Source organism: Leptolyngbya sp. DQ-M1, from assembly GCF_039962505.1.
Classification (GTDB): Bacteria; Cyanobacteriota; Cyanobacteriia; order Leptolyngbyales; family Leptolyngbyaceae; genus Leptolyngbya.
The window spans coordinates 115,344-165,785 of record NZ_JAMPLJ010000008.1; the positions used below are offsets into that span (position 1 = coordinate 115,344).

Genomic DNA, 50,442 nt, shown 5'->3' on the forward strand with positions numbered 1-50,442 from the left:
CGAGGCACTCTTTCACGAGACTGGACTTCCTCAATTTTGGATTAATCTGCAAGCTGAAAATTTAGCAGTTGCAGGATTGCGAGAACGGCGATTAGAGCGAGCGATCGGTGTGATTTATCGCCCTGAAACGGAACGTGAGAGCCACTACTTCTATGCGTCGCTGCCTCAACAGTTCGATGTCATGATTCACATTGATGACACTCGTGGGGTCGAACCGATCGATCACACTGTTGAATCGATCACCGACGAAGTACCAGAAACCTTTCCCTCTGCCCTTTAACCAACTACGGAGTGATAGTATGACTGAGAAAAAGTTAGCGAATGAAATTGCAGTGCCTTCGGCTCTCGCTTTGCGAGTTCGTCACGGGTTCTGATTCTGGGATTGGACATTGTTCTATTCCAATAGAGATTATCCAAACAACTGTAATTAATGAGGTATGACTGATTGAGTGGTGAACCATTGCATTGCTTCATCAGCGATCGCACTCGGAACCGTATGCGAACCGTCAAATTCTCGGTAAAGCACGTTGTAGCCTGCTTGTTGTAGTCGTGGCACAATCCGGCGACTGCATCGATCAATCGGCAACACTGTATCGCCTTTGCCGTGAGACACAAAGCATCGGGGTTGTCCGACTTGAGTGGCGGGTGTTATAAATCCAGGCGAGAACGCAAGGATATCAGTAAACAAATCCCCATTGGTAATGCCTACGGAAAGGGCATAGGATGCTCCATCTGAAAAACCTGCGATCGCGATTTGATTCGGGTTAATCGAATAACGAGAAAACGTCTGTGACAATGCTTGATCAATAAAGGCAATGTCAGAACCGTAATGACTGAGAATCACATCCCAAGTTTGCTCACGTGAGTCGATCGCTAACACGATCGCGCTCAATTGCTCTGCCCATTGCTGAATGATACTGAGTCCATTTTCCGCATTGCCTCCTGCACCATGGAGCATCAGCACGAGAGGATTAGAAGAATCTGCTCGATAAGCTGTAGGAACATAAAGTAACCCATCTCGCTTACCTGCTAATTTGAGCGGATGCAGCCCAGGAGAGCCAGATCCTTTCGGCTGTATCGGACGAGCGCGTAATCGTCCTGCTGCGGCTGAACTTGATTGCTTCAGAAGTTTAGAGTTGATTCGCGGCATAATTTCAATTACCGTTATTCTGCGCTGGGAGCATCCGTTGTAAGAGACAAGTTGCCTTCGTCATCAAGCTGCGTCAGATCGACTGGGTAGTCTCCTGTCGTTGTAAATTGTTTCGCTTCGGTCGGATCATCGGTATCCTGATCGCCGGAAAAGTTGCTTGCGACAGGTTCGTTGCTCGAATCATCGAGTTGGGGATCGACTTGGGCATTTGCATCGAGTAATGCACTTCCACCTGCAGCGTGGGTCTGTCCTGAGATCGTTTGTTGCGCTTCTAGTGCTGCTTGGTTGGGAGTTGCGCCTTGGTTTGCCATTGATTGGTCGTTCATGGTTTGAAGTGTTTTAGTGTTGCAGTTTGTTTCGTAGAGTCAGCATCGATCGCACTATCAGAAATTTTCACCAGCACAGGGATTGATCGAGTATCTGATAACAGACTTTCATGCTAAGAATTGCTGTAAGCTCAACCGTCTATCCAATGCCATATTTATGATTACTTCGAAATAACAAGCGATCGGAGAAATGAGAGCTTGTTCACTGAAACAATCAGTTCGCTTCAATCTAGAACAGAATGTTACTCCTATGATAAAGATGGCATCTTCAAGCAATCATTACCCTAGTAAATTGTGGTGAACTAACTGAACAGATATCACGAACAAACGTGGGATTGAGAGAAAATGAAGACTGGGAAACCTGTGATTATCGTACATGGAGGAGCGAAGTGCGATCGACACGCTGATCAGTCGTGTAGAGGAGTATTTTAATCGATCGTCAAGGGCGTATCGGGTGGGCGCACAACTCTCAGGTCTCAGGATATGGCGGTTGCTTATATGAGTGAGGGTTTAGCACAGCCTGCTATCTTTACCCGTAAGGAGCAAACTTCAGTCATTCCAGCCTAAAATCTAATATGTTTTCTCAGCATCCTTTTTTTCAAGGAAATTCAATTGCGTCTTGAAAACTACTTCAACCCACAAACTCAGCCTTCATAAAGTTCGGGGCATTATGACAAAGCAAGCAGCGATAAATTCTCATCTGCATAAAATATTTTGATCACTTCAAAGTTCTGACGTAGCAAATTCTCAACTTGCAATGTTGAACAGTTTCCCAAGCGAAGCCAAATAACTTTCGGTGGATTGCCAAATACTAAGCTCAAATCGTGCATATCTGCATCTTTTGAGACAATCATCAAATCGTTGTCTTTTGCATAATTCCAAAGATTGGATCGCTTGTTGCCTTCATATCCACATCTCGAACGTGAAGCGAATTTGGGAAAAGATCGCCCAGACGGCTCGGCAACTTTGACGACAAGTTCTCATCAAAAAGTAATCTCATGCAGAGAATGGAGAAATCATCAACCGACGCTCACGGTCAGCAGCATAAGCGATACAGGCTTTTAAGTCTTCTCGCGTTAGATCGGGAAAATCGTCAAGAATTTCTGCTTCAGTCATCTCGGAAGCTAAGTACTCCAGCACTTCATAGACTGTAATTCTTAAACCACGCACACAGGGTTTCCCACCCCGTTTATCAGGTTCAATTGTGATGAAGTTTTGGTAGTTCATCGTTAAAATCACCTTCATTAAATCGCTCTATTGCAAGGCTTCATAACGACACAGTTGAGCGGCGATGAGAAACCTGCAACATAGACGAAAAGTTCTCGATCGCCGCTCCAACGCTGTGTTAGACCGATTGCGTTAGGCTTGCAAAATCGCATAGACGCCAGAGTATCAAGTTTCTCAACGTCATAATTTGCCTATGGTATAAGCGTTTGCGTTTGACAACTTTCTATCAAACTTTAACTCCTATTGCATAGCCTGTGATTGTAGCAGGACTTGCATTAATATGATCCTTACTGCTCACTTGCCATGCGGTTCCATCCTCAGATGGATAAGAGGCTGTAAGTAGATTGCCATGTCCAGTCCAATTTACTTGAGCGCCACCTCCTACAAGGGTGTATCCAGGTTCAACAGGAACATCAACCGATGGGTGTTGTTCTGCAGGGCTTGTTTTTGGGAAAATCTTCATTTCAGGATTCTGGGCACCATTTCGGGGTCGAATTCCAATTGCATAAGCTGTTATTAAAACTGCCTCAGGATACTCGTGATCCTTACTGCTAGCTTTCCAACTTTGTGATCCTTGAGGACAAGAAGCTGTAAGTAGACTCCCCTCGGTTGTCCAATGAGCTTGTGCGCCGCCACCCGTCAGAATATATTCACTTAGTAGTGTTGCTACGCTTCCAGGATGGTGTTCAGGTCCACTAGGCTCACTTTCAATTTCAACCTCCCATTCATTATTAGGATCATAAAGCGCTATTACTCGAATTGTTATAGTTGCAGGATCAGCAGTTCCATGATCTTTTGCCTTCGCAACCCATGTTGTTCGATTATCTGGAAAAGAAGCTGTAAGTAGATTGCCGTATCCATTCCAATTTACTTTTGCTCCACCACTGATTATCTTATAGCCGTCAGGTACGGTAAAACTTGCTACTGGATAATTTCTTTGATGCCCTTCATGATGTGTAAAAACATGGAGGTTTAGTGGAGGCATAGGTGGGATTGGTGGAATTGCCGGTATACCCCCTTGATATGCGTGTCCCTGTGCATCTTCTCCTATTGTGTTCAATATAACAGTAACTCCGCTGTGCCCATCCCTTCTAAGGAGAACCTTATGACCGCTCAAAGGAATCTCCATACCCTCTTCCAGATTTCCTCCTACAACTGTTGCTCCTGAAACAATAAATCCACCCGGCTTTACCTTTGGAGGGTAATCCGTCATGGAATTTGGGGTCCAATTGGCTGTAAAAATGATGTCAGGCTCATTAACAACTTCAAGAGATCCTTTAAGCCCGGCACCTCCCGGTACCATACATGCAAGCCAAGCATTGACTATAGTGTCAGAGGCATTTAGACTCACTATTTGCATGAATTCATTAGATTTAAACTTTCGAGACCTTTCACCAATAACCGCTTGCCTCCACTCATTAAATTTATCTTCAGACCAACTTCCACCTACTTCATAAGGTATTCCTTCAATAGGAAACCCAACTTTTAAGCCAGCATCTTGCTTTTGTTTAAACTCTCCATAGCTTACGCTTGTTAGCCAGTCGTACAGGTTCTCCTCAACGCTTTTATTAGCATTGATTATGACTTGATTGAAAACTCCTTGCTTTAGAATTTCATCACATCCCATGGTTACTCCTAGAAATTCTAGATACTTCTAATACCATTAGTTAGCTCAAATAAGCTCAATTTTGTGATAAGATATACAAATAAATTTGCAAATAAATGAAGATATCAAAATTGCAATAATTCAGTGTTTAAAGCCAACCACTAGTTTCAAAACATCACTTAACCGAAGCCTAGGGGTCTAACTCTTATTTAGGCGGATTTGACTCGCCCTACTCTGTCTAATTCCCCAGATTGGGATTTTAAGAAGATGGAGATCTACATAGCACTCTGGAACAGCATATTACCCAGACGAAGATTCTGTCTAACACACCAAACTGAATGATTAGGCAGACAATAATCTGTTTAACACACCAAATCAGAACGTTATCTAGACGGAGATCTGTATATCATTCTGAAAAAGGACTTTATTCAGACTAAGATTCTGTATATCATACCGAAGTAGCGTTTTATGCAGAATCCATGCCCGTATAATATCCCTTGGTTTAAAGCGCTTCGTTACTCCTTCAAGAAATACTTACTAATTGACATCCAGCACTCTCCACTCACGCAAGCTCCGCTCCACTGAAGCGTTCGCACTCCCTTCACCTACCCAAAGCTCACCCCTGACCTCTCAAAGCTGGGGCACGAGCTTCCAGAGCTAGCCCCTTAAGCTTCTCAAGCTGACGCACGAGCTTCCAAAGCTAGCCCACGATCGCTCAAAGCTGACGCATGAGCCTCCAAAGCTCGATCGAGAAAAATTAGTGTTCGATCAGATCCTCCATTCGATACAAGCATTGATGTCTTATGGCTTGCCAAGATCAAACTGAGATCACGTAGGAAGGTGATGCGATGGCTTCGATCGAGGTCTTAACTCAAATCTCTGATGTCATCTGGGAAATCCCCACATCCTACAAAGACGGGATGCGGGTTCCGGCTCGGATTTATGGGACAGAAAAGCTGATTCGGGAACTCGATGATGCCGTCTACGATCAGATTACGAATGTCGCAACGCTTCCGGGAATCACCAAATATGCACTCTGTATGCCTGATGGTCACTTTGGCTATGGCTTTCCGATCGGTGGCGTTGCCGCGATGGACATCGAGCAAGGGGGTGTCATTTCTCCGGGCGGTATCGGGTTTGACATCAATTGCGGAATGCGGTTGGTAACCACGAACTTAACGTATAAAGACGTGAAGCCGCATCTGAAGGAACTCGTTGATAAGCTGTACGATCGCGTTCCGGCTGGAGTCGGTAGCACTGGCTTTGTGAAACTCTCGCGCAATGACTTTCGCAAGGCGGTAGAGCAAGGAGCGCAATGGTGCATCAACAATGGGTATGGTTGGGAAGATGACCTGGAATTCATGGAAGAACAAGGGTGTATCAAGGGAGCCGATGCCAGCAAGATCAGTGAGAAAGCTATCGATCGGGGTTTCCATCAAATCGGGACATTAGGATCGGGAAATCACTATCTTGAAATTCAAGTTGCCAAGCGAGAAAACATTTTTGATAAAGCATTGGCAAAGCAGATGGGGATTACCAAACCGGATCAAGTGGTGATCATGTTTCACTGCGGTAGCCGAGGCTTTGGGCATCAGGTTGCAACCGATTACTTGCAGCGATTCCTTAAAGTGATGGATAGCAAGTATGGGATTAAGGTTCTCGATCGAGAGCTTGCCTGTGCGCCGTTTGATTCTCCCGAAGGACAAGCCTATTTCGCGGCGATGAAGTGCGGTATCAATATGTCCTTTGCCAATCGCCAAGTCATTCTGCACCGCATTCGAGAAGTGTTTTCGCAAGTGTTTGGACAATCAGCAGAAGATCTAGGAATGCACCTCGTTTATGATGTGTCGCACAACACTGCAAAGTTAGAAAAACATATTGTGGATGGCAAGGAGCGATCGCTGCTCGTTCACCGGAAAGGAGCCACTCGCGCGTTTGCTCCCGAAATGGCTGACCTGCCAGAACGCTACAAAGAAACCGGACAGCCTGTGATCATTGGGGGCAGCATGGAAACTGGCTCATACTTGCTTACCGGAGTTGCGACAGGCGATCAAACGTTTTACAGTACGGCTCATGGTAGCGGACGCACCATGAGTCGAACGAAAGCTCGGAAAACTTGGCGTGGAGATGTGCTACAGAAGCAAATGCAGCAACGGGGCATCTATGTTCGCAGCACATCTTCCTCAGGACTTGCAGAAGAAGCAGGTGGCGCTTACAAGGACGTGGATGAAGTGATCGAAGCGGCAGAACTCGCAGGCATTAGTCAACGAGTCGCGAAGTTAACGCCGATCGGCAATATCAAGGGGTGAACTATGACAGAACGTACACCCCTTACCGTTGTTACGGGGCCTTTGGGCAGCGGCAAAACCACACTGTTGCGACACATTCTGAATGTGATGCCGCGAAAGTTGGCAATTTTGATGAACGAGTTTGGAGAGATTGCGATCGACACCAAAATCCTTCAAGGTAAAAACGTTGAAATGGCAGATTTAGGTGGCGGTTGCGTTTGCTGTTCGCTCTTGGGTGAATTTGAAGCGGCGGTGGATGAAATAATTGCAACGGTCAATCCGGATCAGATCATTGTGGAAACAACGGGCGTAGCGGAACCCGATGCGTTAGTGTTTGATATTCAAGAAAGCTTGCCTCAAGTGCGGCTCGATGGAGTTGTCACTGTGATGGATGCTGATGGTCTAGTGGCATATCCTCAAATTGGCCATACCTCTCGGATTCAAATTGAATCGGCTGATCTCATTCTGTTGAACAAAGTTGATTTAGTGACTGAAACTGAGTTAGAAACAGTCATCCATAAACTTCAGTCATTCAATCAAGTAGCGTTCATTGTCCGTACCGTTCGATGCCAAGTTGATCTGGATCTATTGTTTGGCATTGCTCGAGAACGCTTACAACCTGCTCCGCACCATCAACATCAGCTAGAGGTTGAATCGTTTAGCTACACTGCTCAATCGGTTTACAATCGCGCCTGTTTTGAAACCTTTGCCGATTCTATGAACTCAACGATCTATCGAGCAAAAGGATTCATTCAATTTCCGGAGGGTACACATCTCTTCAATTTTGTGGCAGGGCGCTGGGATTTAGAATTGTTTGATGCTCCCGCGACAGAACTCGTGTTCATTGGTAAACAAGTGCGTCAGTTTCAATCTAACATTTGCGACCGCCTGCAAGCTTGTGAACGATCGTCAGGAGAATAGCCCCATGCCTTACGAATTTCTAGAGGAAGTTGCAACGGCGGATATTGCCTTCTATGCCTGGGGAGCCGATCTAGAGGAAGTGTTCAAAGCTGCAGGCGATGCGGTGATCAACACAATGATTGAAAATCTAGATGCGATCGTACTGACTGAAACGCGCCCGTTCAATCTAGAGGATGACGCGCTCGATTTATTGTTATTCAACTTTCTCCAGGAGTTTGTTTACTACAAGGATAGTGAACTACTTTTACTGAGGGCGCAACAAATTCAGATCAAAGAGCAAGCAGCAATCTATCATCTCACTGCAACAACGCAAGGCGAACGGTTAGATCGCGATCGCCATCACCAGCGAGTGGATGTCAAAGCTGTCACACTCCATCAATTTGAACTAAAAAAGACTGATACAGGTTGGTCAGCACAAGTCATTCTAGATATCTAACATGCTACAGATTGATGGTTCCTATGGAGAAGGCGGCGGACAAATCCTGCGAACAAGCCTCAGTTTAGCGGCGATTACGGGGCAACCAATTCGCATCGACCGCGTTCGGGCACGACGGGCAAAACCCGGACTCGCGATTCAACATCTCACCGCAGTCAGGGCAGCAGCAGCGCTCTGTCAGGCAGAAATTATCGGTGATAAGGTTGGCTCCACTCAACTAGAGTTTATTCCGACACAACCCGTCCAAGTCGGAGACTATACCTTTGATGTGGCTGAAACCCTTGGAACTGGATCTGCTGGAGCCGTAACGCTGATTCTGCAAACCGTTTTACTTCCCCTAGCACTCACAACAGGTACATCAACCGTGACCTTGAGAGGTGGAACGTTCATCCCCTTCAGCCCACCCGCTTCGTACATCGAGCAAGTGTATCTACCCACCTTGCAGCGCATGGGAGTTCAGGCAGAGATAGAAATCTTGGCTTGGGGCTGGTATCCACGCGGAGGGGGTGAAATTCAACTACGAGTGAGCGGCAAGGGTGGTAGTGTGGGTTCGCTCCACCCGATTCAATTACTAGAGCGTGGATCTCTACAACAGATTAAAGGATTAGCGATCGTGACCGAACTCCCATCTCACATTCCCCAGCGGATGGCGAGTCGTGCAGAAAACTTGTTAGCGGAAGCCCAGCTCAAAGCACAGGTGAAAGCACGACGATTCAAGGGCGTGGGTGCGGGTGCGGGTGTTTTTCTGACTGCCGAATATGAGCAAACAAGAGCAGGCTTTGGAGCCATTGGAAAACTTGGATTGCCTGCCGAAGAAGTGGCAGCGATCGCAGTTCAAGAATTTTTAGACTTTCACAAGACTGGAATGCCCGTTGATCTTCATCTAGCCGATCAATTGCTCTTACCTGCGGCGTTGGCATCAAGTTCTAGCCAGTACCGAGCCGCTCAAATCAGTCTGCATCTATCAACGAATGCTTGGGCGATCGAGCAATTTGGTCTAGCAAAAATCTCGATCGACCAAACAGAACACCAAATTACTGTCGTCCCTTTGATTCACAAACGAACTAGCAAAATTGCTGGGTCAACGCAATAACGATCGCAACGAGTTGTTCTGGATCAATTGGCTTCCTACTTTGCTTGAGCTATGGCTGACAGCACGGAGTTACAGTGGCAGAGGTTTTTCCCTCTAGCCTTTGTTGCCGCAGTAAATCTCTCCAGGCAGCAAGAACCACTTGATTGTTTTGAGATGCTTGAATCTGTACACCCAAAGCAGTAAGAGCGTCATACCAAATGCCATATTTTGCATAAAGCTTGGCTCGATCTAGGGGGGTTTTGGCTTGTTTAAGTTCCTGTTGTAACGCGGGAGGTGTTGCAACGCGCTGAATCCTACCTTTACGAACTAAAGGTCTATCAAAAGTATTACTGTTCGGATCACTAGCAGAATTGCCTACACTATCACAATAGAGGGCGAGATCCCATTGATAGGTGGCGATCGCAAGCGGCACACTTGCCGGAATGGAGAATCCAATGACACCGGGATTCGTTTTCGGCAAGCGGGAAGATGTTTTGTAGCGCGTCTTACCCGTTGCGTCGCGTAATCTCCACTCTGCAAGTGTTCCCGCAGTAATTCCGGTGGGAACATTGAACCAGACCGTTGGTCGATCGCTGACTGTTAAGCCCCAACGATCTGCAGGTACATTGGCATGAGGTGATGGAACTAATGCAGCTAGGCCTGTGTAGACATCATCACAGGGACCGCGAGAGCCTCCGGCCTGTCCTCGGTCAGAAGGAGTCCCTGGATCGGGAGGCGTGGGCGGAGAAAAGTTAATTCGCTGTTGAGCATTCGAGAATTGAGCGATCGTAACTGTACCGATCAAAACAACCCCTAATGCAGCCGAGGCAGTTTTCATAGAGGCTAGAAAGGTCATGGGAAGCGTCTCCTGTTGTTAGTTACGATGGGCTAAAAAATGATAGGCAACAATACTACTATTCAGAATGAGACCCAATAGTGCAGGGATCAATGGAATCCAGCCGCCTTGGGTGAGAATCAGCCAACAGCCGCTAATCAGTACCACAATACTGGCGACCATGGCGAATCCAATCCAGTTGACCTGCCGAAAACACCATAGAATCAGTCCTCCTAGAAGCGTCCATCCTCCGATCCATAAAATTTCAATTCCAGGCGACCAGACCCAGAGTAAGGAGCGCTTATCCAATACAGCACTGAGCATCTGGCTGATCATGTGTGCATGAATGAGTACACCGGGCAGTCTTTGCGAAAAACTCCTACCATAAGGGGTTGCAGCATAGTCTTTACTACTGGAAGCCGTGACCCCAATTAGCACAATGCGACCTTTGATTGCCGCTAAATTGATTTGTCCACCCAGGAGCTGACGCACAGTAACTTGTTGAGCCATGTCCTGGGGAAATTTTGTCGATCGATAGTTGAGCAAAATCTGACTTCCGCGTGCATCAAAGCGTTGATAGCCCCCGGTTGGATTAGTTAAGCTTGGAAACACCGTGGAACCAAGCTGTAAATGGTTGTTCGAGGTGAACGTGGGCGCAATCTGGGGTTGTCGTGCAAACAGATATCGAAAGACTAGCTGCACACTCAGACTATAGGGAGCAGAACAGGCTGCGATCGTATTAGGACTCGCGAATAACAACTGTCGCCGAATCACGCCGTCCCCATCTTCGAGAAAATCGCTGAAACCAACCTCTGATTGCCCAATTCCAGGGGGTGGTGCAATTCCTGTCGGATCATTCGATTCTGGATCAGGACGCTTACAGATCGCAATTAGCTGATCGTTCTGGGTCATTTGTTGAAGGCGTTTCTTTAAGCTAGAGCGGCGGGCTGGAAAGTCTCGATACAAATCAAGTCCAATTACTCGCGCTTGATGCTGCTCTAGCGTTTCGAGAACGCGCTCTAGCGTTTCATCAGATAGTGAGCCAGCATTCTCCGGTTGTTTCTGAATGTCTTCCTCTTCCACTCGAACAATCAATAAACGTGGATCAGGTGGCTCGATCGGGCGATGTTGCATCAGAATATCAAACGCCTGGAGTTCCAAAGGTTGCAACAATCCAAACCAGCGTGTCCCAACAATCAAGCTTGTAACCAGCAGCGTGCTCAGTGCGATCGTTTTAGCTTGCGATTGCGTCATCGGTGGTAGAAGCCTGCGTTTTTGGCCACACCAATCTTGCCAAGTTGGTGGTACTTCTGCGGGATTTTGACAAATCACGGGCAGCCAAGTTGCACACGGAAATTCAGATTCTAGAGTTTGCAGTTTTTCTCGTGCCTTCCGAACCGCAGCATACAGGGATTGCCCCCTGGAAAAAGCGCTGAGAAAAGATTTGAGGAATTCCTGGGCAACTAGATCCGGAACAGGTTCCCGCATGACAATGACTTGGGGAAGCTGAAGATCGGCAAGATCCTGAGCCAGCCCCAAGCCGTCACAGGAGTTGAAGATTGCCAGCTTTAGACCTTGTGCGATCGCATGGCGTAAGCCGTATTTGAGTTGTTCGATCGTGAGAGTTTCCGTTTGATTGATTTGAATGTATCCTTTTTCGCTGGTTGAACTATGTCCAGCAAAAAATAAAACATCCCAATTCGCTTGCCAAACTTTTTCCTGTAAATCTTGCGCGGTCGGTTCGACTAAACAATGAATTTCACTATGTGGCAAACTTTCTAAAAGTTTGCGATCGCGCTCAACATCAATGCCTTTCGCATTGCCAAGAATGCTCAAAATTCTCACTTTCTTGCGTCGAGGCGGAGCTGGGAGTTGCAGCGATCGAGCAAATTCCGGCAAACTTAGCGCAATTTCAGCATGGGGATAGTCGGTGAGAAAGTCCCACAAACACCACGGCAATTTTAAGATCTGATTGTCTTTCGCAACAATCATTAACCGAATGTGATCTTGGGGTGAAAGGCGAGTCCGTAACTGTCGATCGATAACGCGAAAAGAACTCGCACTCAGCCACGCATTCAATTGAAGTTGCAGATCGTGAGATAGCTGATGAAATTCTGAGGCGGAAATGTGAGTGACTTCTTCTTCATCAATTTCAAAGTCTGGATGGCGCGTTTGTCGCCATCCTAAATGAGCATAAAGCGCTGTGTAGAGCGATCGCCATCGTTGATAGCGATCGACGATTCCCGGAATCGCGGGTAAGCTTCCGGTAAACTGCATGGGAGTCGATCGCCCAGATTCCCAAAGTTGAGCGATCACGGTTGGAAATCCGTCTTGCCAATTGCCTTGCCCAAGATTGAGAACAATTAGATAATCCATAGTGAGCATCGCTATCTGTTACATAAAATAAGCAAGAACTCCGCCAACTTCCTAAACTATAAATCTCTCCGTTAAATCTGCCGAATCTAACGAAACTTGTAGCTTAAATCGTGTCCCGATCGAGCAACGAAATCGCTTCAGTTGAATGCCATTATCTTGATCACGAGCCGTCACCGATTGCACAACGTCTCCTGAGTTTGACAGTAATGACAAACGAACCCCTGTGGGCAGAATCGCCGTGGGTTCAGCAGAACCAAGTTGCACTCGAACCGAAACGCGATTAACACTCCGCACACTGCCCAAACAATCGCCCTTCTTTTCTGATTTAACTAAAAGCCACAGCGTTTGTTCTCCGAGTTCTAACACTTTGGTTTGCTGCATTGGCGCATCGGCTAGTTCAACTGTGTGCCGAAACTGATGCATGATAGACGGTTTGTTGCTCTGTTCTGAATCTGATGGTTGCCGATGAGCCGTAAAGGTATTCTGTAACCATTGCCGGAGTTGAAGCAGAGTGTTAGGAAAAGTCATGGCAAGCCTCACAAACAGAAGGTTAGGACAGCAAAATCCGATTGATAGCCTTAGCCACGTTTGCGTTTGGAGAAATATGCAGTCGATCGCTCTCAATGGACGAAATTTCTGCCCCTCAGATGTGCTTAATTGGATTTTTATCCTCTACCAAGGGTTGCCAATTAGCGTAAATGCTGCCCAGTGATGTGGGTGAGCGAAGTTTTCATCGATCGAAGGCACAATCCCTGAAAACGAGGGCTGATTGCGGAGGCGTTGCCGAATTTTAGCTGAGTTGCGAATCATTTCGATCTGAGCCTCTCGTAACGCATCCGCCTTTACTTCAGCCGTTTTGAGTTGCCGATAAAATTCCTGCATCAGGAGCAATGTACTCGCATCCCTCACCGACCAGAGCGACGCGATCGCCGCTTTACTTCCCGACTGCACGGCTAACCCCGCAAAGCCCATTTCTGCTTTACTATCCCCCAAAGCCGTCCGACAGGCACTCAACACCAACAACTGCACGGGCGGATTGCGTAACCCTAAGTCCTGAAGCTGACTGAGCCGCAACTGCTGATCCCAAAACTGGATGTATGACTGATTGACATCTCCGGGTGCAAATTCAGCATGGGTCGCCAAATGAACAATGCTGTAAGACTTTCTCTCCCGTACGGCTCTCAGGTTTTTGAGGGTGAAATTTTGATTGAGCAACGCCGTTCCTTCCCAAGGCGGTTGAGTAATTGCTGATAGCTCGATCGGTACACCAGGCAAAGGTGGCTTATTGTTGAAAGTCGATGCACCCATTGCCAAAATTCTGGTGTTCGTTGACGTTCGCGCTTGGCGATCGAGCAAATTAAATGCAGGAATAATTGCCAAGTTATACTTTTCGATCAAAAACTGTTTGCCATCATGCAGAGCCGCTAATGGCGTACTTCGTAATCCTGCTCCAAGACAAAATATGAGTTGATTAACGCCTTGCGATCGTAACTGCGGCTCCAAGGGGGCAACAATCCACTGATAAAGCTGTTGACCGGGTTGTAGATAATCCTCTGGGTCTGAGTCTTCCCGAACCACGCCCATGCGAAAGGCTTGAATCGTTTTAGTCAATGCCGCTCGATTAGCTGCGTTAATCCGGCGATGAATCAGTCTACCGTTTGCCGTTACTAACATTAAATCGAGATGATTTGCCCCCGGAATCGCGTACAGCAAAGCAGATTTGCGTCCGGTGCGACGGTTAATTTGTTCGAGAGACTCAACGATTTGAGGAGCAGACAGCACTTGAGTTGTGAACTTTCCTTGAAAGTACTCTTCGTATTGCTTTTTCCATCGCCGCTCAATTTGTAGAACCGCTTCCGCGACATCGCCCCGATCGAGCGCTTGACCCACGAGATCCGGCGGTGGACTGGGAGAGGGCGTGACCGAGGCGGTTTCTTGAGCAGGTAGCGGAGCGATCGAGGACATCACGACTGAAGACGTAAATTCGCACCCAACTAGAGCAACAGAGAGTGCAACCCCAACAAACGGTAGATGCTTGTTCATAAGTCCTCGACGAAATAGCAGGTAGATAGTAGACAGCTTCAGTGATGTCTCGGCTCGATCGTTGAACAATGGATAGGGAGAGCCGTTGACCTCTATTTGATAAATCTCGTGCTCATGGATTTGGTGCTTTGACGAATGAATAGCAGCCTCTGTTGCATTGATTCCTGAATTGGCTACAAAACTTTGGGTTTTTCCCCTAAGTTCATCGTCGCGGACTAAGTTTTTATAGCCCCGAATCTATTTACTAGGCTGTTTCCCAGATCGAGCCGTTTTAACATTGAAACGCTTCGGTTAGAACCGCATTGCCCAATGCAACCTGCAAACTAAATTCAGTTCCAGCAGGGCACTTGAATCGTTGTAGCTGAATTGAGTTATCTTGCTCCCGTGCTTGAACCGATTGCACAACATCGCCCGAAGCAGAAACCAGCGATAGCGACAAACCCATTGGCAAGCACTGAGAACGCTCTGCCGGACGAAGTTGCACTCGAATGCTGACTCGACCATCCGCTTCGGGAGCGAGGGCAAGCATCAACAGAACTGTTTGTTCTGCAAACTCTAACGGTTTCACTCGTCGAACCCCAGTCAGTTCCACGATCTCTGTTTGACGAAAACTGAATGCCAATTCTTCGGGATTCAGCCACGCCTCGATCGCGCTCCATCCCGCCGTAAACGAGTTCTCTAGCCATTGCCGCAAATTCGTTGCAACCGTTGTATTCGGATTGCGACCTTGACGCAGTTGATGTAATCTTTCTCGCCACGATCGCGTTTCCAGTAATGATCCCCACATCGTAAACGGAATTTCTAAGCGCGGTTGCTCCACAGTCGCCAGCCGTTGCAATAAATTTTCTGCTTGTGTTTCCGCAACCGATGGTAATTCTGTAACCTCAACTCGTGTGAGTTCCGTTGGATAGAGTTGACGCATCACCCACAACACTGCCATGTCCTGAACCAGAAACTGAGCATTGAGACTGTAAGCACGATCGCTGGAATCATACTGTCCGAGCGCCTTGATCTGTGCGTGGGTGGTATATCCCCAAATCCGCAGGGATGACTCATCGGGATTGATTTGAACCGCCAAATAATAGTCTCCAACCCAGCTAGGAACATCAATCCATTCTTGTGGAACTCTCAGTTCACTCGTGTCAAAACTTTTCTCTGGAATCAGCACCAAGCGTTTTTCATTCCACTCAATGGCGCAACCCTGAATCAAGTCCCACGCGGTCAAAGAAGCCGTCGATCGCGACGCGTATTCCGCCTGCAACCACGGTAAAACTGTCTCCAAACAAACCTGATTCAGATATGCTGTCCACTGTGCTTTCGGCATCGAGTAGCGTTGACTGTGTTGCCAAGCGCGGTGATCGATCGCTGCGGAAATTTGTAATTCTAGTTGCGTAATGCTGTCCATAACTGTTGTTTAAGTGTCTGTACGATTCAATCGATCCTCATCCCCTCTTTTCCATTAGCCATTCTTCCAATACCGCGCTGATTTGTTTTCCCACGTCTGAAGTTGGTGCAATATGCAAAGTGTCCTGACTCCAACGCAAAAGCGCTGATAGTAAAGCCTCGCGTGCCTTACTAAGCTTGCGAGATACAGCATATTGCTGGATTCCTAATTGTTTTGCAATCTCCTGCTGAGTTAAATTTTGTTGATAATAAAGCTGCAACAGCTCTTGGCTCGCAGGATCAAGTTTGGCGATCGCCGCTTCTAAAACTTGATTGAGTTGCGATCGCTGCGCCTGCCGTTCCTCAAGGTCTTCCTGAGAAATCAAGTCTGTCAACAATGACTCTTGAGCCGGATCAACTATGTCATCTTGAATTTCTTTGGTGTCTTCGCCCAACTTCGGCGCATTCAGCGAAGAGACAGCAGGATAGAGGTACGATCGCACACGGTTGACACAAGCCGTTAACCATTTCTGGATCACATCCGCACTTGCCTCATCGCCAGGAGATCGCAGTTGATGGCGTTGCTGATTGTAGCGACTGGCGATCGCGTCCCACGTTTCCCGATTAGGTGCAGGAAGTTGACGCAATTTGGGAGATTTTGTGGGCAAATAAACCGACTCAAAACACGACCACGCTAGAATCCAGCGATCGATGTCATCCGTATTCAAGCCCGCATTCTGTAAAGACTCTACCAATCGCTTACGACTGACTTTTAATAACAATCCCCAATCGCTACATAAATCAATTTCGCGACTCTGCCGCAAAAAATCTCGAATACTATTATTAAAGGCATGACTGGCATAAGTTTTCAGACTGCCGGGATAATCAGGATCTCGCGCCTTGAGAATTCTTGGCACCTCTGCGATCGCCACTTGAAAACAATCTGATAAGCGATACCGTGATTGTGACAAATACGGCATCGTTCTATATGCACTCCAGTAACAAGCCTCTTGCAGGTACGCAGATAGATGCCCCAACGCTGTCTTTTTATCTGAGTGCTGTTGCCAGACTTTTTGCCAATAAACGACCCAAAAAGTATCTGCGTGAGGCTCCGATCGCTCAGATAAATGTGTTTGAATGCTGCGCCGCAATCGTGCATCTGTTGCCCATCCCCCAAAGCTGTCAGCCTTAAACTGTACAAAGGTTGAAAATAAATCGATGATGCTTTGACGGGGTTGCATGAAACGCACTCCTGCTGTGCAAAGGACTCAACCCCCTCAAATTACTAGGTTTATGAATGGGTTTCAATATCCGATGCGGAAGTTGTGGCTGTGTCGCAAAAAAATTAAGGTACGCTAAATCTGTTGTGCAAGAACCGAGGTTTTAGCGTGTAACTGCTCTTTCTGTAGCGTAGTCAGAATTTTTTGCGACACAGCCGTGCCATTTCCCTCATCCAGCCTGCTTTGTAGCGGCGTTGTCACCCCCTGAAGAAAATCAATCTCTTCACTGCTTGGAAAACAAGCGGTTATGGCTATATAACCACTGCTATACCTGCTCTTACTGGCAGTTTCTTCGAGGAGTCTTACTAAAAATCTCCAGACGCTTGAAGCAGCCTGGAGATTGAAATCAATTTATCAACGTAAATTAGCCACCCGCGATCGCAGGAATAATGCTCACTTCGTCACCATCTTTAAGCGGCGTATTCACTCCATCAAGAAAGCGAATGTCTTCGCTGTTCACATAGAAGTTGACGAAGCGGCGCAATTGTCCTTGCTCATCACACAACCGCGCTTTAATACCTGGACAGTTAGATTCAAGCGACTCTAACAGCGTACCAATGGTATCGCCGCTACATTCAACGGTTGCCTGATCGTTGGTGAGCTTTTGCAGAGGAGTTGGAATTAAAACTTTAACAGCCATAACCTTAGAACAATGTGGAAAGAACTAAAACATTAAACCAAAACTTGTTGCCACTCTAGACGATCGAGCGTTCTGGATCTTTCTAATGCACGCTCGAAGCTATCGAGTTTCGGTTCGATCGTGAACGGTTCGCCGACGTAACCTTGTACTGCTTCTTGAGTCTTCAGACCGTTTCCGGTGATGTAGGCGACCGTCGTTTCATCGGGATTGATCTTGCCTGCTTCGACCAATTTCTTCAGCACTGCGATCGTCGTTCCACCTGCGGTTTCGGTGAAGATTCCTTCGGTTTCCGCCAGTAGCTTGATGCCTTCGATAATTTCAGCATCGGTGACCGATTCGATGTTGCCGTTGGTTTTCCGAGCGATATCGACCGCATAAACACCATCTGCGGGATTTCCGATTGCAATCGATTTGGCGATCGTGTTCGGCTTCACCGGGGAGATGAAGTCGCGTCCTTCTTGAAAGGCTTTGGCGATCGGAGAACATCCTTCCGCTTGTGCGCCACTGAATCGAACCGCTTTTTCATCAACCAAGCCCACTTCGACGAACTCTTGGAAGCCTTTGTAGATCTTGGTGAAGAGTGAACCCGATGCCAACGGAGCAACAATGTGATCTGGCAGTTGCCATCCAAGCTGTTCGATCACTTCGTAGCCCAGAGTTTTTGAACCCTCAGAATAGTAGGGGCGCAGGTTAATATTTACAAATCCCCAACCGTGGGTGTTTGCCACTTCAGAACAGAGGCGATTCACTTGGTCGTAGTTACCATGAACTGCCATCACAGTTGGGCTGTAGATCAGCGTTCCGAGGACTTTTCCGGCTTCAAGATCAGACGGAATGAACACACAGCAATCGAGACCTGCATGAGCAGCGATCGCCGCAGTCGAGTTGGCTAAGTTTCCGGTACTGGCACAAGAAACCGTGGTAAAGCCCAATTCACGGGCGCGGCTCAATGCTACCGAAACGACGCGATCCTTAAAGCTCAGGGTCGGCATGTTCACTGCATCATTCTTGATGTACAGCTTCTTCAGACCCAACCGACGCGCCAAACGATTTGCTTGCAGCAAGGGAGTCATCCCAGTTCCGACATCAATGACGTTATCGGTTTCAACGGGGAGAAACGGACGATAGCGCCAAATTGAGTTCGGGCCTGCTTGAATGGTTTCGCGAGTGACTGTTTTGCGGAGCCAATCGTAATCATATTTGACTTCTAACGGGCCAAAACACATCTCGCATACATGAGTTGCTTTTGGCTCGTATTCTGCGCCGCACTCTTTACACTTGAGCGCTTCAAAAGCAGATTGGCTAGAACGAATTTTGGAATGGGTAACGGTCATCTCTCGAAACTCCCTATCAGCAAGCTCTCTATCGTTTGACTGTGATTTCGCTTGAAATCGTATCACGCGAAAAATATCGAGTCAAACAAATCCGATATTTTTTGTCGGGATTGCTCAACCACCGCTCACAGGCGGGATTAGAACGATTTCATCGCCGTTTTGGGCGATCGTCTCTGCGGAAACAAATTCCAAATTTATGCCAAATTGAGTAATACCCTTGAGCGGCGCAAGCTGAGGACGATCGTACAGAATGCGATCGCACACCTGCTCAACGCTCACGCCTTGAGGCAATTCTAGTGTTAGTTCTGGCACTCCGTAAGCATCCTGATACGCCGCAAATAGCTTTACGGTCACGGTAATTGAGTCAGACATCTTCGATAAAATTCAACAGGTTTGTTCAAAATTAGGCGAAAAAGATCACTCTAAAGAAAAACGATCGCGCCTCCTCTGAGTATGACGTACTGTATTAACCCTGACTGCCCCCAGCCTCAGAATCCAGATCGCCTTGAACGCTGTCAGAGTTGCGGCACTCTGATGAAACTCAGAGGACGTTATTGCGTTGTGCAACCGCTCGGACGAGGCGGATTTGGCAAGACTTTTTTAGCGATCGATGAAGATCGCTTAGGAACTCGCTGCGTAATTAAACAGTTTTTGCCGCAGAGCAAAGGAACCAAGGCGCTGAACAAAGCGATTCAACTGTTTGAACAAGAAGCCGTCCGACTCCATGAACTCGGAGAGCATCCCCACATTCCCACACTCTTGGCTTATTTTGAGCAGGAACAGCGCCTCTATTTGGTGCAGCAGTACATTGAGGGGGCGACTCTGGCGCAAGAACTAGCCCAAACTGGGGTCTTCAACGAACAAAAGATTCGAGAAGTGTTAGTGCGGCTGTTGCCGATTTTGAAATTTGTTCACGATCGCAATGTGATTCATCGTGACATTACACCTGCCAATATTATTCGCCGCAAGCTAGACGGACGATTAGTGCTGATTGATTTCGGCGTTGCCAAGGTGTTGCCGGAGACGGATGCGATTCAGCCCGGAACCAGAATCGGAACAGAAGGCTATGCCCCCGTCGAACAACTGCGAAACGGCAAAGCTTATCCTGCAAGCGATTTATACAGCTTAGGTGCAACTTGTATCTACTTACTCACTCAAGTCAGACCTGAAAAACTGCATGATCCAATATCGGGGCGCTGGCTTTGGCGCGAACACCTGGAGCGGCGCGGCGGTGGCATTAGCCAAAGGATCGGGCAAATTCTCGATCGCTTGCTCAGGGATCTAGTGAGCGAACGGTATCAAACTGCCGATGAAGCGATGCATGACCTAAGAATGGCATTATCTACGCCTGCGGTTGGTGCAATGAGGGAGTTTGAAAGCAACGAGGTGACAGCGCCAGTCCTCGCAACACAGCCGCCGGAGTTGCGCCCTTCGCGACCGAGCATTCCGCCTCCGCCCTCGATACCCACGAGCGCCGCCCGCTATGTTTCAAAGAGTTCACAGCCGCGAAAATGTCTCTACACCTTGAGCGGTCACAGCACTTGGGTGATATCACTCGCGATTAGTCCAGACCAACGCACGTTGGTCAGCGGGAGTTTAGACGATCGCATTTTCATGTGGGATGCAAGCACAGGCGAACGGTTAGGCGCGCTCATCGGTCATACAAAATCGGTGAATTCGCTTGCGTTTAGTCCTGATGGGAGGCGACTGGTCAGTTGTAGCGATGATGATTCGATTAAGATTTGGGACTTACCCAGTGGTGAGTTAATCCGATCGCTCTGCGGTCATTTGCGCGATGTGAACGCGATCTCGCTGAGTCCCGATGGACAGTTTTTCGTCAGTGGTAGTGAGGATCGCACCGTTTGCGTTTGGCGATTGCAGACTGGGGAACTGCTGCAAAGCTTCACTACGTCAGGGATGGTGCGATCTGTAGCGGTTAGCCCAAACGGTCAAATTGTTGCCAGTGGCGGGCTGGATAATCAAATTAGGCTGTGGAGTTTGAGGACAGGTCAGCAGATTCGGACACTAAGTGGGCATCAGAATTCCATTATGTCGATCGCGCTCAATCCGCAAGGCGATCGTCTTGTAAGTGCGAGTAAAGACAAAACAATCCGGATTTGGGAGCCGAATTCTGGAGAACTGCTGCAAACCTTGACCGGACATTTCGATATTGTTTGCACGATCGCGATTAGTCCCGATGGCAAGACCTTGATTAGCGGCAGCAATGATAAAACGATTAAGCTTTGGAACCTTAGCACTGGAGACCTTCTTTGCACCTTGAGTGAGCATTCTCAAGCGGTCAATGCGATCGCAATTAGCTCAGACGGCAGGTGGTTCGCTAGTGGTAGTTCAGATAACACTGTAAAAATCTGGCAATTAAGAACGTTAGAACTTGTTCCACCGCTTTGAGCTTAGGCAGGACTGACTGAAGGTTTGAATGATGTCTGCAAATCGCCAATTCTGTTCCATTAGCGCCATGTGCCCCGCTGGAGACAAGACCTCCAATTGTGCTTGAGGGACTTCTCGACTCATACGATCGCTCGCAATCGGTCGAGTTGCAATGTCCGATCGACCTACTACAACTAAAGTAGGAACTGTTATCTTCGGTAACGTTGCAGTTTCATCAAATCTAAACATTGCCAGAACGCCCCGCGCCAAAATTCCTGGTGGTGCTTTGATACCAATTAAACTAGAGAAATTAAGCTGTCCGCGTGTTTCTCTTCCGGTAAAGCCAGAAATTTCTGTGGTTAGCAGGGTCGTACCATTCAAATAACTGAGCCAGCTTGTCAGATGCAGTAGTGGAGAAAGCACGATCGCAAGATATAGCAAAGGCTCTAGCAGAGGTTTTTGCAGTGCTAGCAATAGTTTACTGAGAATGGTCGTTTTCAGTGGATTGGTGTAAGTTCCATCTACCAAGACCAAGCCTGCAACTCGTTGTTCAAGTCGCTCTGGAAACAATCGACAGAAGGTGAGCAGAACCATTGCTCCCATACTATGTCCGAGCAAAATAGCAGGCTGATCTCCTGCTATCTCCAAGACTGCATTCAGATCACGAGCATATTTTTCCAAAGAGTAGTCGCGATTTTTCGGCTTTTTAGATTGACCCAATCCAGGCAGATCCCACACAATCACGCGAAACTGTTGAGCAAGCTGCTTCTTGGCGTAGTACCACACGGTACTATCCGGCCCCCAACCGTGCGTCAGAATCAGCGGGGGAGCATGGTCATCTCCATAGAACTCAACTTTAATTTCGCTGCCATCCGGTCGAACTAGGCGTTGAACCTGGTTGCTGCGGTAAGGTTTAGGTTCATCCCGACCAAGACGACGCAGTAGTAGAACCGGCAAAAAGCCCAAGAATGACCAGAGTAAGAGTCCAATGCCTAGATATAACCAGCGATCGTCTTGCCATTCTCCCTCGTACCACTGACGCAGAATGTAACCGCTACCGCCCAGTAGAGCAATAGTCAGCAAGCCTGCGAACGATCGCAGCAGAAAATCGAGGGGCATGAACATCACAGGGTTACTCTTTAAGAGCAGGGAATTAAACTATGCTGAGATTAGAGCAAAGTTTGAGCTAAGAGTAACCCTCTGAGGATAGAATAGCGTCGTCTTAATGTTTTCTAGAAGCCTTACATACTGGATAAGCGGCTATTGACCCTGCTGAAAAATTACATCATTGAGCCAAAGGAGATTGATCAAAATGAGCCAGCAAATCCGCAGGGCTATCGTAAATCTCGATCGCCTCTGCTAATTGCTCATCCGAAAATCCTCCACTGCGAAATGCAATCACTGCTACTCCAGCAGCGTTTGCTGCCTGAATATCATAAGGCGTATCTCCCAACATAATCGCCTCATTCGGCTTCAAATGCCCTTTCTCCAGAGTTACCTCAATCAAATCGGGTTCAGGCTTAGAAGCGTCTGCGTCGCTTGAGGTCGTTGCCATATTTTGGTCTAAAAGATCATCAACCTGAGCCGCTTTCAACAAAACCGAGAGTTCTTCGCTCGTTGCTGAACTAGAAATCACTAATTCATACCCGGACTGTTTTAGCTTTTCGATTAACAGTCTTGAACCATCAGTCGGAGCTAAATCAGCACCATACTTTTGCATGATCAGTTCTTTGCGTCGATCGGCAATCTCTTTTCCTTCTCCTTCTTCACCAGATAGTGACGACACAATTCGCGGAATTAATTGATCTCCGCCCATGCCGATTAAAGGTCGAACTTGATCGAACTCTACATCATATCCATGCTCCGCAAATGCTTCCACATAAGCATGAGCGTGAGCATCATTACTATCGACTAATGTACCATCAATATCTAACAGTACGCCTTTTAATAACATGGTGAAGTCTTCCTGGTGTTAAAGAATTAGTGCTGCGATCGCAAAACTGACCGAAAGCCCCTTATTCTAAACACCCACAAAGTTTGCTAAGTCTGCTTTAAGGCACATCTTATTTAGGAAGCGATAACTTGAGCTGATTACTGTTACCGCTCGATCTCATTCTGCTAAAACTCAAGTTGATCTAGTGCATTCTCAGCCGCTCGCTTTTCAGCTTCTTTTTTACTACGACCCTTCCCTCGACCATACTCGCCATCAGCGACATGAACAATAGATAGATATTCTGGATCGTTATCAGTCCCACCATAGCGAATTGTTTCGTATCTAGGAGGTTTGCGATTAGGGTTATTAAGAAAAGAAGGGTCTAAAACGATCTGCTGTAAGCGACTTTTTGCATCAAGATTAGCTGACTGAATCGCTTCCTCAGTAGGGTAAGCATCATCAATAACCCTCTCAAACAAAGAATTCACGAAATCTCGTACTGCTTCAACTCCAGAATCAAGATAATAAGCACCTACAACTGCTTCAAATACATTACTTAATAGCGATGGTTTACCCCGACCTCCATCATTCTCTACACCGTTTCCAAGCCGCATCCATTCTCCTAGCGATAACTCAACTGCAAACTTTGCTAACTGAGAAGCATCTACTAGCTTTGAACGTAGGTGAGTCATCCTGCCTTCTTTCAACTGTGGATGGCGCTTGTACAAAAAATCGCCGCTCAAAAATGTCAGCAAAGCATCGCCAAGAAACTCTAGCTGCTCATTATCTTCGCCTGTATTGGGATTTTCAAATTTGTATGAGGTGTGTGTGAGTGCTTGGTTCAGCAAAGCAGCATTTTGAAATGGAAGACGCTGCAACAACTTATCAAGTCTCTGCCGAATTCGAGCATTTTCGGCAGGTGAAACAGTAATGCCCTGTCCTTCATGCCGCACTTGGTCTTGAGAGAGAATACGAAGTACCTCTTGTCTTCGCTTCTCAATTTCCTCTAACTGAGGAGAGGAAATGGACTTAAGCAATCGAAATACAGTATCTACGGCTCGATAAGTGTCATCAATCGAGAAGGTACTCTGATGCGCCCACTGGTGCCGGACTCCAATTAGTTCCTCAACAAGAGCGCGATCGCGCAGATTGAGAGTGCTCTTAAAGGTTTTTTTCTCCCATTCGCCATTGATAATTTTGAGTAGTGCAACTACATCTTCGCGGATAACCTTTTCGATTGATTGTTCTCCTTTCTGATGATTTTTCAGATGCTCACTAGCTTGCCGCATCCAATCAGTGCCATACATAGCCTGCATTTTTTGTTCAACCCAAGGATATAAGCCCTTGTGTAAGCACTCTAAAGCCTTGCCAATTCTTTCTTTGTTGCTAATTTCCATAAAAGTCCCTAACAGCCTGAACCTTGTTCAAGCAATTCACTGCTGTTAGAATTCCCACTCTAAAGGGAAACTGTACTCCTGCTAATACTATCGCTTCAACGCCTCTAAGATCGCTTTCGGCAACAATTGATCCTTAAACCAAACAATCCGAGCAGGCGTATCCGAAACCTTCACTCCCGCCTTCTCTAAGTTCAATCGCTCTGACACTGCCAGAATCAAATCATCCCGCCCGGATTGGCGCACCTGCGAAAACTTCTTCCGCAAATACTCTGGTCGCCAATAGCCTACAATTTCAACCAAGAATGTCCTGCCATCAGGATGCACCACCCGAAAATCAGGAATCATCACGCTTCCCGGAATCGGAATTAGATCGACCTCACGTTCTAATCGCCATTCTGTTTTAGCTTTGTTCCATCGATCGACAAACCCCGCCTCAAGCAAACTATCATAGGTCTTCCCTGGTGGATAATGGCTGACCAATCCACAGTCGGAATCTAACGCAAATCGACCTTGGCGCGTTTTACCCGAATAACTATCATTAACCTGCAACTCAGCCGACAAGCTCCAGCGCGTCACATGCAGTAAAGCTGGAAGTAACTTTGCGATCGCCAATCCATACCGTGTGGAAGGCTTGAACAAGCTAGTCGGGCCATCGATCGTCAAAGTAAATCCATGATCCGCATCACCTTCAATGTAAGTCATTAACTGAAACAGCTTCATATACCGGAACAATAGCTTATACTGTCCCGGATCATTGCGATGTGCATTGATTACGAGATGACTTGCTCGATAAAACACCCCTTGCACTTGCGATAGATTGTAACGATGGACAAGAGCTTCCGGTGTTGGAGCTTCAAAACTAACTAGGATTTGGTTTTCTGGCAAATCTGCATACAATCCCGACTTGACTTGCTCTGGAAAAACTTCAGCGTTCAACTCCTGACTCAGCATCTTTGCAACTTGCCCGATTGTCTGCTCAGTCTCCAACACACTTGGAATTTTTTGTGCTGACAAGGCAAATACCCGTTCTCTCAGCATCAGTGGATCAAGTGGACTCACCGTTTCAAACGTACTAAACGCACTATTAAGCAGATGTGCCAAACCGCGCTTAACTCGATAATCGGTTTCTTCGCCCTCGATCGCTTGTAATTGTCGATTCAATTCGCCCCTCGTTCCGTGCTGCGCCTCATGAAACAACGTGATCAACTCTTCAGCGATCGACAAAACTTTCTCATCAAGCAGCAATCGCTTGGGGACAATCTCTTCACCATTAAAACGTTGAATCAATAACTCAGTCGGTAACATACTTTTACTATCACAGCAGATCCATCCTACCGCTCAGATTCGCTGCATAATGGGTTCAGAAAGATAAAATACACCATGTTGAAATCTCGCTGGAAAATCTTGACGATCGTCGCCCTTCTCGTTGTTACTGTAGTGGGCTGTGCTTTTCTACTCAATCGACCTAAAGCACCGATCGGTAGTCAACCGTTACTCCCCCCTATTGTAGGAAACGTTCACCTCGCAATGGGCATTCCCAGCAAAGCTACACCCGATATTGCCAATGCAAACGACTACCTGATCGCAGATAATACTCGTTCCTACGCACTGTCTTACAACAACAGCAAACACATCCCTAACTGGACAAGTTGGCAACTGAATAAAAGCTGGCTTGGCACAGTTCCCCGCTCTAATGATTTTCGCCCTGATCCGATCCTGCCAAAAGGCTGGTATCAAGTAAAGTCCAGCGACTACAACGGTAGTGGCTACGATCGCGGACACCTCACTCCTTCTGCCGATCGCACTCGCAATCTGCAAACGAATTCCGCGACCTTTTTCATGACCAACATTCTGCCGCAAACTCCTGATAACAATCGCGATGTGTGGGAAGGTCTAGAAAGCGAGTCGCGCAGACTGGTCAACACTGGCAAAGAACTTTACATTATTGCCGGTGGGCTGGGCGAAAAAGGGACGATCGGCGCTGAAAAAATTTCCATCCCCGCTTCAACCTGGAAAGTGATTATCGTCATGGATCAACCCAGCTCTAAAGCGGCTGATGTCACAGCTAAAACCAGAGTGATTGCGGTAAATGTTCCGAACATTCAAGGAATCAAAGATAAAACTTGGCGCGACTATCGCATCAGCGTGGATCAGCTTGAAGCTAAAACGGGATACGACTTCCTCAGCGCTGTTCCAGAAGCAGTACAACAAGCGATCGAAAGCAAAGTAGACAATCAATAAGTTCTAGAAGCAGTACAACAAGCGATCGGAAGCAAAGTAGACAATCAATAAATAGTGATTAGAATCTATAGCCATCCGGTTTGAGCTGTGAACGCTAAAAGAAGTAGGGGGTGAAAAGGGAACGTCCCCCACTCCACAACTGATCTAGGTAATTTAAGATCGCTATAGATCAACCGTGATACAGCACTCATATTCTGTTATCTTCTATACACTAAACTGTGCTGGAAGTATTGCACACTGTAATCTCCGTAGTTTCACCGCTTTCACGCTGATCAATTCTTCACTATGCCATAAAGATTCAGTGAAGCAGGTAGACGCGCCTCCGGTAAACCACTTAGATTACGTAATAAGTAAGCCAAAAGTCTTGTTAGACGCAAGAGTTTTAACTCCTGAACCCGCCCAAATGCTCTCCTCTCGGTCTCATCTATTGCCCAGGTCATGAGCAACCCATTTTTCTAAGTAGAGATTCCTCTTTATGACAAGCATAAACATGGAGACAAAGCGCTACTCCGAAGACTTCGATCTTCAAAGCCATTGGCTCGTTCTGAAACGTCGCTGGTTAGTTACTGTCGGTGTGTTTGCCGCAACAGTCGGACTCGTTGGACTGGCAACCACCATGCAACGACCGAGCTATGAAGCAAACGGGCGAGTGTTAGTTCAGACAAACCGCACCACCTCGCTAACCGGTGTCGGTGAAAAAATCGGAACGCTTGAACCCCTCAGACGCGAAGGTAATCCACTCGATACTCAAGCAGTCGTCGTGATGTCCTACCCCAATTTGCAGCGCGTGATTGATACGCTGCAACTTAAGAACGGCAAAGGACGATCGATGACTCCTGAAGAACTGGCTCGACGGCTTAAGGTCGAACCCGTTCCAACTACCGATATTCTCAACGTCAAGTACAACGACGACGACCCAGAGATGGCAGCAAACGTGGTCAACTTGATCATGAAAGCCTACATCGACAGCAACCTTAAAACCAACCAGGAAGAAGCCACCAAAGCAGGTGGTTTTATCGAAAATCAGCTTCCTGCTGCACAAGAAGAACTGAACAAAGCTTCTGAAGCCCTACGCAACTTTAGAACCCGCAATGGCATTGTCGATTTAGAGCGCGAGTCGGCTGCAAACATTGCCTCAGCCGCAACCCTTCAAGATCAGTTAAGCCAAGCCCGGGCACAGCTTGCCGATGTCGCTCGGCAAGAGCAAGCGGTTGTGAATCAATTAGGACTTAGCCTCGATCAAGCTATCAACCTTGCCTCTCTCAGCCAATCCGCAGGCGTTCAAGAAGTTCTTAGCCAACTTCAGCAGGTTGAAACTCGTCTCGTTACCGAGCAATCCCGATTCAAAGGCACTACGCCGCAAATTCAAACCTTGCAGCAGCAGCGGGATGACCTCAACGCCCTCCTGCAATCGCGAGTGGTAGAAGCTGTGGGCGCAAATGTGTCTGTTGCTCCGGGAGGGCTGCAAGTCGGTGATATTAAACGTAACCTTGCTCAAAGCTTGGCACAACTACAGTCTCAGCGCCTCGGTTTAGATAGCCGCATCTCGATGATATCGGGCTTATTAACCAACTACCGCAGTCGCGCCTTAGAAACTCCAGCCTTAATTAAGCAAGAGGGCGATCTTGTCCGTCAGCAGGAAATTGCGCTGACTGCTTATCAAAACCTCAATGCCCGCAAGCAAGAAATTGAGGTCGCAAAAAATCAGCAGGTCGGCAACGCCCGGATTCTGCAAAACGCGCTAGTTCCGACCCAACCCGCCGGACAAATGCGCCTGCTCTTGTTGGCATCCGGAGCGATCGTGGGGTTACTGTTAGGCATTGCGGCGGCATTCCTGATCGATGCAATCGACCGATCGCTCAAGACAGTGAAAGATGCCGAAGCACAGTATGGCTATACCCTGTTGGGGTTAGTGCCCCGATTTGAAACCAGTGATACTCCGACGATTATCTCGCCGAGCGGTGATGATATCTCGCCACGAGTAATCGCGATGACTTCGCCGCGATCGATGATTCATGAAGCCTATCAGATGCTACAAGCGAACCTGAAGTTCATGAGCCTTGATCGGAAGGTGAAGACGATCGTCGTGAGCAGTGCTGTTCCCAGAGAAGGCAAATCTGAAGTGACGGCAAACCTTGCAGCCACCATGGCGCAATCGGGTCGTAAGGTGCTGCTCGTCGATGCAGATATGCGGAATCCAACACAGCATCATCTCTGGGGATTAGTGAACTCGGTGGGTTTAAGTAACGTTGTGGTCGATCAAAGCGAACTGCGACAAGCGGTGAAGCCGATTACGAGCAACCTATCGGTTCTGACTGCGGGTGTAATGCCACCCAATCCACTCGCAATTCTTGATTCTGAGGCGATGACTACGTTCCTCGAAACCGTCGCCAAAGACTATGATTATGTCTTGTTCGACACGCCACCGCTTGCGGGCACTGCGGACGCTGCGGTACTGGGCAAGATGGCAGACGGAGTTTTGATTGCGGTGCGTCCGGGTGTAGCGGATTCAGCCAGCGTCGCAGCGGCAAAATCGCTGCTCGATCGCTCCGAACCCAACATTCTAGGACTGGTGGCAAACGGTGTGAATGTACGGTACGAGCCGGACAGCTACTTCTACTACACCAGCCCGCGTGAGCAAGTTTCCGATCGCGGTGAACGGACGCGATCGGTGTTAACCAGGTAGCCCCCAAATCAGTTTGCTGTAAAGAGGAACTAGCGCGATGTCTGCTGAGAGGCATCGCGCTTTTTTTTCATGCCGGGGTTCCCTTTTAGCGCTCATCACTCAAACTCGATCGCGAACGCCCAGGGAACTTCGTTAAAGAATTAAAGTCAGCTTTAGAATCAAGATCGGCATGACGACGAGGTGCAACAACTCCAAAAGTCGCACCTCGTTTCGGTTGGATTAGGCACTTGACAAAGGATTTTTACGGTGAAGCGATACTTCTCTTGGAAAACGATCGGATTCGGGTTTATCGGAGGATTGGCGCTGGCTGTGGCTGGAGCTTCGCCGAGCCTTGCAGCTGAACGGCTCAATTTACGGTTAGGGCCGTTTGAGCAATCGATCGCCGTTTCAGACTTAGAAAAATTTGCTAAAACAGGCGAAATTCCCTCGACGCTCCAGCTTTATTCGGCACTGCTAACGCCTGACTTCCGCAGAGCGCTCAACAGCCGATTACAGCTTGATCCGAACTTGGGCACTCAAATTATGGAAGATTTGCTCAAGTCGCCCTCTGGTCGGCAGGTGTTGGACTCTATTCGGCAAGCGGCACCAGGACTGAGCGTAGAAACTTTACAGGCAGGATTTTGGCTGGCAGCGCGGCAGGCAAACGGCTTAGACGCGATCGGGGTGCTCAAAGCGATTCCCCAGGATAGTGTGACGGTTGATGTGACTCAAGCAGTAGGAATCGCATCGCAGCTTAATTTTTCATACTGGAAAACGCAGGGCATTCGCTCACTGTTAGAGCGCAGTTTAGATCCAGGCAGCTCAACGTTTCGCGCCTCGTTTGATCCGTCGATCGCAGGAGCGCAGCAGGTCGAGGAGGACTCGCTTTTATTCATTGATGAGAAGCGCAATCGCAGATTACCCGTTGATTTTTACTGGAGTGCTGCCAATCCTCAAGCGCCCCTCGTCGTGATTACACCGGGATTTGAAGCAAATCGTAAGTTTCTCGCTTATTTAGCACGGCATCTTGCCTCACATGGATTAACGGTCGCAGCGATCGAGCATCCGTTTCTAGCGCGGGCGGGGTCGCTTTCTGCGCTGAACCCCGATCGGTTAATTCCAGCGAGCGAGTTTATCGATCGCCCCAAAGATATTCAATTTTTGCTGGATAGATTTGCGGAACTGAATCAGCAACCCGGTGCGCTGCAAGGAAAACTGAATACTCAACAAGTCACCGTGATCGGACATTCGCTCGGTGGCTATGAGGCGTTAGCGTTAGCGGGAGCAGAACTGCGATTCGATGAACTTCGCGAATATTGCCGTACCAGTGGGCTGCTCGATCGAGTTCCCGCAGATTGGTTGCAGTGTGCTGCTACTGAGCGTCCCGAAAATCGTCTCAGTCTGCGTGATCCGAGAGTGGCGCAAGCGATCGCGCTGAATCCAGCGATCGGGCAAATTTTCGGCAAATCGGGACTCAAATCGGTGGCAACTCCAACTTTGATTCTCACCAGTACCGATGATACGTTAGCGCCTGCGTTTAGCCAGCAGCTTCAGCCCTTTTTGCAACTGCCAACCCCGAAATACTTGCTGACCGCGATCGGAACGACGCACTTAAGCGTGAGCGATCCGGGCAATTTCAGCGGTGCAGTCGCGCAAGGAACCCTCGTCAAAGAGCGCAAAGGAGAAGAAATGGAACCCCTGCGCCGTCTGTTACAAGGCGTGAGTTTAGCTTTCATCAAGCAAGCCACGCCCGAAGCGAAAACCTATCAGCCATTTTTATCACCGGGGTATGCCCGATCGCTGTCCAAGCCCGACTTACCTCTGCGGCTCAACACTGAGCTACCGACTAATCTAACCCGCTGGTTAAGCTTAGCCGCAATGTTTTAGAGCGGGATTGATTCGTGTCGATCGCCAATCGACAAAAGATATTGCCGCCCTGCGGTGAATATTTGATACTGTTTGACAGCAAGTTTGCCAGAATCCGCTGAAGCAATCCCGCATCGATTTCGATTACACGACTGATTGTGGCGAATCCTAAAAGCTGATCTGTGTGTTGGTCTCGAATCAAAAACCATTGACTGTCAAACCAGATTGACCCTAGCGCAAACTGTCCATGCCACTGTCCGCATTCCCAAAGCTGCGGTAAAGCAGTCGTGTGCCAAAGCTGGAACATTGCTTCACTTAGCAGTGCAGTGGAGGGTGGCATCTGAATTCATCGTAAATAACTTTTCACAGAAGCTTCAGCATTTTCTATCAGCCGATCTCTTTGCTCATCCAGGTGATCCGCAGAATCTTGGTCATCTTCATATGTCCTTCACACAACGTCCTTTCATGTGACGGTAGACTCTTGTTTTCTAGGTGTAATTCGATCTAACCCTCATCGCAGCTTTTGAGCATATTGGCATTTTTAACTGTTTCTCCGTATTCTCAAGTTAACTCTACGTGCGATCACTTCAACTTCCTGGAAAACACTGAGTTTGTGCAAACTGCTTACCAGTGTTGTGATCACCAAATCAAGCTGATTTGAGCAAAGTTAGCCTGAGTTAAGCCAACCTACGACGAATTAAGCCGTACAAATACTGAGAAGCTCTCATTACCTCATCTGTAATCTCTTGTAAAACGCATTGATCCAATTTTGCGTGTTTAACCGCTTCGCAGTATCACAATCTTTCGTCTACGTTGGAGGCAAACCGATTCATCAGTTTAATTTGAAGTTCACCTCTAGTTCATTCATTGCTTTGAGTCTTGGTCATCTCTTTAAGTACAAATCTCGACAAAGATAGTATTTTCACTATATGCGTACAGATGGTTAAGCTCAAGGCGACTCAATCTCACTGCCCTTCCCAGCTTAGACACAGTATCTGTTGACTCAGGGAACTCTACCAATTTTCAGTTTTGCCGAACTATCAGGGACACAGTGGAATCGAGAATCTCATCTACCCACTTTTTCAAACCGATTCCAAAGAGTAGACGCAACTGATTTAGGAACGAGATTCTCATGCGTGAAAGACTATCTGTCTCTTCATCTATCCTTTGGATATTTCAAACTAGATTACTACTGAGGGCGATTCGAGCAACTCTCAGTTCGCCTAAACGACTCCGGCGCTATCTTCTATTTGGCAGTGATAGCGCAATCTTTCTGACTGCTACTTGTGTTGCGCTGAGCCTTCGATTTGAAGATCAGCCTTTATTCGATCACCTCAATCAATATCAAAGTGCCTTGATATTGGTCATTCCGGTTAAATTTTGTATTTTCTATCTGCTTGGAATGTATCGCCCTCTGCTGCGCCACACCGGGACTGAGGTGTTGTGGTTGGCGTTAAAATCAGTCATTTTAAGCGAAGCGGGATTAGTTGCTTTTACTACGCTAATGGGTGTCCCCGTACTGCCACGATCGGTGCAGATTATCAGCGCTCTGATTACCTGGATTGGAGTAGTAGGTACACGGTTTTCGGTGCGTCGGTTTTTTATGTTAATGCAGACTGCACCGAAGACATCGAGCAAAATTCTGCGTGTGCTTCCAACCCTGGAAGATCAGCATGAGACGGAGCGGATTATCATTTATGGAGCAGGCTCGGCTGGATTTCAGCTTTCCCAAGCGCTGATGCGTGAATCTGCTTATCAAGTCGTTGCCTTCGTTGATGATGATCTTGATATTCAGGGACGATTGCTCGATCGCATTCAAATCCATCATCCTGCGATGCTAAAAGTGCTGATTGATCAGTATCAGGTGACGATGGTGTTGCTGGCGATTCCGTCTGCAAAGCCGCAGGAAAAGCGACGAATTCTGAAAAGCTTAAAAGGGCTTCCGGTAAAGGTGAAAACCGTTCCTTCAATCCGAGAGATTGTGACGGGGCGAGTGTCGATCGGAAAAATTCGGAATGTGGATATTTCTGATTTGCTAGGACGTGAGGAAGTTTTACCCGATCCGGGCTTGCTGCGAATCAACATTACCGATAAATCTGTTCTCGTTACTGGAGCAGGTGGCTCGATCGGCTCAGAACTTTGTCGCCAAATTGCTGAACAAAACCCCCGCTTACTGGTGCTGTATGAATTGAATGAATTTGCGCTTTATTCGATCGATGCAGAACTGGCAGAAACCTATCCGCATATTCCTCGTAAAGCGCATCTCGGATCAGTGACAGATGGAGATCGTTTAACCGAAGTCTTTCAAAAATACCAGGTCGAGACGGTTTATCATGCCGCTGCCTACAAGCACGTTCCGCTGGTTGAAAGCAATGCGGAGCAAGGCATTATCAACAATGCTTATGGAACAATGGTGACGGCGCAGACTGCCGATCGCTGTGGAGTTGACACGTTTGTGTTGATTTCCACCGATAAAGCAGTGCGTCCAACGAATGTGATGGGTGCAACAAAGCGAATTGCGGAGCTGGTACTTCAAGCGCTAGCAGCAAAACCAGAAACCCATACTCGATTTGTGATGGTTCGATTTGGCAATGTGTTGAACAGTAATGGATCAGTTGTGCCGCGATTTAAGCAGCAAATTGCAGCAGGTAAGTCGATTACGCTGACGCACCCAGAGATGACGCGCTATTTTATGTCGATTCCAGAAGCCTCACGATTGGTGATCCAAGCCGGTGCAATAGGTCAGGGGGGCGAAGTGTTTCTGTTAGATATGGGTGAGCCTGTGAGAATTTATGATCTTGCCGTGCAGATGATCGAACTCAGCGGTCTGGTGCCGGGAGAAGATATCGAGATCGAGGTGACAGGGTTACGACCGGGTGAAAAACTCTATGAAGAGTTACTCATTGGTGGAGATGCGATGGCGACGAGTCATCCAAAGATTTTTGCAGCACGAGAAGCAATGATCCCTTGGGAAAAATTAGAGCTGTTATTGGATCAGCTTTTCTTAGTGGCGTATCAGAAGAATTCAAATAAACTGCGATCGCTGCTCAAAACGCTTGTCCCTGAGTATGCCCCTGCAACACAAGCCTCTACCGTCCGTCATCACAATTAGCGATCGGACAAACAGATTAACCTGAAGGGGTTCGGTGGAAAGAACTCATATCAGGTTATCTGCTCGTTTTCTCTCAGCCTATCTCAGCAAAATTCGACTACTCGGCCCGATTTGTCTAGACGAAGCTTTCGAGCCTTCAAGCACAACGCGGCTAACTTGCTGTAGCTGATTGCTGCTCAAAATCCCGCTCAAATTTGGGTCAATCCCGATCGGGGCCGATGGAGGGAGTACGGTAGCTGGCGGGGCACTTGGAGTCGAAGGAGATCGCACACTTGGAGCTGAAATTGGCGGCACACTCGGAGTCGAAGGGGGAAGCGTCCCCGGATTGGGAACTGCCGGCGTACCCGGACTAGGGATGGTAGGTGAAGACGGGGCGATCGGAGCTAAACCTGCGGGAATAGTTACGCGCAACTGAACAGGCATCGCATTGATGCGGAACGAAGAAACCGTAGGCCGGGGTGGAATCTGAGGATTGGCGTTGAAATTGTAGTGCGATCGGAAATCAAACACGGTTGGACTGGTTCCTCCGTTACGATCGCTATATCGCGCTCCCTGTCCACTGATATCAAACGTGCCCTGATACTGGAATCCGGTTGCAGGATCGGTGGCGATGCCTGTATATCTTCCCCGCACAACCAGTTCATCTTGAATCGTGCCGTGAAATCGAGTTGGTGCATTGTGATTGCGGCGGACTGGCTGGAGTTCCCCTCCCGATAGCACTGGAGAAGTTAGCACTCCATCGGTTGAGACGATCGGAATTCCGCGAAAATCGACAAAGTAGCGCCCGCTGCTATCGACCTGTACGAGATTCGGGTTGAAGTCTTGCGCCGAATACACAAGCTGCCCGTTTCTGAAATAGCGTCCTTGACTATCTGTGTTGACTCGGGTGGTGCTTTGGTTAAAGTTTGGGTTTTGGCTGGGAGGAACAACTGTGCCAGAAACTACGCCCGTACTGCGGATGACAATTTGGGCAGAGGCGGGATGAATTCCAAGAGTGCCAAATGAAAGCGCGATCGTAAAAAGGGTTCTAGAGAGCATAGTGACTTAAAACCGGAATGTTGTCCGCACCGTGCCAATGACGATCGGATCGTTTGCAGCATTGTGATTCGCATTGAAGATCACGAGAACGCCAGGAGTAATGTCGATCAAGGAATTGAGTCTGGCGCGGTAGAATGCCTCTAAATGCAGCGCGGTGTCAGGTTGTCCGCCTCTGCCCCCTGTGTTGCTAAACCGAGGGAAGTTATAGCCTTCGGGTAGCGTACTACTTGTGATTTTAGGCGGTTGTCCAAACAGAAGACCACCGAGATTTCCCGGCACAAACAAGTCAGGAAATGCAGAAAAGACCATCCAGTTTGTTGTTTGTACTGAACCGGGAAGCTCAACCGCTTTTGAGCTTGTCCATCCACCCCAGCCGCCGATCGTCCATTTCTGATTGAGCCGCCAAGCGACTGTTGCACCAATCGCGTGAGTGGTAAATGCGGTATTCGTCGGTGCAAACGGTGAGAGCAATTGTGAATCTCCGATTCCGGTTCCAATGAAGCCATCGGGCGATCGTGAAAATAGATAATGAATGCCGATGTTGAGCGCATCGGTGGGCGCGATCGTCAATTGCGCTCCAGCGGCGTACCGACCTCCGATTAGTCCACCGGCATCTGCATTTCCCGCAAACGAGGGCAATTCAGCACTATACACTCCTTGCAAACTGAGGTGCGGATTGATTTGCCAATCGAACCCGACACCGCCTGTGCCGTTCCCGATCGCTAAGATTGGATTGCGTTGTCCGAGCAATGAAGGTGCGCCATCGCCTGCACCTTCAAGCGGATTGATCCCTCGAAAGGTATTTGCGGGATTCACGCCTACTGCACCGATCAAAACACCAAAATTATCAGCAATGGGGAATCGATAAGACAGATCGCTGATAAAGATCTGATTGTCTTGTTCGGATTCGTAGGAGAGCCGCCCCATATTGGTAAAGAGATTAGGCGCAGACGATCGTAAGTTTCCAGTTTGCAGCGTGGTTAACAGCAAGTCTCGTCCACTGAATGAAGTAGCAAGTGAGAGTTGAACATTGCTTGTGAATGTGGGTTTTAATTCCCCTTGACGTTCAGGTACACCGTCTCTGGGAAACAAATCAACATTTGCTTGATTGCTGGCTTGGGCAGATACGATCGCTTGCCCAAACAATCGCGTCGTGGTTGAGAATTGCTGCTTCTCTAGCGTGGTCGATCGCGCTTCTAAGTGATCAACTCGACCGTTTAGCGCCGCCAGTTCAGATGTAAATTTCGCTTGTAGAGTTTGCAGCGTGTCCAAATCTGGTTGGGTGACGATGTTAGACTGCTGAGCCCTGAGTAATGCTTGTACTCGATCGAGACAAGCATTTAGTCCCGCCGCAAACTCGTATCGAGTGATTGCTCGATCGCCCCGAAAAGTACGGTCTGGATATCCTGCAATACAGCCATATCGCTCAATTAATCCCTGTAATGCTTGAAATGCCCAGTCCCTCGGCTGTACGTCCGACAATTGCGAAACCGACGTAACTTGATCCATTCCATCTACAACGGGTTCGGTTTCTGACGCGATCGCACGAATCGAACTAAACTCTGGTACTGCTGAAGAAGGACGATCGACATCCGGTGCAATCGGCCTTAATGCAACTGGTGTATTTGTTTTTATTTCGCTAAACTCTGGCGATCGGACTGTCTCTGGAGTTCCAACTTTAGCGTTAGTCGGCTTTGAGTTTAGATGAATCGAGTTTTGAAGGGTCTTCCTCCCGACAACTAAGCGGGACGGCTGCGGGGGATATGCGATCGCTCCAGTCTCGGTCATCGTCTTACTCCAAATGTTGCATTCTCCTTATACCCGCATTTACGTATAAAAACTCACGTTACAATTGGTACTACTGATGCAAAAAATTATCTTTCTGAAGGTGGGCGTACTCGGTATACCCCAAGAGTTAAGTTGAATTACGCCCTGTTATCACTAATGCTTATATGAATGTTCATTCTCGATATCGTCCCAGTGCAATTTTTGCTCTAATTGCTGGATTTGCCGTTGTACTTGGCATCTGCCACTACTATCAGCGCATTTCAAGTAAGCCTGTTTTCCCGATCGACAAAAGCACACTTACGATTACTCGCGTCGATCAACCTGGGAATTCCGAAGTCTAAATGATCGCCTCGCATTGCTAAACGGGTTTTCCTGCACCGGAGGCATCGCGGGTTTGGTAATCTGATTGAGGATTACTGGGAGAGCCGCGTTATGACTGAGACACCACAAGAATTACCAAACGCTGACGAGTTGCTTCTATCACTCCGTCGTAAAGAGGGATCATGGGTTGAGTGGGCACACGCTTGTCAAACACTGCAAAAAGCAGGCCATACACCACAAGCCATTTTTGAAGCCACCGGATTTGAGCCAATTCATCAAAATCAAATTACTGTTGCGGCTCAGGTATTCGACTCGATGCTTAAGGTCGGGGTTTCGGATGCGGTGCGATCGTATTTTGGCAACAGAGCCAGCGATATTCTCTACGAATTACGGATTCTCTCTCAATCTGAAAGAGCCGCAGCCGCAGAGTTAGTGTTTGAAAAGAACTTAGACACGGATGAGGTTCATGAAGTTGCTCGTGCCCTCAAAGATTACTCACGCCTGAGCAAGCAGCCTGAAGCTTTCACCGCACATCCGGGTGATGCAGTGGCTTACCAAGCTTGGAAGAGTGCAAAAGAGAAAACCGATTTGCAAGAACGATCGCGCCTGATTGCTAGAGGCTTAAAATTTGCCCACAGTGAAACGGCTCGAAAAGCGATCGAGTCTCTGCTGACTGATTTCACGGTCACACCCAAGCGTCCTGCCCCCCGTCTTCCGGTTTACCGTCTGGAGTCGGACGACCAACTGCCGCGCATTCTCCCCGTTGCCGGCAAGATGCCATTAACGATCGCAGATCTTCACGCTGTCCCGATGATCGAGGAGACGGGCGCGTTTGCACTCGTGCAGTTTTCCGGTACAGGCGCGTGGATAACGGTTCCAGGATGGCAAGTGATTCGGAGTGCTGAAGATCCGGTCGCGCTTTTGTGTGATAGCGATCGATTACCGACTCCATTATCTGGGAATCCGGAAGAAGTGATCGTGGTGCTAGATCGATCAGAGCGGCAATGGCAATTAGAGCATTATTTTGCCGTCGCCAACGGAGAACAGCTTGAATTGCAGTGGTTTGAAGAAGCACCGACAGTCACGCTTTTAGGACGGGTAATTTTGGTGATGCGTCCGAAAAAGGTTTTAGACGAGGCTTATTCAACTGAACTTTGGCAGATTGATGAATAAAAAAGCGGTTCCACCAATCTTTTGATCTGGGGAACCGCTTTCAACCGGGTAGCGTAATTATCTGACTTGACCGTGCGATGCGGTCATGTCGATCGGCTTAATGAAATATAGCTTTGCAAGTTGAACGCCATTCGAGACGTAGTAAGGAATTTTCTTCAGCGTCTTCACGAATTTCGATCTGCTGCTGCTGTCGATCGCTCTTAAGTTTTCGTTGTTCTGAACGCAAGTTTCAAGTCGCGCATAGAACTCTGGATGCTTCACGTTGAGAATAACCGGGAAAACACGACCTGCGGTTTCGTTAGTTTTCTCGATCACGGTGTACTCAAACTCGCGGGTGTTAAGACCGATCGCTTCATAGAATTCGGTGCGCTGAATGTCATTCAGGTACATCGTCGCAAACACTGACAGCAAGAAGAATCGACACCAGAGTTTAGCCTTCCAGTCGTTGAGGAACTGGGGCTGGGTCCGCATCAACGCATCGAAGAAGTCTCCGTGGCGGTTCTCATCTTGGCACCAGTTATCAAAGAACTTGAAAATCGGATACAGCCGATCTTCAGGATGCGCTTTGAGGTGATGGAAAATTGTGATGTAGCGCCAGTAACCAATCTTCTCGGATAGGTAAGTTGCGTAGAAGATGAACTTCGGCTTAAAGAATGTGTACTTGCGGCTCTTGGTTAAAAAGCCTAAATCAAGCGAAAGATTAAAGTCAGACAACGCTTTGTTAAGGAAGCCTGCGTGACGTGCCTCATCGCGAGACATCAGCGAAAATCCTTCAGCTAGAAGCGGATTGCGGTCTTTCAGCTTGCGGGACAGTTCTTTGTAAAGTAAAAAGCCCGAAAATTCTGCGGTGCAGGAGCGCTCTAGGAATTCGACAAACACACGACGGGTATTGCCGTCGATGTGATCCCAGGATTGCTCGAACTCCTCATCCCGCACAAAATGGTGGCGGTTGTAGTCGTTTCGCAATTCTGCAACGAGCGCCTCGAATTCTTCCTCGTTAACCGAGAGATCCATCTGCGCCATCTCGTCAAAGTCGGTGGTGTAGAAGCGCGGCGTGAGAATCGTTTCTTTCGCTGGAACTTTGATTCCAGGGCGCAGTTCTTCAAAGCCTGGTTTTTTAAGAGAATCTACCATGAGTTTTACGCAGAGCGCAGTGTGGTCTAGGTGCAGTCTGTGGATGCGGCAAATCGCTTTACCGGACTTGATTCCACGATCGATTACGACTTTTAGTGTATCAAGCTTCCTGCAGCGCTTTGACGCGGATTTATTAAGAGTTGCAACGAGTCTTTACATTTTGGAACATTGGTCAAGGGCGCAGAGGCATTAAGCCCACCCTCGCACTCGGTACACTAAGATTCCGACATATTCTTTAAGTACACGAGTGGTGCGACGAATTTGATCGGCATCCGGTAAGGAATCTAGAATTCTCGCTTCTAACGTCGATTTTGAGGCTTGCTCAGCTTGGACTAAGGTGTAATCGGTCGGAGCGGGAATGGCATCAATTCCCAACTTCCTAAAGATCAGCATTGATCGCGGCATATGCATCGCCGATGTCACCAGTAGGATTTTCTCAATCTTATTTGCTCTCATAATTTCCAGTGTGTTCACAGCGTTTTCGCGGGTGTTGAGCGATCGCGATTCAAGTAGCATCGCTGAGCGCGGAACTCCCATCGGTTCCATCAGAATCGCCATGTCTTCAGCTTCGGAACCCGGATTCGATCGCCAATCAATCCGTCCGCCGCTGAGGATCAGACGGGGCGCTCTCTTTTCTCGATAGAGCTTTGCTGCGTAGAGAACGCGATCGCCTTCCTCTTGGACTTCAATCCAGGGGCGAGGCGTTAGCGCCGCTCCCGTTGAGCCGCCTAGCACCACGATCGCATCTGCGGTCGGCAGTTCGCCTTCCGTGATGTACTGATATTCCAAAGTTTTCACAATCGCGTCGCTGACCCAAGGGCTTGAACTCAGTAACAGAATTAAAAAGGTGAGCGTGACGGGGATTAAGGCTAAGCGCGATCGCTTTTGCAATATCAAAACCAACGTGAGCAGCAGCAGCAAGCAGCTTAAGCCCAGCGGGTAAATAAACAGGGGCAGTAGTTTGGAGAAAAATAAAAACATTGAGATTGCGATGCCTTTGGCACACGGAAACGTAACCGATTTCGCAAAGTATTGTATCTCTCCTTTATGATTTGATCGCTTTTGCTGCTTAAATGCTGAAATCGCTTTTTGCAATCGGGATAACTACGGAAGTTCAGCGAATGGGATCGAATACTCAATCGAGTGTTTAAGTATTTTCGGGGATAGAGTGCAGTCACAGTTCTGGATTGAAAAGCCTGAACTTTTGGATGATTTTGAGATTGATGAAGTTTGTTTACATAAGTTAAATTGTTTCTCATACAGCAGGGCGGCAACATGGAAACGAAAAAGCGGTCAGAATTAATTCGGTTTCTCCGGGAAGAACTTGCGCTTCCCATCTCTACGATCGATTTTGCGGTCAAGCACAGTCAACCAGAACTTGCACCTCTTCCAATGGTGCTATGGCAGTATGGTTTAGTGACGCTGAACCAGCTTGACCAGATTTTTGACTGGCTAGAAAAAGTCAGCTACACCCTGTGATACAGCCGACCGTTGCGAATTTGCACGACCGGATCATTTGCTTGCCGAATCAGATTTTCATCGTGCGTTGTCACTAAAACCGTAACCCCAATTTGATTTAGCTTTTTAAGAATCTTAACCAGTTGCAACGAATTTTCTGGATCAAGATTTCCGGTCGGCTCATCGGCTAGGACAATCGGGGGAGTTCCGACGATCGCCCGCGCAATACTTGCCCGCTGCTGTTCCCCACCAGAAAGCTCTTCTGGAAAACAATCCGCCTTGTGAACCAGACCTACCATTTTCAGAGCAGGCTGTAAGCGACGCTGAATTTCAGGACGAGAATATCCCTGCGCCCAGAGAACAAACGAGACATTTTCCGCCACCGTTCGACGCGGAATCAGCTTGTAATCCTGAAACACAACACCGATGCGACGGCGCAAAAAGGCGAGTTGATTGCCGCGCAGACGAGCAGGATTTTGACGATCGACAAAAATTTCACCTTCAGAGGGCAGTTCTGCGCCATAGAGCAATTTAAGAAGAGTTGATTTCCCGGAGCCGGAAGGCCCTGTGATAAACAAGAAGTCGCCGCTTTTCACGTCGAGCGAAATGCCGGAGAGCGCAGAACTTCCGTTCGGATAAGTTTTGGTTACCTGACGCAGTTGAATTAGCGCTGCTGGCACAGATTGAGAGTCATCACGGGTAGGGACAGAGGGCGACGGACGATTCAGGGCTTGAGCCATAACGATCGACATGGGAAATCAACTCCACCCTTGTACACCTGAAATCAGGTTGCTCCCTCCGGGAAATCGCGGGATCTTAGAAAGAGGTGAGCTTGATTGAGCGCTCCTGTTTGAGGTGTGAAGGCTAAAAGGACTAAGGAGCGGGGAGCAGGGGTAAAAAGGGGCAACACCCCACTCCCCACCCGAGTCAGCATGAAAGTTTGTCACCCTCACACACTAACGCTTGAAGTCTTTCAACCACTCACGCAACTGCTCACCCGCGACATCCCGGCCGCCGAGACCAAACGCGATCGCAATCGCCACCGCGATCGCGCCCAGCAATAGCCCAAACGCCAAATTCACAATATTCGGCGCAATCCCGATTTGCTGAAGCGCCAACGCTGCGACAAATCCCAGAATCGCAACTCGCGCTGTCTGACCCAGCAATTTCGACTGCCGGCTGCCAGAACTGGTAATCAAGCTGTACGCCAAGTTCGCAAAGTACAATCCAACCGCAAACACGACTAGCCCAGACAAAATGCGCCCGAAAATGTAAAGCAAGCCAGAAATAATCGCCGTTAAGGCTTGAATTTGCAGCACATCTACCGCCGCAACGGTCGCAAACAGCAGAATTCCAACCAAAACGATGATGCCCGCAATCTCAGATGGCGATCGTACTGCCATTTTCTGTTGATCTATGGGTTGACTCACCTGTGGCAGCGTTTCGCCGGTTTGAAACTCGGTACTGTACTGTTCGGGTGGAACCTTGGGTGTGTAAGGTGCCGATTGCAGCCCTAGCCAATAAAAGAGATTATCGAATCCAATACTTGCGAGAATGCTAGATACCAAATCGGCAACAAACTTGCCGATTACATAAGCGATCGCTAAGATTGCGGCGGCGGTGAAGATCAACGGCAAGGCGTTTAGCACTTGATTCAGCATTGCGGTTGCAGGTACCGAAATCGCTGGAATCCTGAGTGCATCGAGCGCGGCAGTTGCAGTTGGAATCAGAATTAACACATAGACGATCGTGCCCAAAATCCAGGACAGCGATTGACCGCCTCTGGCTCGGTTTAGTCCAATTCTTGCTCCCACTTGATCTGTCCCGACCGCGCTCAGCAAGTTTGTGACAATTCCCCGAACTGTTCGAGCAATAAACCAACCCACCACCGCGATCGCCAACGCTTTAATAATGTTGGGAAGGGCGCTTAAGATATCATTCAGCAGATTCTGAACCGGCTGGAGCGGGCCTTGCAAATTCAGTACGCCTAAAATCAGCGGCAAGAAAAATAGGAAAACAAACCAGTAAACCGCATTGCCTAACGTCTCACTGAGCCGAAAGGGAGGGGTCGCTAACGGATCGTCACTTGGCTCAGAGAGCTTCTCATCTAAAGAAAACGATTCCGAGGTGCGAACGACGATCGTTTTCGCAAGCGTCGCCACAACCCAAGCCAATCCGACCAAGAGTGCAGCCGCACCCAACTGCGGGAGAAAGGCGAAAATTTGATTGAGAAAATTATTGAGCGGCTGTGAAACGGTGTTTAACCCAAGCGCATTTAAAGCAGCGACTACAGCCAGGATCATTATGATCCAGAAGACGATCGTTGAAATCAAACCTTCAACGTTAAAATTTGCTCGTCCTCGTCCGCCAGCAACCCAGTCTGCGAGTCGATTATCGAGTGTGGTTCGCTTCAGCAATCCGCGCACAACACTCGATACGAAGACAGCGACCAGTGCTCCAATTAATAGGACAAGCAGCGCCCCGCCGAGTTTGATGATTAACTCAGCGACATTAATTCCTTGGATGTAGCCGAATGGTGCCTCTCCGGGGGGGAGTTGGGCGAATTGAAAATTTCCCGCAAATCGCGGCATGTCGCTGAACTGATCAAGATGTTGCCAGAACTCATTCATGATGTTTTGATAAATCCTTTCGCTTTCAAAAAGCGCCGAATCGATCGCTTTTGTAGATCTATGCCAACCGTTGCCCTAAGGAGAATAAATCAGTTGCTGAATATTAGTGCTGTCCACCGTAAAACTGCAGGCGGTTTGCTCAACGTTCAGCGGTTTCTCCCTAAAATCACGGTTGCACCATAAGCGTACTCGTATCTCTCGTTAGAGAAAAGCTCCTGGAAACACTTTTTTGAATTTTCTATGAAGTGTCTGGATAATCGATCGACGATGCCAGTTTGCTAAGCTCGCGTTTTAACTCGACAAAAATTGCTGAGTCGCACAAGTTAGTGGAGAGTATCCCATTTCCTAAATTGTTTTTTCTTCAGTCCAGAGAGAGAGGTCGAACGATCAAGCTAGGTTTGCGAATTCAGAGACAATAAAAGGAATCGATCGCAGGAGAGAAATCGGTGGAGCCACAAGTTTTCGAGCAATCAATCCTAATTCAAGCCAGCGCAACCAATGTAGAGCGCTGCTTTACTGACTTAAAGTTGATGCACCGTTGGCTGAATCCAGCATTGCGCTGCGAACCGATCGATCATTGGTCTACCGAAGTTGGCAGCGAGAGCCGCTTTGTGATTCAAATTCCGGTGTTACAACCTGCACTTAAAAGTGTCGTTGCGGAGCGGCAGCCCGGTTTAGTTGTGTGGCAATTTGAGGGATTTTTTAAGGGGCGCGATCGCTGGGAATGCAAACCCGAAGACAGGGGAACCCGCCTGATCAATCGATTTGAATTCGAGATTCCCAACGCGATCGTGCGCTTTGGATTTAACCAATTTGCGGCAAAGTGGACACAAGAAGATATGCAGGCGCAATTGCGCCGATTAAAGCGAGTGGCAGAAACCTTAAGCTAACTGCCTTCGATGCGATCGAGCAATTGTTCAATCACATCACGATCGTTCGCGTTTGGAACGTTATCGAGATAAGCCTCTAAGTCTTGGCGAGCTTCAATCCAGCGATGGGTTTGAAAATAGATGATGCCGCGATCACGTAGCTCAAACGGCGCGTCGGGAAACAGAATCAAAATTCTTTCAATCATGGTAAGGCATTTTCCAATTTTGCCTTGGTTTAAATAAATGCCCTTTAGATTGGTCAACATTCGCGCCAAAAATTGTTTTGCGGTCACTGCTTCTAGAAACTTGGGACGCATTTCAACAGGCTGTCCGGCAAGCTGGTTTAATCGCTCTTGGCAATCTTGCGGAAACAGAATTTCTCCTTCATGAAACGCATCCACAAAAATTTCCATGTCTTCATTCACCGCAGGACGAATGAGAAAATGCCCCGGCATTCCAACTCCAATCATCGGAAAATTAATGCGTTTTGCAATCGCTAAATACAACAATGCTAGTGAAATTGGAATTCCAGTTCTGCGATCGATCACGTCATTCAAAAAGCTATTCCGCGGGTCATAATAATCTTCAGAATTTCCATGAAATTCTAAATCTTTATACAAATACTGATTAATTGTTTGAACAATTCGCAGCGGATAGGGTTCTTCTGGAAGCCTAGCTTGAATCTCTACTGCCATTTGATCAAGTGCTTTCAAATAATAATCAACCTCTAATTCTGGGTACTCTTCTTGTGCAATATAAAGGGCTGCTTTTTCTAGGTTGATCTCTTCATCATCCTGACGCACTTCCTGATAAAAACGTTGTCGAGCCAGCGAGAATTCCATTCCTTAATGTCCTACGTAATCATTTCCTGAACCGTATTGCCAGGCATCCACCCACCGATTCCAAACATATTGCTGAACGGGCGATAGTGCTTCAATCCAAGGTTTTAGTTTTGGCGCGATCGCAGACAAGACGGTATAAATTGCCAAATTAAAATAGTGCAGCATCCAATCTAGCAGAGCTAAAACGCCAACGTGGGGAATAATCTTCAAAACCAACCCTGGATGAGCAATTGCTGTTCTAAGCAGGGTTTGAGAAAGTGGCATAAACTGAACGACATCCTGCAAAAAAGGCTTCAAAACTTGCTCACCGGACTGTTGCATCTCCGAGAAAACTGCCATCAGTAATTGATTAATCTGCTCGGGATTCACTTTTTGATTTATGCCAACGCTCATCGATCGCTGAAATAGCCAGGTGACTGATAAATTTGGCTGATAAGGTTGCAGCAGCGCTAAAGATGAACGATCGAGCCTTTGGCATCGTAGCGCCTGATCAATCCCATTTGTTAATCGTTTCAGGTGCCGCACCATTGCTCCAAAGCCACCGAAGCTGAGGGGCGATTGACTGCCACTGCTATCCCCGATCGGCAAAATTCGATCCCATTCTAGATGTAGAGGACTTTCACGATAGCAGGGAAAGATACCAAACAATGCCCTAACAAATTCAAGTTGCTCAAGTTCAATGCTTTGGTACTCAGGCAGAAGTTTGAGGTAGTCATCAAATAGCGTTTCTAGTGAAAATCGATCGCGATCCGCATCTAAATAAGTGAATAGATAAGTGGTTCTTCCGTCTCTTGCAGGAAAAGCCTCCCAGAAATACTGGCACTGTTTCTGAATTGGCGTAAAAGCTGCAATTAAATCTCCCGCCTCATTTTGTTCAAATCCCTTTGCACAAGTTCCAACCACTAAGCAAACTCCGTCTGGTTTCTTTCCCTGTCTTGCTTGTTGAACAATCGGTGAAAAATGCCCCATCGCATCTAGCAGCAAATAGGCAGTTAGTGACTGATTAATACACACTCCATTCGGATGAATTTGTACACTTTCAAAGGGCGTATCTTCGATTAGATTACCGCCATTTTTGAGAAATAATTGTTTTAGTGTTTCTAGTAAATACGCTGGATCAACTCCAGTATTTAGGACATTCTTAACAAAAATCTGATTATCCTCAGAAAAGCTGATCCGGACGGGATTGAATTGAGTTGCGATCGCAGCTTCTAACTCCGTTTCATTCAGCAATCCTAACTCTATAAACACCTCTAATTCCTGACGAGAAATGTTCCATTCTTGCTCTCGCCCCTTTAAAACTTCTCGCTCGATCAGTGTTACTCGCCAACCCTTCTGAACCAATGCCGCACCCAGTAAAATTCCCAACGTTCCGCCACAAATCACGACATCCCAATCCACTGAATCTAAAGGCTGATCCTTCACTTCAACCGCCTGTGGAACGGACATCGAACCTTCTCGCACCTCTTTCCATCGGGCATCGACTCGACGTAATCCTTCCAAGGAATTTCCTGGAATCTTGGCTAAAATCTCTTCTGTGACTGACATTCGTTCACCGCGATCGTTTCTCTATCGTAAATTATCGACCGAATGCCACGATCGCATTTTGTCCCCCAAATCCAAAACTGAAGCACAGAACGTTTCTTAATTCCGTCGATTCAGCCGATGTCGCGATCGCTAGCGTAAATTCCCCGTTTCTCATCCCCACATTCGGTGGCACAATCTGATGTTTCAACGCCATCAAACAAAATGCTGCTCCCAATGCCCCAGATCCGCCAAGTGTATGCCCTGTCGCTCCTTTCGTCGAACTTACCCAAACAGAATCGGAAAAACAGCGCTGGATCAATTGTGCTTCGTTGCGATCGTTTAGCTGCGTCGCCGTTCCATGGGCGTGAATGTAATCAACCTCTTGAGCTTTCAGAGAACTCCGCTCAAGGCACTGTTTCACAGCCGCGATCGCGGCTCGGCTCTCCGGCTCTGGCGCACTGACATGATAACCATCTGCCGTCAGCCCAAACCCCAAAACCCGACCATAGATTTTGGCATTCCTTCGCTGTGCCACCGTTTCAGACTCCAGCACAAAAATTGCACCGCCCTCGCCTAGCACCAAGCCCTGTCGATCGACATCAAACGGAAACGCGCCATCTTTTGCTAGTGCCCCCATTCGCTGAAATCCGATCAGCGTTAGCGGCGTAATCGGAGCCTCGATCGCCCCACAAATCACGCGCTCACATTGCCCACTGCGGATCAATTCTGCTCCCCGCGCGATCGCCCAAAGTCCCGTGGCACAAGCCGCCATCGGAGCAAGCACGATCGCTTGAGACCCAACCAATTGAGCCGTAGCGATCGCGCTTCCATTCGGCAAAGTATTCAACCAGTTTAGAAACTCACCTTCTCCTGCGGTTAACTTTTCCCACTGCGCCTGATTTCCCCGACTCGACCCGACGACGATACCGCACTTGCACAACGGTGCTGTTAATCCAGCATCGTTCATAGCATCTAAAACAACTTGGCGCGTTAAGTCCAGAATCTCAGCGGGATATTTGCCAATCAGCGCGCTCGGTCGTGGCTCCAAGGCTGAAAAAGGCTGGTAGAACTGAATGCCCGATCGTCCTTCTACCAACCTTTCCCAAGTCTGCGCCAGATTTCCTAATGCTGACGCTAAACCCACTCCAGTTACAACAACAGACATTTAAGGCGAAGTCGTCGGACTCGGAGAAGGACTTCCGGTTGGACTCGGAGAAGGACTTGCAGTACTACTTGTTTTTAAATTCTCTAACCCTTGGGTTACTTTTGCCGACTCAATACGATCGCCCTGTTGAATCTTGTCAACGGTTTCCATTCCCTGAGTCACATACCCAAACACCGCATAGTTTCCATCCAAGAACGGCAAGTCCGCCAGGGTAATGTAGAACTGAGAAGAGGCAGAATCGGGAGCCTGCGATCGAGCCATTGCTACTGCACCACGAGTATGTCTGAGCTTCGGTGGAACGTCGATGCCCGCTTCAGCAAATGTCCGGCTATAAATTGGTTCATTCGCCTTCTGCGGCGTAATTTCAAGGGGAACATCGCGGGGTTGTTGCGTCGCTGGGTCAATAAATCCACCGGTTCCCAGACGATCGAGCGGCACATTCGGATTCTTACTTTGAGGATCGCCCCCCTGCACTACAAATGGCTGTGGCTCTCTCACGACGCGATGAAACACTAGTCCGTCATAAACCTTGCGATTTACCAAATCGACAAAATTTCCTGCTGTAATTGGCGCACTTGTCCCATCAAGCTCCATCGTGATTGGTGAACCCTTCACTGTGATTACGACTGTCGCTTTTCCCTGCAATCGGGGTAGCCCACCGGCTTGAGGAGAAGAAGTCGCAGTTGCAGTCGGGGCGGGGCTACTAGGAGTTGGTGAGCCGGTCGGTGCAGCCGAGGTCTGCGGCTGTCCATTACATCCAGTCAGCGCAACCATCCCGACAATCAACGAGCACGCAACCCAGTTTTGAAATTTTGTCCGCATTTTAAATCACCTATCCCAACAGACCATCTAACATCTTACGCATATTCCATCAGCTTAAATCGACAAAAAAGGTTTGTAGAACTTGGCTCCACAAACCTCTTCGTTATTCTTGCAGCTCAGCATTTACAGTCCTTCAAGCGGCACACCCAGGAATCGAGCTAACCCTGCTGCTTCATTTTCTAATTCCGCTAATGTCAGCGGTTGCCCCACTCGCGTCAGGGGAATATCCCGCATCCCTTTCACTCGGAGATAAAGAGAGCGGCGGGGATTCACACCTTCTCGTAACACCGCTTTCACCGCTTGCACATCCGAGGTTTTCAGGTCAACTTCCACCCGTCGATTTTTTCCGGGAAAGCCCCAGCGAAAAATTTTGACCTCTCCGGTTTCCTTATTGAATTCGTTGTATCCGCCGCCCAAGTTCCAAGCGATCGTCAACCATAAGTAAGTCGCCAGCAATAATCCAGCCGTCCCATAAAAGCCCATTGCCAAACCTTGAGGAACAAACACAAGCTCGGTCGGATCAGAGAACGGCAGCAAATTAACTTTTGTGTAACTCGAAATTGCAGCAAGAAAAAATCCACTGGCTCCGATCGACACGATCGTCGCCCACCAGTAGTTACTAAATCGCCGTGCCCCTAAGACCGGCTGACGCAAAACAAGATTTTCTGAAGAGGTGGTTTGTGCCGCCATAGCGCTTGTGCTACCTAAAAAACTTTCAAGACTTCCACTCTGTAAGCGGTCTGAACCGTACTCAGAGCGTTTTACAATCTTAAAAACAACCCTATCTAGTATACTCCCTACAACGCTTTGTAAGCGTAAGTAAACATAAGTATAGGTACTTATTGACAATTGAACTTTCTCAGGAATCAAATCTGGATCGAAAATGCTAAAACTCCTATTTTGATTGGCGATCGTAGGAAAGTTCAAAAAAAGTTAGCTGAGATTCCACGTATCGGTTTGTAAATTTTCTAATTTCTCCTATTATGTATAGGCATATAAACTCGTTCACTCTAGACAGCCCGTAATTTTTCGTATAGCTAGAGGATTTTTCAAATGACCATCGCAGTAGGTCGCGCGCCAGCGCAACGCGGCATCTTTGATGCCCTCGACGACTGGCTCAAACGCGACAGATTCGTCTTCGTCGGCTGGTCTGGCA

43 protein-coding genes and 1 pseudogene (1 of these 44 cut by a window edge) are annotated in these 50,442 nt (G+C 47.9%); 14 read left to right on the forward strand and 30 right to left on the reverse strand.

Going from position 1 to position 50,442, the window contains the following annotated elements; translation table 11 throughout:
* A protein-coding gene (locus NC981_RS21245) for an erythromycin esterase family protein (protein WP_348244737.1) crosses the window boundary here: on the forward strand, positions 1 to 280 show its 3' end. Its footprint begins 1,070 nt before the window's first position; only the last 280 of its 1,350 coding nucleotides appear in the window; its start codon lies off the left edge, out of view; it ends in the stop codon at positions 278 to 280.
* 147 nt (positions 281 to 427) lie between these two features.
* On the opposite strand, the gene NC981_RS21250 is transcribed toward NC981_RS21245, so the two are convergent.
* The 5 genes and pseudogenes from NC981_RS21250 to NC981_RS21270 form a co-directional block, all read right to left on the reverse strand.
* A complete protein-coding gene (locus NC981_RS21250) occupies positions 428 to 1,150 on the reverse strand; it encodes a phospholipase (protein WP_348244738.1) in 723 nt (240 codons plus the stop codon).
* A gap of 14 nt (positions 1,151 to 1,164) precedes the next feature.
* Positions 1,165 to 1,476, reverse strand: a complete 312-nt coding sequence (locus tag NC981_RS21255) for a hypothetical protein (RefSeq protein WP_348244739.1) — start codon at positions 1,474 to 1,476, stop codon at positions 1,165 to 1,167.
* 668 nt (positions 1,477 to 2,144) lie between these two features.
* Positions 2,145 to 2,476: pseudogene (locus NC981_RS21260) on the reverse strand (DUF5615 family PIN-like protein).
* The gene (locus tag NC981_RS21265) at positions 2,473 to 2,703 is read right to left on the reverse strand and encodes a DUF433 domain-containing protein (protein WP_190377078.1); all 231 of its coding nucleotides are present in this window, start codon (positions 2,701 to 2,703) and stop codon (positions 2,473 to 2,475) included. Before NC981_RS21265 ends, NC981_RS21260 begins: the two are co-directional and overlap by 4 nt.
* A 226-nt stretch (positions 2,704 to 2,929) precedes the next feature.
* Positions 2,930 to 4,330 (reverse strand): hypothetical protein, encoded by a 1,401-nt coding sequence (locus NC981_RS21270; RefSeq protein WP_348244740.1) that lies wholly within the window; start codon positions 4,328 to 4,330, stop codon positions 2,930 to 2,932.
* Positions 4,331 to 5,157: 827 nt separating this feature from the next.
* On the opposite strand from NC981_RS21270, the gene NC981_RS21275 reads away from it, so the two are divergent.
* Genes NC981_RS21275 through rtcA form a run of 4 tightly spaced genes read left to right on the forward strand, consistent with a single transcriptional unit; the run spans position 5,158 to position 9,047 of the window.
* Complete coding sequence (locus NC981_RS21275; protein ID WP_348244741.1) at positions 5,158 to 6,618, forward strand: RtcB family protein; 1,461 nt, start codon at positions 5,158 to 5,160, stop codon at positions 6,616 to 6,618.
* A gap of 3 nt (positions 6,619 to 6,621) precedes the next feature.
* Positions 6,622 to 7,518, forward strand: a complete 897-nt coding sequence (locus tag NC981_RS21280) for a GTP-binding protein (RefSeq protein WP_348244742.1) — start codon at positions 6,622 to 6,624, stop codon at positions 7,516 to 7,518.
* 4 nt (positions 7,519 to 7,522) lie between these two features.
* Positions 7,523 to 7,954: an archease gene (locus NC981_RS21285; RefSeq protein WP_348244743.1), complete on the forward strand. Its 432-nt coding sequence runs from the start codon at positions 7,523 to 7,525 to the stop codon at positions 7,952 to 7,954.
* Position 7,955: 1 nt separating this feature from the next.
* The gene (gene rtcA / locus NC981_RS21290) at positions 7,956 to 9,047 is read left to right on the forward strand and encodes an RNA 3'-terminal phosphate cyclase (RefSeq protein ID WP_348244744.1); all 1,092 of its coding nucleotides are present in this window, start codon (positions 7,956 to 7,958) and stop codon (positions 9,045 to 9,047) included.
* Between the two features lie 49 nt (positions 9,048 to 9,096).
* Here the strand turns inward: rtcA and NC981_RS21295 are convergent, their stop codons facing one another.
* From NC981_RS21295 to NC981_RS21335, 9 genes are all read right to left on the reverse strand, one after another.
* Positions 9,097 to 9,882, reverse strand: a complete 786-nt coding sequence (locus NC981_RS21295; protein ID WP_348244745.1) for a DUF928 domain-containing protein — start codon at positions 9,880 to 9,882, stop codon at positions 9,097 to 9,099.
* An 18-nt stretch (positions 9,883 to 9,900) separates the two neighbouring features.
* Positions 9,901 to 12,237, reverse strand: a complete 2,337-nt coding sequence (locus NC981_RS21300; RefSeq protein ID WP_348244746.1) for a CHASE2 domain-containing protein — start codon at positions 12,235 to 12,237, stop codon at positions 9,901 to 9,903.
* Between the two features lie 51 nt (positions 12,238 to 12,288).
* Positions 12,289 to 12,765: a DUF1822 family protein gene (locus NC981_RS21305; RefSeq protein ID WP_348244747.1), complete on the reverse strand. Its 477-nt coding sequence runs from the start codon at positions 12,763 to 12,765 to the stop codon at positions 12,289 to 12,291.
* Between the two features lie 144 nt (positions 12,766 to 12,909).
* Complete coding sequence (locus tag NC981_RS21310; protein ID WP_348244748.1) at positions 12,910 to 14,280, reverse strand: CHAT domain-containing protein; 1,371 nt, start codon at positions 14,278 to 14,280, stop codon at positions 12,910 to 12,912.
* 271 nt (positions 14,281 to 14,551) lie between these two features.
* A complete protein-coding gene (locus NC981_RS21315; RefSeq protein WP_348244749.1) occupies positions 14,552 to 15,685 on the reverse strand; it encodes a DUF1822 family protein in 1,134 nt (377 codons plus the stop codon).
* 37 nt (positions 15,686 to 15,722) lie between these two features.
* Positions 15,723 to 16,904, reverse strand: a complete 1,182-nt coding sequence (locus tag NC981_RS21320; protein ID WP_348244750.1) for a sigma-70 family RNA polymerase sigma factor — start codon at positions 16,902 to 16,904, stop codon at positions 15,723 to 15,725.
* Positions 16,905 to 17,307: 403 nt separating this feature from the next.
* Complete coding sequence (locus NC981_RS21325; protein ID WP_190377435.1) at positions 17,308 to 17,583, reverse strand: MoaD/ThiS family protein; 276 nt, start codon at positions 17,581 to 17,583, stop codon at positions 17,308 to 17,310.
* Between the two features lie 32 nt (positions 17,584 to 17,615).
* Complete coding sequence (gene thrC / locus NC981_RS21330) at positions 17,616 to 18,917, reverse strand: threonine synthase (protein ID WP_190377434.1); 1,302 nt, start codon at positions 18,915 to 18,917, stop codon at positions 17,616 to 17,618.
* 114 nt (positions 18,918 to 19,031) lie between these two features.
* Positions 19,032 to 19,289 carry a MoaD/ThiS family protein gene (locus NC981_RS21335; RefSeq protein ID WP_348244751.1) on the reverse strand — a complete coding sequence of 86 codons (258 nt, stop codon included), beginning with the start codon at positions 19,287 to 19,289 and terminating at the stop codon, positions 19,032 to 19,034.
* An 81-nt stretch (positions 19,290 to 19,370) separates the two neighbouring features.
* Here NC981_RS21335 and NC981_RS21340 point away from each other — a divergent pair, with 81 nt between their 5' ends.
* The gene (locus NC981_RS21340) at positions 19,371 to 21,326 is read left to right on the forward strand and encodes a serine/threonine-protein kinase (RefSeq protein ID WP_348244752.1); all 1,956 of its coding nucleotides are present in this window, start codon (positions 19,371 to 19,373) and stop codon (positions 21,324 to 21,326) included.
* Here the strand turns inward: NC981_RS21340 and NC981_RS21345 are convergent.
* The 4 genes from NC981_RS21345 to NC981_RS21360 form a co-directional block, all read right to left on the reverse strand.
* Positions 21,303 to 22,424, reverse strand: a complete 1,122-nt coding sequence (locus NC981_RS21345; protein WP_348244753.1) for an alpha/beta hydrolase — start codon at positions 22,422 to 22,424, stop codon at positions 21,303 to 21,305. The genes NC981_RS21340 and NC981_RS21345 overlap by 24 nt on opposite strands.
* A gap of 166 nt (positions 22,425 to 22,590) precedes the next feature.
* Complete coding sequence (locus tag NC981_RS21350; RefSeq protein WP_348244754.1) at positions 22,591 to 23,259, reverse strand: HAD family hydrolase; 669 nt, start codon at positions 23,257 to 23,259, stop codon at positions 22,591 to 22,593.
* A gap of 164 nt (positions 23,260 to 23,423) precedes the next feature.
* Complete coding sequence (gene rnc / locus NC981_RS21355; protein WP_348244755.1) at positions 23,424 to 24,635, reverse strand: ribonuclease III; 1,212 nt, start codon at positions 24,633 to 24,635, stop codon at positions 23,424 to 23,426.
* An 87-nt stretch (positions 24,636 to 24,722) separates the two neighbouring features.
* A complete protein-coding gene (locus NC981_RS21360; protein WP_348244756.1) occupies positions 24,723 to 25,940 on the reverse strand; it encodes a DUF790 family protein in 1,218 nt (405 codons plus the stop codon).
* A gap of 75 nt (positions 25,941 to 26,015) precedes the next feature.
* Between NC981_RS21360 and NC981_RS21365 the strand changes: the two genes are divergently transcribed.
* The 3 genes from NC981_RS21365 (at position 26,016) to NC981_RS21375 (ending at position 31,428) form a co-directional block, all read left to right on the forward strand.
* Positions 26,016 to 26,876, forward strand: coding sequence for a DNA/RNA non-specific endonuclease (locus NC981_RS21365; RefSeq protein ID WP_348244757.1), 861 nt, complete (start codon positions 26,016 to 26,018; stop codon positions 26,874 to 26,876).
* A 475-nt stretch (positions 26,877 to 27,351) separates the two neighbouring features.
* Entirely contained in the window at positions 27,352 to 29,562 is a 2,211-nt protein-coding gene (locus NC981_RS21370; RefSeq protein WP_348244758.1) for a polysaccharide biosynthesis tyrosine autokinase, read from the forward strand.
* Between the two features lie 246 nt (positions 29,563 to 29,808).
* On the forward strand, positions 29,809 to 31,428 hold the full coding sequence (locus NC981_RS21375; RefSeq protein WP_348244759.1) for an alpha/beta fold hydrolase: 1,620 nt from the start codon (positions 29,809 to 29,811) through the stop codon (positions 31,426 to 31,428).
* On the opposite strand, the gene NC981_RS21380 is transcribed toward NC981_RS21375, so the two are convergent.
* The gene (locus NC981_RS21380) at positions 31,388 to 31,747 is read right to left on the reverse strand and encodes an ATP-binding protein (protein WP_348244760.1); all 360 of its coding nucleotides are present in this window, start codon (positions 31,745 to 31,747) and stop codon (positions 31,388 to 31,390) included. The genes NC981_RS21375 and NC981_RS21380 overlap by 41 nt on opposite strands.
* Positions 31,748 to 32,539: 792 nt before the next feature.
* Between NC981_RS21380 and NC981_RS21385 the strand changes: the two genes are divergently transcribed.
* Positions 32,540 to 34,519 carry a nucleoside-diphosphate sugar epimerase/dehydratase gene (locus NC981_RS21385; protein ID WP_348244761.1) on the forward strand — a complete coding sequence of 660 codons (1,980 nt, stop codon included), beginning with the start codon at positions 32,540 to 32,542 and terminating at the stop codon, positions 34,517 to 34,519.
* 78 nt (positions 34,520 to 34,597) lie between these two features.
* On the opposite strand, the gene NC981_RS21390 is transcribed toward NC981_RS21385, so the two are convergent.
* Together NC981_RS21390 and NC981_RS21395 are read right to left on the reverse strand one after the other, a co-directional pair.
* Entirely contained in the window at positions 34,598 to 35,557 is a 960-nt protein-coding gene (locus NC981_RS21390) for a hypothetical protein (RefSeq protein ID WP_348244762.1), read from the reverse strand.
* A gap of 6 nt (positions 35,558 to 35,563) precedes the next feature.
* Positions 35,564 to 37,345: an iron uptake porin gene (locus NC981_RS21395; RefSeq protein ID WP_348244763.1), complete on the reverse strand. Its 1,782-nt coding sequence runs from the start codon at positions 37,343 to 37,345 to the stop codon at positions 35,564 to 35,566.
* 164 nt (positions 37,346 to 37,509) lie between these two features.
* On the opposite strand from NC981_RS21395, the gene NC981_RS21400 reads away from it, so the two are divergent.
* Together NC981_RS21400 and NC981_RS21405 are read left to right on the forward strand one after the other, a co-directional pair.
* Entirely contained in the window at positions 37,510 to 37,686 is a 177-nt protein-coding gene (locus tag NC981_RS21400; RefSeq protein WP_348244764.1) for a hypothetical protein, read from the forward strand.
* Positions 37,687 to 37,777: 91 nt separating this feature from the next.
* Positions 37,778 to 38,839 carry a RuBisCO accumulation factor 1 gene (locus NC981_RS21405; RefSeq protein WP_348244765.1) on the forward strand — a complete coding sequence of 354 codons (1,062 nt, stop codon included), beginning with the start codon at positions 37,778 to 37,780 and terminating at the stop codon, positions 38,837 to 38,839.
* Positions 38,840 to 38,896: 57 nt separating this feature from the next.
* On the opposite strand, the gene acsF is transcribed toward NC981_RS21405, so the two are convergent.
* Both acsF and NC981_RS21415 read right to left on the reverse strand, forming a co-directional pair.
* A complete protein-coding gene (acsF, locus tag NC981_RS21410; RefSeq protein ID WP_348244766.1) occupies positions 38,897 to 39,973 on the reverse strand; it encodes a magnesium-protoporphyrin IX monomethyl ester (oxidative) cyclase in 1,077 nt (358 codons plus the stop codon).
* Positions 39,974 to 40,162: 189 nt separating this feature from the next.
* Positions 40,163 to 40,954: a YdcF family protein gene (locus tag NC981_RS21415; RefSeq protein ID WP_348244767.1), complete on the reverse strand. Its 792-nt coding sequence runs from the start codon at positions 40,952 to 40,954 to the stop codon at positions 40,163 to 40,165.
* A 294-nt stretch (positions 40,955 to 41,248) separates the two neighbouring features.
* Here NC981_RS21415 and NC981_RS21420 point away from each other — a divergent pair, with 294 nt between their 5' ends.
* Positions 41,249 to 41,452: a DUF2949 domain-containing protein gene (locus NC981_RS21420; protein WP_348244768.1), complete on the forward strand. Its 204-nt coding sequence runs from the start codon at positions 41,249 to 41,251 to the stop codon at positions 41,450 to 41,452.
* Here the strand turns inward: NC981_RS21420 and ftsE are convergent.
* On the reverse strand, positions 41,440 to 42,171 hold the full coding sequence (gene ftsE, locus NC981_RS21425; protein ID WP_348244778.1) for a cell division ATP-binding protein FtsE: 732 nt from the start codon (positions 42,169 to 42,171) through the stop codon (positions 41,440 to 41,442). The two genes, NC981_RS21420 and ftsE, sit on opposite strands and share 13 nt — an antisense overlap.
* Positions 42,172 to 42,387: 216 nt before the next feature.
* Complete coding sequence (locus NC981_RS21430) at positions 42,388 to 44,061, reverse strand: mechanosensitive ion channel (protein WP_348244769.1); 1,674 nt, start codon at positions 44,059 to 44,061, stop codon at positions 42,388 to 42,390.
* 446 nt (positions 44,062 to 44,507) lie between these two features.
* Between NC981_RS21430 and NC981_RS21435 the strand changes: the two genes are divergently transcribed.
* Positions 44,508 to 44,951, forward strand: coding sequence for an SRPBCC family protein (locus NC981_RS21435; RefSeq protein ID WP_348244770.1), 444 nt, complete (start codon positions 44,508 to 44,510; stop codon positions 44,949 to 44,951).
* On the opposite strand, the gene NC981_RS21440 is transcribed toward NC981_RS21435, so the two are convergent.
* The 5 genes from NC981_RS21440 to NC981_RS21460 all read right to left on the reverse strand — a co-directional run bounded on the left by NC981_RS21440 (position 44,948) and on the right by NC981_RS21460 (position 49,976).
* Complete coding sequence (locus NC981_RS21440; RefSeq protein WP_348244771.1) at positions 44,948 to 45,772, reverse strand: transglutaminase-like domain-containing protein; 825 nt, start codon at positions 45,770 to 45,772, stop codon at positions 44,948 to 44,950. The genes NC981_RS21435 and NC981_RS21440 overlap by 4 nt on opposite strands.
* Before the next feature lie 3 nt (positions 45,773 to 45,775).
* Entirely contained in the window at positions 45,776 to 47,320 is a 1,545-nt protein-coding gene (locus NC981_RS21445; protein WP_348244772.1) for an FAD-dependent oxidoreductase, read from the reverse strand.
* Positions 47,321 to 47,351: 31 nt separating this feature from the next.
* A complete protein-coding gene (locus tag NC981_RS21450) occupies positions 47,352 to 48,464 on the reverse strand; it encodes a beta-ketoacyl-ACP synthase (protein ID WP_348244773.1) in 1,113 nt (370 codons plus the stop codon).
* On the reverse strand, positions 48,465 to 49,286 hold the full coding sequence (locus NC981_RS21455; protein WP_348244774.1) for a peptidylprolyl isomerase: 822 nt from the start codon (positions 49,284 to 49,286) through the stop codon (positions 48,465 to 48,467).
* 123 nt (positions 49,287 to 49,409) lie between these two features.
* Positions 49,410 to 49,976 (reverse strand): photosystem I assembly protein Ycf4, encoded by a 567-nt coding sequence (locus tag NC981_RS21460; RefSeq protein ID WP_190379161.1) that lies wholly within the window; start codon positions 49,974 to 49,976, stop codon positions 49,410 to 49,412.
* Positions 49,977 to 50,442 lie beyond the last annotated feature (466 nt).

Bases quoted from the DNA above. Each gene is read 5' to 3' on its own strand.
- NC981_RS21250 (WP_348244738.1), bottom strand. From the start codon at position 1,150: ATGCCGCGAATCAACTCTAAACTTCTGAAGCAATCAAGTTCAGCCGCA.
- NC981_RS21255 (WP_348244739.1), bottom strand. From the start codon at position 1,476: ATGAACGACCAATCAATGGCAAACCAAGGCGCAACTCCCAACCAAGCA.
- NC981_RS21265 (WP_190377078.1), bottom strand. From the start codon at position 2,703: ATGAACTACCAAAACTTCATCACAATTGAACCTGATAAACGGGGTGGG.
- NC981_RS21270 (WP_348244740.1), bottom strand. From the start codon at position 4,330: ATGGGATGTGATGAAATTCTAAAGCAAGGAGTTTTCAATCAAGTCATA.
- NC981_RS21275 (WP_348244741.1), top strand. From the start codon at position 5,158: ATGGCTTCGATCGAGGTCTTAACTCAAATCTCTGATGTCATCTGGGAA.
- NC981_RS21280 (WP_348244742.1), top strand. From the start codon at position 6,622: ATGACAGAACGTACACCCCTTACCGTTGTTACGGGGCCTTTGGGCAGC.
- NC981_RS21285 (WP_348244743.1), top strand. From the start codon at position 7,523: ATGCCTTACGAATTTCTAGAGGAAGTTGCAACGGCGGATATTGCCTTC.
- rtcA (WP_348244744.1), top strand. From the start codon at position 7,956: ATGCTACAGATTGATGGTTCCTATGGAGAAGGCGGCGGACAAATCCTG.
- NC981_RS21295 (WP_348244745.1), bottom strand. From the start codon at position 9,882: ATGACCTTTCTAGCCTCTATGAAAACTGCCTCGGCTGCATTAGGGGTT.
- NC981_RS21300 (WP_348244746.1), bottom strand. From the start codon at position 12,237: ATGGATTATCTAATTGTTCTCAATCTTGGGCAAGGCAATTGGCAAGAC.
- NC981_RS21305 (WP_348244747.1), bottom strand. From the start codon at position 12,765: ATGACTTTTCCTAACACTCTGCTTCAACTCCGGCAATGGTTACAGAAT.
- NC981_RS21310 (WP_348244748.1), bottom strand. From the start codon at position 14,280: ATGAACAAGCATCTACCGTTTGTTGGGGTTGCACTCTCTGTTGCTCTA.
- NC981_RS21315 (WP_348244749.1), bottom strand. From the start codon at position 15,685: ATGGACAGCATTACGCAACTAGAATTACAAATTTCCGCAGCGATCGAT.
- NC981_RS21320 (WP_348244750.1), bottom strand. From the start codon at position 16,904: ATGCAACCCCGTCAAAGCATCATCGATTTATTTTCAACCTTTGTACAG.
- NC981_RS21325 (WP_190377435.1), bottom strand. From the start codon at position 17,583: ATGGCTGTTAAAGTTTTAATTCCAACTCCTCTGCAAAAGCTCACCAAC.
- thrC (WP_190377434.1), bottom strand. From the start codon at position 18,917: ATGACCGTTACCCATTCCAAAATTCGTTCTAGCCAATCTGCTTTTGAA.
- NC981_RS21335 (WP_348244751.1), bottom strand. From the start codon at position 19,289: ATGTCTGACTCAATTACCGTGACCGTAAAGCTATTTGCGGCGTATCAG.
- NC981_RS21340 (WP_348244752.1), top strand. From the start codon at position 19,371: ATGACGTACTGTATTAACCCTGACTGCCCCCAGCCTCAGAATCCAGAT.
- NC981_RS21345 (WP_348244753.1), bottom strand. From the start codon at position 22,424: ATGCCCCTCGATTTTCTGCTGCGATCGTTCGCAGGCTTGCTGACTATT.
- NC981_RS21350 (WP_348244754.1), bottom strand. From the start codon at position 23,259: ATGTTATTAAAAGGCGTACTGTTAGATATTGATGGTACATTAGTCGAT.
- rnc (WP_348244755.1), bottom strand. From the start codon at position 24,635: ATGGAAATTAGCAACAAAGAAAGAATTGGCAAGGCTTTAGAGTGCTTA.
- NC981_RS21360 (WP_348244756.1), bottom strand. From the start codon at position 25,940: ATGTTACCGACTGAGTTATTGATTCAACGTTTTAATGGTGAAGAGATT.
- NC981_RS21365 (WP_348244757.1), top strand. From the start codon at position 26,016: ATGTTGAAATCTCGCTGGAAAATCTTGACGATCGTCGCCCTTCTCGTT.
- NC981_RS21370 (WP_348244758.1), top strand. From the start codon at position 27,352: ATGACAAGCATAAACATGGAGACAAAGCGCTACTCCGAAGACTTCGAT.
- NC981_RS21380 (WP_348244760.1), bottom strand. From the start codon at position 31,747: ATGCCACCCTCCACTGCACTGCTAAGTGAAGCAATGTTCCAGCTTTGG.
- NC981_RS21385 (WP_348244761.1), top strand. From the start codon at position 32,540: ATGCGTGAAAGACTATCTGTCTCTTCATCTATCCTTTGGATATTTCAA.
- NC981_RS21390 (WP_348244762.1), bottom strand. From the start codon at position 35,557: ATGCTCTCTAGAACCCTTTTTACGATCGCGCTTTCATTTGGCACTCTT.
- NC981_RS21395 (WP_348244763.1), bottom strand. From the start codon at position 37,345: ATGACCGAGACTGGAGCGATCGCATATCCCCCGCAGCCGTCCCGCTTA.
- NC981_RS21400 (WP_348244764.1), top strand. From the start codon at position 37,510: ATGAATGTTCATTCTCGATATCGTCCCAGTGCAATTTTTGCTCTAATT.
- NC981_RS21405 (WP_348244765.1), top strand. From the start codon at position 37,778: ATGACTGAGACACCACAAGAATTACCAAACGCTGACGAGTTGCTTCTA.
- acsF (WP_348244766.1), bottom strand. From the start codon at position 39,973: ATGGTAGATTCTCTTAAAAAACCAGGCTTTGAAGAACTGCGCCCTGGA.
- NC981_RS21415 (WP_348244767.1), bottom strand. From the start codon at position 40,954: ATGTTTTTATTTTTCTCCAAACTACTGCCCCTGTTTATTTACCCGCTG.
- NC981_RS21420 (WP_348244768.1), top strand. From the start codon at position 41,249: ATGGAAACGAAAAAGCGGTCAGAATTAATTCGGTTTCTCCGGGAAGAA.
- ftsE (WP_348244778.1), bottom strand. From the start codon at position 42,171: ATGGCTCAAGCCCTGAATCGTCCGTCGCCCTCTGTCCCTACCCGTGAT.
- NC981_RS21430 (WP_348244769.1), bottom strand. From the start codon at position 44,061: ATGAATGAGTTCTGGCAACATCTTGATCAGTTCAGCGACATGCCGCGA.
- NC981_RS21440 (WP_348244771.1), bottom strand. From the start codon at position 45,772: ATGGAATTCTCGCTGGCTCGACAACGTTTTTATCAGGAAGTGCGTCAG.
- NC981_RS21445 (WP_348244772.1), bottom strand. From the start codon at position 47,320: ATGTCAGTCACAGAAGAGATTTTAGCCAAGATTCCAGGAAATTCCTTG.
- NC981_RS21450 (WP_348244773.1), bottom strand. From the start codon at position 48,464: ATGTCTGTTGTTGTAACTGGAGTGGGTTTAGCGTCAGCATTAGGAAAT.
- NC981_RS21455 (WP_348244774.1), bottom strand. From the start codon at position 49,286: ATGCGGACAAAATTTCAAAACTGGGTTGCGTGCTCGTTGATTGTCGGG.
- NC981_RS21460 (WP_190379161.1), bottom strand. From the start codon at position 49,976: ATGGCGGCACAAACCACCTCTTCAGAAAATCTTGTTTTGCGTCAGCCG.